Consider the following 57,671-nt stretch of genomic DNA (forward strand, 5'->3'; position numbering starts at 1 on the left):
GTCATCGCCATCATTTATGTGATCGTGCAGGCGGTCAATCATGATAGCGGACAGAAGAATAATCAGGCGACCCCTCAGCAATCAGAATCTAAATATGAAGTATCTGAGGATTCATCTCTTGCAAAAGATCAAAAGAAAAAAGAAAAAGCTTCGTCAGATGATAAAGAAAAATCATCTAAAAAAGATGATTCATCAAAAGACGATGAAACTGTATCTTTAAAGGCGACGAATACAGAAGGCTCGACAACAACGTATGAAGTATCAGGTGCAGACGAAATGGAGTTAAAAATTTCTGCGTCGCAAGCTTCATGGCTGCGTGTAAGAGACGAATCTGGAAAAGTGCTGAAGATGGGTGAACTAAAAGATGGCGAATCGTTTAAAACAGACCTGTCTGATCTTTCTCAGGTCGATATCCGTCTAGGCAATGCGTCTGGAATTGATATCAAGGTAAATGACGAGACACTTAAGTACGAATTAGACCCTAAGGACACCATGACACAAAACATTGTGATTGTGAATAAAGGAAAGGAAAAGTCATCTTAAGCAAGTAGATGACTTTTCTTTTGTTCCTACTATTATATACATAATAAAATTGCATTATTGGAGGATTGGATTTCATGTTTAACTTACCGAATAAAATAACCCTTTCTAGGATCGCCTTGATCCCTGTTTTTATGATTATTATGCTTGCACCGCTAGATTGGGGTGTTGCGCGCTTTGGCGACGTCAGCATCGAAGTGACGCACCTTGTTGGAGCGATCCTGTTTATTGTCGCTTCAACAACTGACTGGATTGATGGATACTACGCACGTAAGCTTAATTTAGTGACGAACTTTGGTAAATTTTTAGATCCGCTTGCAGATAAATTGCTTGTTTCAGCTGCTTTAATTATACTTGTTCAATACAACCTCACACCGGCATGGATGGCGATTGTGATCATCAGCCGTGAATTTGCTGTAACAGGTCTAAGGCTTGTATTAGCCGGAGGCGGTGAAGTAGTGGCAGCGAATATGCTTGGAAAGGTGAAGACATGGGCGCAGATCATTGCGATTTCAGCACTTTTACTGCATAACCTGCCGTTTGAACTTGTGTCATTCCCGTTTGGTGATCTAGCGATGTGGGTAGCGGTGTTCTTCACTGTTGTCTCAGGCTGGGATTACTTTGCAAAAAACTGGGAAGCTTTAAAGAATTCTAACTAAAAAGGACGTGTACGCTTTGAAGTCAGAGAGAAAAGCAGAAATTATTGCAGTCGGTTCCGAACTATTGCTAGGGCAAATTACGAATACGAATGCACAATTCATCAGCAAACAACTAGCTGAAATTGGTGTGAATGTTTATTACCACACAGCAGTTGGTGACAATCCAGAGCGTTTAAAACAGGCCATTCAGGTGGCGCAGGAAAGATCTAATTTTATTATCTTCTCAGGTGGTCTTGGACCAACCAAAGATGACTTAACAAAAGAAACCATTGCGAGTACGCTTGGCAAAGAGCTTGTACTAAATGAAGAAGCATTTGAATCAATTCAAGACTACTTTCTAAAGACCGGACGCGTTATGTCACCGAACAACCGTAAGCAGGCACTCGTTCTAGAAGGGTCTGATGTGCTCGTGAACCGTTTCGGGATGGCCCCGGGTATGTTTGTTCAAGAAGACGATACGTTTTATATGCTTCTTCCTGGACCGCCAAGTGAACTGCACCCGATGTTTGAAAACGAGGCAAAGCCGCTGATTTCTGAGAAGCTTGGCTTAAAGGAAAAGATCGTGTCTGTTGTTCTGCGCTTCTTCGGAATCGGTGAATCGCAGCTTGAAACAGACCTAGAAGATTTAATTGATGCTCAAACCAACCCGACGATTGCACCACTCGCATCTGACGGTGAAGTGACGCTAAGGCTGACTGCTAAGCATGAGGATGAAAAAGAAACAGAGCGTCTGTTAAAAGAAACAGAAGCGCAAATTTTAGCGCGGGTAGGAGAGTACTTCTACGGATATGGGGATACATCACTTGTCCGCGAAGCGTCCAAAGCTTTGCACGAGCACGGGAAAACAGTAGCAGCAGCAGAAAGCCTGACTGGCGGAATGTTCTCCGAATGGCTGACAGATCTCGAAGGAGCATCATCCATTTTGAACGGAAGTGTGGTTTGTTATACAAACCAAGTCAAGCAGCAGGTACTTGGCTGCCGGGAAGAAACATTGTCTTCTCATGGTGCTGTCAGCAAAGAGTGTGCTTTAGAGCTTGCTGAAGGGGTGAGAAAGCTGACCGGAAGTGATATTGGCATTAGCTTTACGGGTGTAGCAGGACCTGATACCCAAGAGGGTCAGCCTGTTGGAAAAGTGTTCATTGGACTATCTACGAAAGACCAGACGGACGTGTTTGAATGGATGTTTACAGGCAGCCGGTCAGGCATTCGAAAGCGCGCTGTGAAATATGGTCTGCATCACTTACTCAACTTATTAAAAGAGAGTTAATTTTGTTTTTTGTTAGGTTTACTCCTTTATAAAAGAGCGTTTTTTCTAATAGAAAACACTCTTTTCTTAAGAAATCTGCCAAGAAAAAAATCGAATATGTGTTCGTTTTTTTCTTGGCAAATGACGTAAAACAAGGTATAGTATAGATAGTGGAATTGATAAAGGAGGAAACAATAGAATGAGTGATCGTCAAGCAGCCTTAGATATGGCTCTTAAACAAATAGAAAAACAGTTTGGTAAAGGCTCTATTATGAAACTAGGAGAGCAAACAGATACACGTATTTCAACAGTACCTAGTGGTTCGTTAGCACTTGATACTGCGCTTGGAATAGGCGGATATCCCCGAGGCCGTATTATCGAAGTATATGGTCCAGAGAGTTCTGGTAAAACGACAGTAGCCCTTCATGCCATTGCTGAAGTTCAGCAGCAGGGAGGACAAGCTGCATTTATTGATGCAGAGCATGCACTCGATCCAGTTTACGCTCAAAAACTAGGTGTCAACATTGATGAACTGTTACTTTCTCAGCCGGATACAGGAGAGCAAGCACTTGAAATTGCAGAAGCTCTTGTCCGCAGCGGGGCAGTTGATATTGTTGTTATTGACTCTGTAGCTGCTCTTGTACCAAAAGCAGAGATTGAAGGAGATATGGGTGATTCACATGTTGGTCTTCAAGCACGTTTGATGTCCCAAGCACTTCGTAAACTATCAGGTGCTATCAATAAATCAAAAACAATTGCCATCTTTATTAACCAAATTCGTGAAAAAGTTGGGGTCATGTTCGGTAACCCTGAAACAACGCCAGGTGGACGTGCGCTGAAGTTCTATTCGTCTGTTCGTTTAGAAGTGCGCCGTGCTGAACAGCTGAAACAAGGCAATGACATTATGGGGAATAAAACGAGAATTAAAGTGGTCAAAAACAAAGTAGCACCGCCATTCCGTATTGCCGAAGTAGACATTATGTACGGTGAAGGGATCTCAAAAGAGGGAGAAATCATCGACCTTGGAAGCGAGCTAGATATCGTACAAAAGAGCGGTGCTTGGTATTCTTACCAAGAGGAACGTCTTGGACAAGGCCGTGAAAATGCGAAACAGTTCCTAAAAGAAAATAAAGATATCATGCTGATGATCCAGGAGCAAATTCGCGAACATTACGGTTTGGATAATAACGGAACAGTGCAACAGGAATCTGAAGAGGCGCTAGAACAATTAGAATTAGAATAAAAATTAAATCAGTATGAAATGATAAAAAAGGCTGGGTGAAAAAACTCAGCCTTTTTTATTTTGCAAAAAACTTTCGACAACTTTTTCAGTATTTCATCCGTCTAAAGTGTACAAAATGGCATTTATTTTGGGAGGAAAAACGAATGACAAGCCCGACCCGCAGAAGAAATGCAAAACACAGCCGGAAACAACCAAGTCAGAGGGGAAAACTTGTGCTTGTTTTTTTAGCAGCGATGATTTGCTTAACGATGTGGAATGTGCTTCATCGAAATAGTGAAGAGAAGAACCCGTTTCAAAAAACTGCAGTAGCTTTAGAAAACAGCCAGAATAAAGAAGTTAAAAGGAAAACCGCTAAAATATCAGAGAAACAAATCAAAACAGTGGACCGTAATCACAAAATCAGCAGTTATTTAAATGGGATCGGTTTCAGCGGAACAGCCATGATTGTTAGAAATGGAGAAATCGTAACAAATAAAGGTTTTGGTTATGCAGACCGTAAACAAAAAGTTCGAAATAATCCTTTGACATCTTTTTATGTCGGTTCGTCACAAAAAGCGCTGATTGCAACCGCTATTTTGCAGCTTGAGGAAAAGGGGAAACTTCAGACAAGTGATTCGGTAAGCACGTATTTACCTCATTTCCCTAACGGACAAGCGATTACTTTGAAAAATCTGCTGACACATACATCGGGAATAAACGGACATATTGAAGGAAACGCCGTAATTACTCCGGACGAATTAATAAAAGACATAGAACGTCAGGGAATTAATCGTCAGCCGGGTGTATGGGGCTACAAGGATTCAAACTATTCTGTTCTTGCTTATATTGTTGCTGAAGTGAGCGGTGAGTCCTATGAACAATATATAAAGAATCATATTTTTAAACCGGCGGGGATGACGCATGCAGGCTTTTACAAAACATATGAAAAAGAACCTTATCCTGCTGTCGGGTATAAGCTGAAAGGCAGCAAAGCGGTTACACCGTATATGCCCGATCTATCTCAGCTTTACGGTGCTGGAGATATTTATATGAGTGCTATAGATATGTACAAATTTGACCAAGCCCTGATAGACGGCAAACTGTATTCGCAGAAGAGCTATAAAAAAATGTTTACGCCAGGAAGCAGTTCCACATACGGAATGGGATTTTATGTTGCTCCCGGTAGCTATTCAAGCCATGGTGTCGTGCCGGGCTTTAACATTTTGAACAGCTTTAGCAAATCTGGACAAACCATCGTTGTTTTGTTCTCAAATATACAAAATAACACTAAACTGGGCCAAGTGAACAATAAAGTATATCAGCTGCTGAATCAAGAATAATTCTGATCTGCTTTTGCAAACGCTAAGATGGCTAGCTTGACAAGTATTTCCGACACAATTACAATGGGAATGTATCACTTGTTTTTCTTAACATGATTGATAACTAATTTAAACTTGACAAGGGCAGTGAGGATCTCATTCCCTGTGAAGGCCCTGTATGTTGAGACACAAAACAATGTACATGCCGACACTTTATTTGTAAAACCAAGTTCATAGCAAGAGGAGGTGAAAATATGTCGCCTACGATGTTTACGATCATCTCCATTTTGCTGAGCCTAATCTGTTTAGTTGTTGGCTACTTTGTTCGTAAAACCATTGCAGAAGCAAAAATATCCGGCGCAAGAAACATGGCCGAACAAATTGTTGAGGATGCAAAGCGTGATGCGGAAGCATTGAAGAAAGAAGCGCTCTTGGAAGCGAAAGATGAAATTCATTCGTTTCGTGTAGAGGCGGAGCAAGAAGTTCGTGAAAGACGAAATGAGCTTCAAAGACAAGAAAACCGTTTACTTCAAAAAGAGGAAAATCTTGATCGCAAAGACGAATCTTTAGATAAACGGGAGTCCCTGTTGGAGAAGAGAGATCATTCTCTGAATGAACGACAACAACATATTGAAGAGATGGAAAGCAAAGTGGATGATATGATTCGTTTGCAGAAAGCCGAGTTGGAACGTATTTCAAGTCTAACTCGAGATGAAGCGAAACAAATCATTCTGGATCAAGTTGAAAATGAGCTTTCCCACGACATTGCAGTCATGACGAAAGAATCTGAAAACCGAGCGAAAGAAGAGGCTGACAAAAAGGCGAAAAATATTCTTTCACTTGCGTTACAGCGTTGTGCAGCTGATCATGTGGCTGAAACAACGGTATCTGTAGTCAATCTTCCAAATGATGAGATGAAAGGTCGTATTATCGGACGTGAAGGACGAAATATCCGTACGTTAGAAACGTTAACAGGTATTGACTTGATCATAGATGATACACCTGAAGCTGTTATACTATCGGGCTTTGATCCGATTAGACGTGAAACAGCGAGGATAGCTCTGGACAAGCTAGTCCAGGATGGCCGCATTCATCCTGCACGAATTGAAGAAATGGTGGAAAAATCACGCCGTGAAGTCGATGATTATATCCGCGAGATGGGTGAGCAAACGACATTCGAAGTCGGAGTTCACGGTCTGCATCCGGATCTGATCAAAATTCTCGGCCGCTTAAAATTCCGTACAAGTTATGGACAAAATGTCCTGAAGCATTCAATTGAGGTTGCACATCTTGCAGGTCTCATGGCTTCAGAGCTTGGAGAAGATGCAAAGCTTGCAAAACGAGCAGGTCTTCTGCATGACATTGGAAAAGCCATTGATCACGAAGTAGAAGGAAGCCACGTAGAAATTGGCGTTGAGCTTGCGACGAAATATAAAGAGCATCCTGTTGTCATCAACAGTATTGCCTCTCACCACGGTGACCAAGAACCGACATCTATTATCGCTGTTCTTGTTGCGGCAGCTGATGCATTATCTGCAGCACGCCCTGGTGCAAGAAGTGAGACGCTTGAAAATTACATTCGGAGACTTGAGAAATTAGAAGATATCTCTGAATCTTATGAAGGTGTTGAAAAATCGTTTGCGATACAGGCTGGACGTGAAGTACGTATTATGGTGAAGCCAGATTCAATTAATGATCTTGAAGCTCACCGTCTAGCAAGGGATATTCGTAAGCGAATTGAGGACGAGCTCGATTACCCTGGTCACATTAAAGTGACAGTCATTCGAGAAACTCGCGCAGTAGAGTATGCAAAATAGAGCGGTGCGCTTAGCGCCGCTTTATTTTTTTGTGTAAATATGCAACACTGATAAGAAGATCAATTTAAAAGAGAAAGGGTTCAAAAGCGCATGAAAATTTTATTTGTTGGAGATATTGTCGGTTCACCTGGCAGAGACACACTGAAAGAATATTTGCCAAAGCTAAAGAAAAAATATCAGCCGCACTTTACCATTGTCAACGGAGAAAATGCTGCTCACGGGAAAGGTCTAACTGAAAAAATCTATCATGAGCTGCTGCAAGCAGGAGCTGATGTGCTCACAATGGGCAACCATACATGGGATAAAAGAGACATTTTCGATTTCATCGATGATGCAGCTAATATGGTCCGTCCAGCTAACTTCCCAGAAGGCACACCTGGAAAAGGTCTCACGTTTATTAAAAAACAAGGAAAAGAATTGGCGGTCATCAACCTGCAAGGACGTACGTTTTTACCGCCAATTGACTGCCCATTTCAAAAAGTAGATGAATTAATTGCGGAAGCATCCAAACGGACACCGTTTATTTTTATTGATTTTCATGGTGAAGCCACAAGCGAAAAACAGGCGATGGGCTGGTATACAGACGGCCGTGCATCATGTGTTGTTGGCACGCATACACATGTTCAAACAGCAGATAACCGCGTATTGCCAAAAGGAACTGCGTATATTTCAGATGTCGGGATGACAGGGCCTTATGATGGCATTTTAGGTGTTGACCGAGAAACGATCATTAAACGATTCAAAACAAGTCTCCCAGTCCGGTTTGAAATTGCAGAAGGCCGCACGACGTTAAGTGCAGTAATCGTAGAAATTGACGAACAGTCGAAAAAAGCTGTCAAAATTGATCGAATTTTGATAAATGATGACCATATTTTCTTTGAATAAATGTTCACATATTTATTTCAGAAAAATATTAATCAGAAAGAAGGAATATGCGCCCTCTATCGTGAATATAGTAAAAATGGTAGGTAGCCTGCTATTTTTGAAAAACATTTTGGGGATGGATTTTCAAAAAAATAGCATCATCTAACAAAGATTGTTCTAATGAACACTCACTTATCCATTGTAAATTTAAGGGGGAGCAGAAATGGAAATTTTAAAAGTTTCAGCAAAGTCAAATCCGAATTCAGTAGCAGGAGCATTAGCCGGCGTTTTACGTGAACGCGGTGCAGCGGAAATACAAGCAATCGGCGCTGGAGCACTGAATCAGGCGGTTAAGGCTGTCGCCATTGCAAGGGGATTTGTCGCGCCAAGCGGAGTGGATTTGATATGCATTCCAGCCTTTACTGACATTCTGATCGATGGAGAAGAAAGAACAGCCATCAAATTGATTGTTGAACCACGATAATTCTAATTTTATTATTTTCAACCTGCTTACATCATGTAAGCAGGTTGTTTTTGTTTACCGCTATACATTTCTTATATAACATATTCAGTTCGTGAAATAGATAAATATGACATATTAGAGCTTGCATTTTTTCACCATGATGATAAATTAAGATTAAGTTGAATTTACTTCATCAAAAATAAATATTTAAGTAGGTGAAATAATGTTTGAAGCTTTTTTGAAAAGAGGAAAGCTTGTTTTTATTTTATTTTTTATCGTTCTCATTGCTGGCGGCTATTTATTCGCGCAGCTTCCTAAACGAGAACTGCCAGAATTCGAGGCGAATCTCGTCACGATTTCTACCGTTTTTCCTGGTGCGGATGCAAAACAGGTGGAAAGAGATGTCACCAATAAACTGGAATCAGCCCTATCAGATATCAATGGTGTAGAGAAAACGAGCTCAATTTCTGCCATTGGTTTCTCAAATATTGTGCTTGAAATTGAGGACCAAGCCGACTTTCAAAAGGTGGCAAGTCAAATTAAGAATGAAACCACAAGTGCTGCGTCGTCTTTTCCTGACGGGGTGATGGAGCCGGAAGTAAAGGATGAATTCGGCAGCGTGCCGGTTGGTTCTTATATGATTGTGTCGAGTCAATCATCGGACTTAGCAAAGAGTCAGCAATCGCTGCGTGCATTGAAGGAAAAAGTAGAGGACATCAAAGGGGTAGACAGTGTCATTATCAAAGGCTTCAATGACAAACAAGCGATTTTAAACTTAGATTCAAACAAGCTGGAGGGTGAAGGGCTCAATGTAACTGATGTCACAAATGCCATCAATCAGGAATTTGACACATCTCCACTAGGCGATATTCGGGCAGGCAAAGAGAAGGTGAAGCTGTCCATCGATACATATGACCGCTTAGATCAAGTTAAACAAATTGAGCTTTTCTCAAAAACGAAAAGAGAGCCGGTCACAATTAGTCAGCTTGGCAGTTTAAAAGAAGTAGAAAAACAGAAAAGTGATATTGTGTCGTATAACGGAAAGCCCGCTTATTCATTTACTGTGAATATTAAACAAGGGCTTGATATTCCTAAAATGTATGACAAAGTCAGTGATGTCATTGAGAAAGAAAAGCAGCTGCCAAATGGGGTGGAGTGGGTAGACTACTATTCACAAAAAAGTGAAGTGGATACCATTTTCAATGATTTAATAAAAGAAGCCATTGTTGCGGTCATTGCTGTCATAATTGTTACCACACTTGGACTCACGATTGGCGGGGCGTTTATCGTTTCACTCGCCATTCCGCTATCCATTACAATTGGAACGATTCCGCTGCCATTTTTACAAGTGGACCTCAATCAAATTTCGATCATCGGCTTTATTATTGCTTTAGGGATACTTGTCGATGATGCCATTGTCGTCAATGATAATATTTTAAGACAAATGAAAAAATACGAAAGTCCGCTTAAAGGAACAATTGCAGGGGTGAAAGAAGTCGCAGGGTCCATTTTGACATCAACACTAGCTGTTGTGTTTGCCTTCCTGCCGCTTGTATTCCTATCAGGTGCAAATGGTTCATTTATTCGGGCATTACCGTCTGTTCTAGTGACGACTGTGCTTGCGTCCATGGTGATTTCTCTGACACTTGTACCGGTCTATCAATATACTGTGAACCGGAAAAGAAAGAACAAAAACAGTCAAAAAGAGCCGGGATTCCTAGGGAAACCATTAAAAAGGCTGGCTGATTTCTATGCAGACCGTGTGCTGACAAACATTGTGAAACGGCCGCTCGTTATTGGACTAAGTGGTTTGCTCGTTGCAACGCTTGCTTTTTTACTTATTTTCGTCACACCATTTGAATTTTTCCCTGCGGCGAATAAGAAAGAAGTGGTCGTCACTGTCACGCTTCCAAGTGAAACAACATTAGACAAAACAAATGAAACACTAAAGAAAATAGAACAAGAGATCAAACAGCAAAAAGGCATTGAAGAAACGGCGATTTTTGCAGGCGGCGGTGTGCCGAACCTGTTTAATGAAAGTATTTCAAATGCAAGTGACCACACGGGTCAGGTTGTCGTGAGAGTAGACAATGATCAGATGACAAGTAAGGCATTAATAGATCGTATGACCGAGCCTTTGCGAGAGACATTCAAAGAGGCTGAAATCTTTATGAAAACCATTGTACAAGGACCGCCAACTGGAGCGCCAGTGACAGTAACGGTTGCGGGTGACTCTTTTTCAAAGCTCATTGATGTCAAAGAAACACTGACAAATGAAATGAAAGACAAAGGGGCAAGCTTGATTACGGACGATGTCAATCAGCCGGTGAAAACGATCTCTTTTGAATTAAACCGCGAGCGGATGGCAGAGGATGGGCTCAGTGCTCAATTTGTCAGCAGACAGCTTGGTCTTGTGACAGAAGGGATGCCATTAGGTACCTTTCAACAAGGAACAAATGATATCGATTTAGTAGTGAAACAGGATATAGGCACACATCAAAATGGGTTAAAGCTAAAGGAAATGAAAGTGCCTGTGAAGACAAATGAGGGCGGTATGCCTCAACTTGAGCCGCTTAGCCGATATGTAGAAGAAAAAGAAACAGAGCAGTACGAAAGCATTCCACATGAAAATGGAGTTCCGACCATTACGCTGAAGGCGTATCCCGGCGCATCAGATTCGTTTAAAGACGATATGAAAGAAGTCGTCAATCAAGTGGGGAAAAGCGCTGCAGCGAAGGATTTGACCATCTTACAGGGTGGAGAAAATGAAAATCAGACCCAGTTCTTTATTGAAATTAGTCTCTTATTTGCAGTAGTCTTGCTGCTCATTTACGTGACCATCGCATTCCAGTTCAATTCATTGATGCTTCCGCTGTTAGTTCTAGGAACGGTTTACTTAGCCGTATCAGGAGCCATTATCGGACTGTTTGTCACACAAACACCATTCAGCTTTATGGCAACAATGGGAATTGTCTCATTGGCTGGTATTGTCGTTCGAAATGCGGTCGTCCTATTCGAATTTATTGAACAGCGGCGCAAGCAAGGGTTTGATCAACAGACAGCTGTCATTGAAGCAGGAAGAGCAAGGATTAGACCGATTCTCTTAACAGCATTTACGGCACTTGTTGCACTAATGCCTGTTGCATTAAGTCATGATCCACTCTTTAAGCCGCTGGCCATCTGCATTGTATCTGGTGTCTTTTTCTCAACAATACTGACCTTATTCATTGTGCCAGCACTATATGTTGCCGTTTCAAAGAAACGCTGACGATGAAAGCAAATCTCCGATCGAAAGGAGATTTGCTTTTTTTTTAGAAAAATATCCAAAAAAATATGTGGGGTGTTCATTTGTCTTTTTCTAGTAGACAGTGGTATTTACGACTAAAATAAGTCGTGTTAAAATCTGATTGGGAGAAGTTTTTTAACAAAGGGGTTGTACGTCATGTGTGGAACGATGAAAGCAATTGTTAAAAAAGAAAGCGCTTACGGAGCGGTGATGATGGAGATGCCGATTCCAGAAATCAAAGATCATGAAGTTTTGATCCAAGTGAAAGCCACTTCGATATGCGGAACAGACGTGCATATTTATAATTGGGATGACTGGGCTAAGGGAAGAGTCAAAGCGCCTTACATTTTTGGACATGAATTTACAGGGGAAGTTGTTAAAGTGGGGAAGCAGGTCTCACGAGCAAAGGTAGGGGACTTTGTATCGGCTGAGACGCATGTTGTATGTAATCAATGTTATATGTGCTTAACAGGGCAGCAGCATTTGTGCAGTGAAACGAAAATTTTAGGGGTAGACATTGATGGCTGTTTTGCTGAATATGTCAAAGTACCTGAACAAAATGTGTGGCATAATCCAGCTCAAATGCCGGTTGAGCTTGCCTCTATCCAAGAGCCGCTAGGAAATGCTGTTCATTCTGTACTGCACACACCTGTATCAGGTAAATCAGTGGCGATTTTTGGCTGCGGACCAATCGGTTTAATGGCAATCGCTGTTGCAAAAGCCTCCGGGGCTGTTCAAGTGTTCGCTGTTGATAAAAATGAATACAGGCTCGATCTTGCCCGAAAAATGGGTGCAGATCATATCGTGGATATTGGAAAAGGTGATTCAGTCGCGATAATTAAGCAGCTCACGCGGATGGAAGGGGCAGATGTGATGTGTGAGATGTCAGGTCATCCAGCTGCCATTAATCAAGCACTCGAAGCTTGTGCAAATGGAGGGAAAGTCAATATACTAAGCTTGCCAGAACGGCCAGTAACAATTGATATTACGAATCAAATTGTTTTTAGGGGATTAACCGTGCAAGGGATCACGGGGAGAAAAATGTTTGAGACGTGGCGTCAAGTATCTGAGCTATTAAGAACGAATACCATTGATGTAAAGCCGGTTGTCACTCATACACTGCCATTTGAAGAGTTCGAAAAGGGATTTGAACTTATGCAAAGCGGTACGTGCGGAAAAGTCGTACTGATGATGCCATCATATCAAAGGGGGAAGAAATGATGAAAGAATTCACGTATTTACAAGATGAATTGGAAACAATGAAGCAGCAAGGCACCCACCAAACTTTGAAAGAGATCGACTCAAAACAATCATCCACTGTTACAATAAATGAACAATCTGTCATACAACTCTCCTCAAATAACTACTTAGGGCTCACCTCACACCCAAGGCTGATGAAAGCAGCAAAAGAGGCAATCGATGAATTCGGTGCGGGTACAGGATCTGTACGTACCATCGCCGGCACAATGACAATGCATGAACGTCTTGAAAAAAAGCTTGCTGCATTTAAAAAGACAGAAGCAGCACTTGTATTCCAATCAGGCTTTACGACCAATCAAGGGGTCTTATCCAGTATCTTGACAAAAGATGATATTGTCATTTCAGATGAACTGAATCATGCCTCAATTATTGATGGCATCCGATTAACAAAAGCAGATAAAAAGGTATACGGTCATTCCAATATGGAAGAGCTGGAGAAGATTTTGAAAAAATCAATGAATTACCGCGTCCGCCTCATCGTTACAGACGGAGTATTCTCGATGGATGGAGATATCGCGCCACTTCCTGAGATCGTCAGGCTCGCAGAAGCATATGATGCATTTGTGATGGTAGACGATGCACATGCATCGGGCGTGCTTGGTGAGAATGGCCGCGGGACGGTCAACCATTTTAAACTCGACGGCAGAGTGCACATTCAGGTCGGGACACTTAGTAAGGCTGTCGGAGTGCTCGGCGGCTATGTGGCTGGTTCAGCGGTTTTAATTGATTATTTAAAGCATAAAGCAAGACCGTTTTTATTCAGCACCTCTCATCCGCCAGCTGTGACTAGAGCGTGTGAAGAAGCGATTGAAGTGCTGTTAGATGAACCGGAACGAATCGATACACTTTGGGAGAACGCCGCTTATTTTAAAGAAATGGTCATCAGCCTTGGATTTCAAGTCGCCCCAACAGAGACACCGATTATCCCAATCATGATTGGAGACGAAGCACTTACTTTTCGTTTCTCAAAGGCTTTAATAGAACGAGGCGTGTTTGCTCAAGGCATCGCCTTCCCAACTGTGGCAAAAGGCAAGGCAAGAATTAGAGCCATCATCACAGCCGAGCACACAAAAGAAGAACTAGACCGGGCACTGACAATCATTGAAGAAGAAGCAAAAAAACTAAACATACTTGATTGAGAGAGCGCAGGCTCTCTTTTTTCTTTTTGTGAAAAATGGTTATGACTAATAGGCAATTTTCATAGAAGAACCGTATATGATTTATTTTCAATTCATCACAAAATAGTCTATACTGTAGGGTGGAACTTGGTTTGAAAGGAGTACAAATTCATGAATGAAGAGCAGAGAAAAGCGAGCGGACAAGTAAGTTCATCGGACAAAAAATCCGAGAAGGACTACAGCAAATATTTTGAAGCTGTGTACATTCCGCCTTCCTTAAAAGATGCAAAAAAACGGGGTAAAGAAGAAGTCGAATACAATCAATTTCAAATTGACGAGCAGTTTCAAGGGTTAGGAAACGGCCGCAAGTTTTATATTCGCACATATGGCTGTCAAATGAATGAGCATGACACAGAAGTGATGGCTGGTATTTTTATGGCGCTTGGCTATGAACCAACAAACTCAACGGAAGATGCAAATGTTATCTTATTAAACACTTGTGCTATTCGTGAGAATGCAGAAAATAAAGTGTTTGGAGAGCTTGGACATTTAAAAGCATTAAAACGTGAAAAGCCAGATTTAATTTTAGGTGTCTGCGGATGTATGTCACAAGAAGAATCTGTCGTGAACCGTATTTTGAAGAAACACCCATTTGTTGACTTGATTTTCGGCACGCACAACATTCACCGCCTGCCAGAGCTGTTATCTGAATGCTACCTTTCAAAAGAAATGGTCATTGAGGTTTGGTCAAAAGAAGGCGACGTGATTGAGAACCTTCCAAGAGCCCGTCAAGGTAAAATCAAAGGCTGGGTGAACATTATGTACGGCTGTGATAAATTCTGTACATACTGTATCGTGCCTTACACGCGCGGCAAGGAAAGAAGCCGCCGCCCAGATGAAATTATTCAAGAGGTCAGACGTTTAGCGGCAGAAGGATATAAGGAAATTACCCTTCTTGGTCAAAACGTGAATGCATATGGAAAAGATTTTGAAGATATGGAATATGGTCTTGGCCACCTGATGGATGAGCTGCGAAAAATTGATATTCCGCGTATCCGTTTTACAACAAGTCACCCGCGTGATTTTGATGATCACTTAATTGAAGTGCTTGCCAAGGGCGGAAACCTTCTCGATCATATTCACCTGCCAGTTCAATCCGGAAGTTCTTCTGTGCTGAAACTTATGGCGAGAAAATATGACCGTGAGCGTTACCTTGATCTTGTGCGCAAAATCAAAGAAGCTATGCCGAATGCTTCATTAACAACGGACATTATTGTTGGGTTCCCAAATGAAACAGATGAGCAGTTTGAAGAAACACTTTCGCTTTATCGCGAGGTTGAGTTTGATGCTGCTTATACATTCATTTATTCTCCAAGAGAAGGAACGCCGGCAGCGAAAATGAAAGACAATGTGCCAATGCGTGTGAAAAAAGAACGTCTGCAGCGCCTAAATGCACTTGTGAATGAAATTTCTGCGAAAAAAATGAAGGAATATGAAGGGCAGATTGTCGAAGTATTAGTAGAGGGTGAAAGTAAAAACAACCCTGAGATCCTAGCCGGATATACAAGTAAAAGCAAGCTTGTGAATTTTAAAGCACCAAAAGAAGCGATTGGCAACATCGTCAAAGTGAAAATCACACAAGCCAAAACTTGGTCTCTTGACGGAGAAATGGTTGGAGAAGCTATCGAGGTGAATTAAAATGACACTTTATTCAAAGAAAGAGATTGTCGAGCGCGCAAGAGAGCTCGCTAAAATGATTTCTGAAACGGAAGAAGTTGATTTCTTCAAAAAAGCAGAAGCGCAAATCAATGAAAATACAAAAATTTCAACGATCATTAATCAAATTAAGGCGCTTCAAAAACAAGCTGTGAACTTAAAGCATTACGGCAAACATGAAGCCTTAAAGCAAGTCGAAGAAAAAATCGATGCCCTGCAAGAAGAACTGGATGACATCCCAGTCATTCAAGAATTCAAAGAATCACAAATGGAAGTCAATTCCCTGCTTCAGCTTGTAGCGCACACAATTTCGAATCAAGTAACAGATGAAATCATTCTTTCAACCGGCGGCGACCTCTTATTAGGAGAAACCGGTTCAAAAGTAAAAAACTCATCACCAAGTTGCTCCATTAAATGAGAAAACCCCGCAGATGCGGGGTTTTTATTATATAGAATATATGTTATTTGTATTTTGCTACTGCATCAACAACAAAATGTTGATGCAGTAGCCCTTATATTTCGTAAAAAATAAATATTATATTGAAGTGTTATCAACTAAAAATGAATTGATTCTACAGATTAAAAGATTTGAACTGAAGCTCAATGCTTAATCCAAAAATGTTTATTATAATATTAAATTGTTTCATAATATCTCCTCCTTATATAAAGAAGGGCTACTATCTTTATTACATCAAATGACACCATTTCAGTCAACCCCAATCTCTCACTCTCCAACTTTTCCAATTTTCAAGGCAAGTTTATGGGCGACCATGCATACACTGAAACAGAAATGAATTTAATTGAACATGAAGTTCAAAATCGTGACACACTAGACGAATGCCCAGCATAAGATAAAACGATCAAGAACAAGGAGGCATGCCGGAATGTCTGAATACAGAGAAATTATTACAAAAGCGGTGGTTGCAAAAGGGAGGAAATTCACCCAAAGCACACACACCATTTCTCCATCGCAAAAACCAACCAGCATCCTAGGTGGTTGGATCATTAATCATAAGTATGATGCTGAGAAGGTCGGTAAAACCGTTGAGATCGAAGGAACATTTGATATTAACGTATGGTACTCTTACGCCGACAACACGAAAACAGAAGTCGTCACAGAGCGTGTGAAGTATGTAGACATCATTAAACTGAGATATAAAGATAAAAATTTCCTTGATGATGAGCACGAAGTAATTGCGAAAGTATTGCAGCAGCCCAATTGCTTAGAAGTGACCATTTCTCCAAATGGCAATAAAATTATCGTTCAGGCAGAGCGTGAATTCATTGCTGAGGTAGTCGGTGAAACAAAAATTGTCGTAGAGGTCGATTCAAGCTGGAAAGAAAAAGATGATCACGAGTGGGAAGAAGAAGTGGATGAGGAGTTAGAGGATATTCATCCAGAATTCCTAGCAGGTGAGACAGAAGAGTAAGGAATGACTAGGGCGCATATCCCCCTAGTTTTTTTGTGCTTGATCTAGGAGAAAAAAGGTGATTTTTTATGCTATAATTAGAGATGGTATGAATTCGAAAGTAATATAGTGAGGGATTAGAAATATGGCAAGTTATACGCCCATGATACAGCAATATTTAAAGATCAAGGCAGATTATCAAGATGCCTTTTTATTTTTTCGCCTAGGCGATTTTTATGAGATGTTTTTTGATGATGCAAAGGAAGCCGCGCAAGAACTAGAAATTACGTTAACAAGCAGAGACGGCGGCACAATTCCAATGTGCGGCGTTCCTTATCATTCTGCTTCTGCATACATAGAACAGTTGATTTCAAAAGGATACAAGGTCGCCATTTGTGAGCAGGTGGAAGACCCTAAAACGGCAAAAGGTGTAGTCAAAAGGGAAGTCGTTCAACTGATTACACCAGGAACCGTCATGGATGGTAAAGGTTTAAGTGAAAACGAGAACAACTTTATTGCGTCTGTTACCAGCTTTCAAAATGGGTACGGTCTTGCGCTGTCTGATTTATCAACGGGTGAAAACATGGCGGCTTTCATCGATCGATTAGATGAAGTCGTATCAGAAATTTATTCTGTCGGTGCAAAAGAAATTGTGGTGTCAAAGCAGCTGGATGAGGAAACAATCAAAACCCTTAAAGAACGCTGCCAAGCAACCATTTCATACGAAGATAGTGATGCATTATTAGAGGAAGCTGAACGGCTCGTTTCCCATCTAGACGAAAAGTTAAAAACGTCATTTTTAACACTATATGCCTATTTAAGAAGAACGCAAAAGAGAAGCTTGGATCATCTTCAGAAAGTTCAAGTGTTTGAACTTGAACAAACGATGAAAATCGATCTTTACTCAAAACGAAACCTAGAATTAACAGAAACGATTCGTTCAAAAAGCAAAAAAGGCTCTTTATTATGGCTGTTAGATGAAACAAAAACAGCGATGGGCGGCAGACTGCTCAAGCAATGGATCGATCGGCCGCTTATTCGCCTTTCGCAAATTAATGAGCGTCAGGAAATGGTGCAAATCCTGATGGATCATTTCTTTGAGCGAGAGGATCTGCGCGAACGATTAAAGCAAGTATATGATCTTGAGCGTTTAGCGGGCCGCGTGGCATTTGGCAACGTGAATGCCCGTGATCTCATCCAGCTCAAAGAATCCTTAAAACAAGTACCGGATATTAAACAACTCGTTCATTCATTACCAGAGGAAATGGCGAAATCAAGAGCGAATGAGATTGATCCTTGTGATGACTTGCTTGATTTATTAGAAGATGCACTTTATGAAAATCCGCCGATGACGATAAAAGAAGGCAATCTGATTAAAGATGGCTACAATGCAAAATTAGATGAATACCGTGATGCCAGCCGAAACGGAAAGGACTGGATTGCACGGCTTGAACAGCAGGAAAGAGAATATACCGGCATTCGCTCCTTAAAAGTCGGGTTTAATAAAGTGTTTGGTTATTATATCGAAGTGACACGCGCAAATACACATCTGCTGGAGGAAGGGCGTTACGAAAGAAAACAAACGCTTGCCAATGCAGAGCGGTATATCACACCTGAATTAAAAGAAAAAGAAGCACTGATTCTTGAAGCAGAATCAAATATTAACGAATTGGAATATGAACTATTTACAGCTCTCAGAGAGCAAGTAAAAGGCTATATTCCTAGATTACAGCTGCTTGCAAAACAAATGAGCGAGCTTGATGCGCTTCAATGCTTTGCGACTGTCAGTGAAAAGCGCCGTTATATCCGGCCGGAATTCTCAGAGGATGACGTGGATGTCAAAGATGGCCGTCACCCTGTCGTTGAAAAAGTGCTGGATCACCAGGAATATGTACCGAATGACTGCCATATGGGAAAAGGAAGACAAACCTTACTCATCACTGGACCGAATATGTCAGGGAAAAGTACGTATATGAGACAAATGGCGCTCATCTCGATTCTTGCGCAGATTGGCTGCTTCGTTCCTGCGTCAAAGGCGACGCTTCCAATCTTCGATCAAATCTTTACACGTATTGGTGCAGCAGATGATTTGATTTCTGGTCAAAGTACTTTTATGGTAGAGATGCTCGAAGCAAAAAATGCGATGGTGCATGCTACGAAAAACAGCTTGATTTTATTTGATGAAATTGGACGCGGGACAAGCACCTATGATGGAATGGCTCTTGCGCAGGCGATCATTGAATTTGTTCATGATCATATTGGGGCCAAAACCCTATTTTCTACACATTACCATGAGCTCACTGTCCTTGAATCCCAATTAAGCGAGCTGAAAAATGTTCATGTGCGAGCTGAAGAGCATGAAGGCACTGTCGTTTTCTTACATCAAATCAAAGAAGGTGCAGCTGATAAAAGCTATGGTATTCATGTAGCGCAGCTTGCTGAATTGCCTGATGCCATCATTAATAGAGCCCAGACTATTTTAACGGAGCTTGAGAGCGGATCACATGACGTGACCCCAACCGTATCTACAGCACCAAAAGCAGAAAAGACTGTAGAAAAACAGCAGCTTTCTTTCTTTGAAGTAGAAGAAAAACCGCAGCCGAAAGCTGCGCTAAAACAGAAGGATCAAGCGGTCATCGACGAATTAAAGTCTTACAACCTAATGGATATGACGCCGCTTGAAGCAATGACAAAGCTGTATGAATTGCAAAAGAAATTATAATGTAAGGTGAGGTGAGCAGAAATGGCAAAGATTATTCAGTTATCCGATGACCTATCCAATAAAATTGCTGCAGGTGAAGTGGTCGAGCGCCCGGCTTCTGTTGTAAAGGAGCTTGTGGAAAATGCGATCGATGCAAAAAGTACAGTCATTGAAATCGATGTAGAAGAAGCAGGTCTTTCTTCTATCAGGATTATTGATAATGGTGTTGGAATCGATGCTGAAGATTGTAAGCTCGCCTTCCAGCGCCATGCAACGAGTAAAATCAAAGATGAAAATGATCTGTTTCGTGTTAGAACGCTCGGATTCAGAGGAGAGGCGCTGCCAAGTATTGCATCCGTCTCTCACCTAGAAATGAAAACAAGTACTGGCGAAGGAGCTGGGACACACTTAGCTTTGCAAGGCGGGAAGATTATTTCAGAGAAAAAAACCTCTGGCCGCCGCGGCACTGAGATTGTGGTCACCAATTTATTTTACAATACGCCAGCCCGCCTAAAATACATGAAAACCGTTCATACGGAACTTGGCAATATATCGGATGTTGTCAATCGAATTGCGCTAGCTCATCCCGAAGTATCGATCCGTTTGCGTCATCAAGGGAAAGTCCTGCTACAGACGAATGGAAACGGAGATGTGCGTCACGTACTTGCGGCTATTTACGGGACAGCTGTGGCTAAAAAAATGCTGCCGCTTCACGTACAATCACTTGATTTTGAAGTGAAAGGATATATTTCCTTACCAGAAGTGACGAGGGCATCACGGAATTATATGTCTTCTGTTGTAAACGGCCGATATGTCAAACATTTTCCGCTCGTGAAAGCGATCCATGAAGGGTATCACACGCTGCTTCCGATTGGCCGTCATCCAATTACATTCATTGAGATGAAGATGGATCCCATTCTAGTGGACGTGAACGTTCATCCATCGAAGCTAGAAGTGAGGCTAAGTAAAGAACAGGAACTTCATGATCTGATTAAACAAGGAATTAAGGAAGTATTTCAAAAGCAGCAGCTCATTCCAAGTGCTTCAGTACCAAAAAAAGCACCAATGCCAGCTGTGAAAAATGAGCAGCAATCCTTAACCTTTGATGCGAAACAAAGGAACGCAAGCCCAGCGGAAACACCGCTAACCTATCAGCCGGAGCCGCACGAGTCGGTCGTATACGAGACAAGTCATACCGATGCATACGGAATGCCTAAACATGAGAAGACAGAAGCATCATCACCAGTATTTTATGAAGAAACCTCATCTGAGCGTATTCATTTAGAGGAATCCGCCGCTTCACTTGAATATGAAGAGACGGTACTACATGAAGATGCAAAAACGATTCCTGAAAACGAACGCGTCCCTGTGATGTATCCAATTGGGCAAATGCATGGCACATATATTTTGGCTCAAAATGAACGAGGGCTTTATATCATCGACCAGCATGCGGCTCAAGAGCGAATCAAGTATGAGTATTATCGTGAGAAGGTGGGGGAGATCGAACAGGAAGTGCAAGAAATGCTCGTCCCCTTAACATTTCACTACTCTAAAAACGATATGCTGATCATTGAAGAGCATAAAGATATTCTCGCGAAAGTGGGGGTCTTCTTAGAGCCCTTTGGTTCAGGGAGCTACATCGTTCGGTCGCATCCGCAGTGGTTTCCAAAAGGTGAAGAGGCTGAATTGATCGAAGAGATTATAGAGCAAGTGCTTGATGAAAAACGTGTTGATATCAAGAAACTAAGAGAAGAAGCGGCGATTATGATGAGCTGTAAAGGCTCAATCAAAGCAAATCGTCATTTGCGTCATGATGAAATCAAAGCCTTATTAGATGAACTTCGGCAAACGAAGGACCCATTCACCTGTCCGCACGGCCGGCCGATCATCATTCATCACTCGACATATGAGATGGAGAAAATGTTTAAACGGGTGATGTGATATAAAAAAAGCGCTCTTAAAAGAGCGCTTTTTTTATTTAGCATCCGCAAGGATCTGGCGGTGTGACCACAACTGGTCGTGTATTAATATCAATCGTATCTTCTGCATAAAATGTGGAACCGATGCTGATGGCTCGATTTTCTGCACGGAACGTGTATGTACCTGCAGCAGGGAGTACTTTATGTGAAAGCTTTAATGTATATTTGGAAATTCCAAGTAAATCCAGTCTGAGCGGAATACGAACGGTTTGTCCGTTGTTCAAAATGTAGCTGTCTTTTAATGCTTTGCCGTTCATAATGTCTTTAGTTGTTGCCTGGAAACCCTTTGGCAGAGTGAACTCAACCGCACCAAGACTTAGAACAGAATTTGGGCTGTACGTCAGCTCAATGTCAGAAAAAGACCATTCCTGCTTACTTGCTCCTGTAATTTTTGCGTAAAGTGCAGCTGGTTTTGCATTGGTTGTTGCTTTGCCGGCTTCCTCAGCAGATGCAGAAAGCGGTACAGACAGTGCCATAACCAATGTGAGCATCCCCATCATAAGAATCGTCCACGTTTTTTTCATTTTTTCCTTCCCCCTTGTTGAATATAGGTAAATAATAGATGATTACACCCATTATTTACCTATAATGTTACCATATTACCATATGGTATTAAATGGGATATTATACCCTTATTTTGTCATTCTTTAGTAATAGCGGGGAAATAGCGCATTTGGTTGATTCATTCCGTAATAATGGCCTGGCATTTGCTGGTTTGTTGGCATCATCATATGCATATCTTGATAACCATATGGATGGTGTGGCATCATCCCATATCCACCATAATGGCCTAGATGATGGTGATCTTTCATTGGAACATGCTTTGAAAAGGTATCATGCTGATTTGGGAACGGTGAATAAACTGAATGATGATGTGGATGGTGCGCGTTATACATATCTTTTTTGCCGCTATGATAATGGTTTGGCATATTCATATGATCATGCATGTTTGGCGCGACCATATGCTCATGATTGGCTGTATACACATTTTCAAATGTGTGATAGGGATTTTCTTGGTGATAATGATTCATTTGGCTGTTCATATCGTTCATGTATATCTCATCCTTTATGTCAGGTTGCCATATCCTATGAGACAGATCTGCTTCATGAGCCTATCCATATGAAAGAAAAAAACCGGCTTTTCAGCCGGGAAAAGGAAAGCAGGTAAAGCGTCAAGCGTTAAATTGTGTAGCTGTGTCTTCTTCTGCGACGCTTTTTACATCTGCTGCAGACACTTTTAGGAAAATAACAGGGATCGTAGCTTCGAGAGGTATCCCAAAAATCGCTCTCAAACCATTTATCTTTTTTATGACAAAACTTTTTTTCTTTACATGGATCCTCATGGCAATGATCGTCATGCTTTTTATGGCAGTGTGAGTGGGAATGTTTGCACTTGCATTTGCACATTGTCATCCCTCCTAAATGTGACTCAATGCTAGTATATGCAAGAAAGAGTCATGAGGACTGGATGCTCATGCTTCTTTTATAAAAAAAGGCTTTTTCTGAAAAAACTCAAATAAAAAGAATTGACTAGTGCTAAATTAACATGATAAAATATAAATTTTTATCCTCTGAAGAAATGTGTTATAATGATATTGTGAATACTTTCGGAGGTGGCGGATTTGTTTCAAATAGGTGATAAAATTGTTTATCCAATGCATGGAGCCGGTGTGATTGAAGGAATGGAAGAAAAAGAGATTTTAGGTAAGACGCAGGAATATTTCCTGATTCAAATGCCGAATATGCAGATGATGGTGCCAAAAGGCAGAATCAATCAACTAGGTATACGTCCGGTAGCAGATCAAGCAACGCTGAAAGTTGTGATGAACAATTTTGCAGAAGAAACAAACGACGACACGCTTACTTGGAAGCAAAGATATGATGAAAATCTGAAAAAGCTAAAAACAGGTGCGATCGAAGATGGTGCAGACGTTGTCAAAGATCTAATGAGACGAAATCAGAAGAAAGCGTTAAATTCAAGTGAAAAGAAGATGCTTGAAGATGCAAGAGGCATGTTAGTGAGTGAGATTTCACTTGCACAGGGACTGACGCAAGATGAAGTGATGACAGCTTTAGAGAATGAATTAAGAATGTAATGATGATATACAGAGACTAGCTGTAAACTGAAGGGGACTACTTCTTTTGTTTACAGCTTTTTTGTTTGAAAAAAGAGTAATATTGCCATTTTTGTAGGTGGTTTTAACTAAAATTGAAATGAGGTCATACGATTTAGTTTTTACGTTCACAACAAAAATTTAAAGACCTCTGAAATACCTAGATCATATGAAAAACAGGTAACTTCTCCTGATTCATTCAAATGAGCCGGACAACCTTTGAATTTTCTAAGCCATTGATAGTAAAATATTGCGGTAAGATGACACCTAAGAGAAAAAAGGAGCGGTGAAATGAAAAGGTTACTAATATGTGGATTCATCTTTCTTATTCTGTGTACTCTTTTAATGGTGAAATGCAGCCATTCTGTTCAAGAAAAAAAAGAGCAAAAGCAGCATCATCAAGAGGTAGAAAAGTATCAAAAAGAGCGAAAACAAGGCGATCAATATGAAAGCTTTAAACAGCTCATGCGATATGAAAGAGACGGTTATGAGATAGAATTTCACGAAAAGGGCGGAAGTGATTTACTTGTATTTTCTCCTCATGGAGGTGAAATTGAACCAGGAACAAGTGAAATTGTAGAAGCCTTTCAAGAAAGCTACTCTACGTATTTGTTTGAAGGTACAAAGCAAGACAATAACCGGGACCTGCATATCACGAGTACCAATTTTGATGAACCCATTTTGGTTCAAATGATTAAAACGTATCCTTTTTCAATTTCCATCCACGGCTATAAAAGTGATAAAAGACACACGCTCGTTGGCGGCACAAATGAAAAAATGCAAAGAGCCGTTGTACGAGAACTAAAAGATCGGGGATTTTCCGCAGAAATGGTACAAAAAGGCGAACGGCTTTCTGGTACAGATCCCAAAAATATAAATAATCGAAATGCGAGTGGTGAAAGCGTTCAGCTCGAAATTAGTACAGCGCAAAGAGAAGCTTTTTTTGATAATTTTGAGACGAGAAAAGGAAAGAAAAAAGCATTTAGACGCTATATTAATGCATTAAAAGAAGTACTAAGAGAATTCGATCCGTCTTCGTAAAAAAGTTTGATGGGCAAAAGTGCTCTATTTAAACTTGGTAAAAAAGATAGGAATATGCGATTTGAACATAAAATATGTAATAACTTACAATTTGCCTTGAAAACATAAATTATGTAAAATAATAGTTATCAGTTTGATATGATAGAATGGGGCTGAAGTGGATGGCACACAAAATACCATCTTCCGAAGTAGGTGTAAAGATCAATCAATGGTACACGCATATTTGCAAATTTGAAGTTGAACAGGCAAACGGCATGAAGCGCCTTGTTGAAGAAGAAATTCATGATATGGAAGAGGATCAAGATTTACTCCTATACTATTCTCTAATGGATTTTCGCCATCAAATGATGCTTCAGCACTTAGCGCCAGTCCATGCAGGGAGTGAAACGCTTCAAGCAGTGTCCTTTCCTAAAGAAATTGACGATGCAGAAGATGAAATGACAGGCTTACTCGGCTATTATTTTCATTTTTTTCATGGAATGTATGCGTTTATCCAGCGCCGGTATATCGAGGCCATTTCATATTACAAGCATGCGGAACATCAACTGATTTTAGTGACAGATGAGATCGAAAAAGCAGAATTTTACTATAAAATCGCAGAAGTATACTATCATATGAAACAAACCTATTTCTCCATGCACTACGCTAAAAAGGCAAGAGACATCTACAAGAAACATCAGCTTTATGGAAAAAGAAGCATTCAATGTGATTTTGTCATGGCAGGTAATTGGATTGATGTTAATCAGTATCAAAAAGCGCTTCCTTATTTAGAAAAAGCGTTAAAGGTCTGTGAAGCGATGGAACAAAAAGAATGCACATCTTATTTTAAAGCAATGGCTCTTAATAACTTAGGCACTTGTCATTATAGTATGGGAACGTATCATACAGCGACTGTCTTTTTTGAACAAGCCATTTCACTTTATCAGAAAGATCAAGCATCCACGATGATCAAATCGTTGTTTTCACTTGCCCTTACTTGTTTTAAACTCGGAGATATCAAGCGGGCGGGCGAGGCCATATCTACAGGAATGAAAGAGGCTTGTGTATTGGAAGATGAAATTTATCAGTTGAAATTCCAATTTTTGCAGGCGCTCTATATAGAGAAAGACGGCTGTGAGCAATTGAGGTCGGCCCTTTTTGGTCTGAGAAATAAAAAAATGTTTGCTGATTTAGAGGAATTAGCACTTGATGCGGCTAATTATTATAAGGAACGCGACATGTACAAGGAATCCTCCACTTTTTTTGAGATTGTGATCGAAGCGCGTACGCACATTCAAAAAGGAGATGAGATGTATGAGAACGAAGCATAACATGTCAGCTGCTCAAGTAGATGAAAGACTTCACACTTAAAAATGAGACAAACAACACCCTTTACGCAAAACGTAAAGGGCTTTTTTCTTTATTCTTTGATTGCTTTTTCTGCGTCAATTGCACCTGCTCCATAAACCATCGGGTCATCCCCAGACCACTTGCTTGTATTTTCTTTTAACAGGGTTTTGACTTCATCCGGTGTTAAATCTGGTGAATGCTCTAGTAGTAGAGCGCAAATACCAGCACAAATCGGTGTTGCCATCGATGTGCCAGATAACGTTGTATAATCATGATCGACTCTGCTTGATTTATCAAGTTTATCCAGAAAGGACCTTGGTGATCTAAGAGAAACGATGTTTACTCCAGGTGCGAGGATATCAGGTTTTGCCTCCCCGTAAACCGTTGGTCCTCTGCTTGAAAACGGTGCCACGACATCGTCACTTGATTCTGGTGTATTTCTGTCATCGTAGGCTCCGACCGTAATGACTTTTTGACTGACAGCAGGGCTTGCAATCGTCTGGCTGTTAGGACCAGAGTTTCCGGCAGCGACGCATACAACAATCCCTTGATCCCAAGCCGCATTGACAGCACGCACCATTGGATCGTCCTGTTCGTCATCATAACGCTGCGCAGCTCCGCCCAGCGACATACTGATAATATGAATCGGATCATCCGGGTTGTCTTCGTTGAATTGTATGCACCATTCAACACCTTCTATAATAGTAGAAAGTGATCCAGCCCCTTGTTTATTTAACACTTTCACGCCAATCAGATTTGCTTTTGGGGCAGGTCCTTTGTATAAGCCGTCTGAGGCGGCTCCATCTCCAGCGACATCTCCCGCGCAGTGAGTACCGTGGCCATTATCATCATAAGGCTTTGTTTTTTGTTTGATTAAATCCACAAAATCTCGAATTCTTCCATCTAAATCTTCATGTGGATAAATTCCCGTGTCAATGACAGCGACCGTAATGCCTTCTCCTGTTAAAGTTGTCCCGTTTCGGATGACTTCTTCAGCATGGCTTGCTTCTGTGGCTACATCCAGCAGCGCATGAACTTTCCGGTCTAAATAAATTTTACGAATATGCTCACCGTTTGCTAATAGGTCCTCTAAAGCAGCAGGCGTTAAATCAGCAGCACAGCAGTCGATATGTGAAAAATGCCGTCTTATATTTGTTTTTCTGCTTTTTTTCATGAGCTGCTTTGTGCTTTGAATCCCTGCCTCGGCTGCACCTTCCTTAAATTCAATGATCACACGAAGCTTCTTTTTCTTCTTCAGCCTGCCTTCGAAAAAACGATGAAGAAAGCATGGCGTCCATTTAAAAGGTTTATAAAGGTGAAGAACGGTCTCTCTTAAAGGCTGATCTAGTTTACTAGCATGTGTTCTGACCATCTGCACCATAGAAAATCCAAACATGAGATGCCCTCCATTCCAGCTATCCATTCTCGTACACTCTTACGTTATGAGAATGAGAACTGCTTGGTTCGGATTCTTGTCCCTCCTTTTCTTTATATTGGCGGCTTGCTTATGTCTTTCAAAAAAGAAAAGCGCTTACATTTTGTAAAATAATAGAAAAAGGTGGAATTCACGTAGAATCTGCCGATGATAGGTGGGAGAGTTCTTCTGAGAGAACCAGTGAAACAAAGGATTTTGCAGAAAAAGGAGGGCTGTGGACAGGGTCAATGCTCATATAAATGTGATGCGTGACAGATGGAAAACATCAAATCCTTATCAAAAAAAGCCGAATTAAAGAAAACAGACTGGATAGGACTAGGTCATATTAAACATAACGTCATTTTTTTGTCATACTATTCTAACTCTGTTTTCAAAGAGGAGAGGCGTTTCTGTGTATATAAATGCAATTATCTTATTTTTGAGGAATCTCATGATCTAGAGTGTTATGATCAAACGTGAAGAGAAAATGTGGAAAAAATGATAAGAAATGATGATTCAATATTAATCATAGAAACGGCTTAGAAATCTGTTAAAGGAGAACGGGAATGAAGAAGTTTTTTGCTTTGCTTCTCCTGCTTGCGATCGGATGGGGCGTTTATTATACTATGCAAGCACAGGAACATGATGAGCCAGTGTCATCAGGTGGGGAAGACGAAAGCGGTTCAAATGATATTTATCGAAATTTTAAAGAACTTGAAGAAAACGAATCAACAAACAGCTATAACATTACAGCCAACCCAGTGCCTGGCAGCCGCCTTCTTGTGATGTCACCTCATGGCGGGAGGATCGAAGGCGGCGTGAGCGAGATCGTCCATTTTTTTGACAACGATTTTTCGACGTATTTATTTGAAGGTCTAAGAGAGAATGCATCAGAACTTCATATTACAAGTACAAACTTTGATGAGCCAATCGGCGTCGCGCAGGCAAAAGCACATGATTACATCTTAGCAGTGCATGGATACAAAGGCGAGGAAGGTATTGACCATACTCTCGTCGGCGGAACAGATTACGATCGTGCAGAGAAAATTGTGAGCTCATTAGAGCGGAACGGGTTTTCTGCTGAACTAGCTGTCGCACACGCAACCCTGAGCGGGACAAGCAATCATAATATTAATAATCTTACAAAAACAGGGCAAAGTGTGCAGCTTGAGATTAGTAGAAGTCAGCGTGAAGCTTTATTTGACAGTTTCGATTTTCGGAGACGGTCAAGTACAAAAAACGAGACATTCTATCGTTATGTCAGGGCGATTCGGACAGTGCTGGATGAAGAATATACGTAAGGGCTGTGCACATGTTAAGACAAGCAGGGGAATTCTTGTTACACTATGAACAGTGATAACAAAAGGAGAGACGGATATGGCGCGTCATCATTTTCATCTTCAGGCAAGCTGGCCCGGTCTGCGTAACGATGTGGGTACAATCGCATGTGAACAATTAAAAACAAAGATTTCGATTCCAAAGGAAATGGACGGTCCAGGTATTGGAACCAATCCAGATGAGATGCTCTTAGGTGCAGCGGCTACGTGTTATATCATTACACTTGCAGCCATGATGGAGCGGAGTCAATTAGACAAAGAGGATCTAACGATGAGCTCTGAAGCCGTCGTAGATGTGACAAATGGTGTGTTTACTTATGAGGAAATCATTCATCGGCCTGTCATCACCCTCAAAGAGTCCGCTTCCGCACATGATATTGAGCTAGCCCGAAAGCTTGCGCATAAAGCCGAAAGCTCATGTATGATTTCAAGAGCTGTTCAGGGGAATGTGAACATTTCCTTAGAAGAAACCATTCAAGTCGGCCGTTAAAACAAAAAAGTCATTTTCTCTAGAAATATGGAGAAAATGACTTTTTTTATGACGTCCATTCGGTTTGATCGAGTTGTGCTTTGGTTTCGTTCTTTTGCTTCTTGGATTGATTTAAGACAATCACGCCGCAGATGACAAGTGCAAGGCCGATGTAGCCTTTCGTGCTGATCGTTTCGTTAAACAGCACAAGTCCTACAAGAGCAGTGAGAGCTGTTCCAACGCCAGACCAGGTTGCATAGGCAGACGAGAGCTCGATGGTTTTAAGTGCCAAGCTCAGGAAAGTAAAGGCGCATCCAAATCCGATCAGTACCCCGATACTCGGCAGCAGCTGCGAAAAGCCTTGAGAAAGCTTCAGCATTGTACTCCCAAAAACCTCCGTCAAAATGGCTCCTGTTAAGTAGAGTATTCCTTTCATCATCTCCCACATCCTTTATGACATATTTAATAGTACGACCCCTGAGACAAGCATCGCCATGCCAATGACGGCTTTTTGGTTCAAGGTTTCTTTGAAAAAGAGCACGCCAAAAATAGCCGTGAGAACCGTACCAACCCCAGACCATGTTGCGTAAGACATGCTTAGCGGAATGATATTGAGCGTCAATGACAGCATATAAAAAGCAAGTGTATAGCCAGCCACAACAACCGCGCTAGGCTTCCAGCGCGTAAAACCATGAGATAATTTTAACATCGCGGCGCCAATGGCTTCTGAAAAAATGGCCACAGCTAAAAAAAGATATCCGAGGATCATGATCATCCCTCCTCTAATAGGTGTAAAATCCGATGAAGTAAAAGGTTTTTTTCCTCTCTTTTCAGCGGTTCAAGCTGAAACATTTCTGAAAACCATATCCCATCACATGCAAGGCGGATCAGCTGACTCAGTCCAGGATCGCTTATTTCCTCAACTGCTTTTTCTTTGAACTCCGTATAAAAATCACGCCAAGGTTGCAGCAGCGCATCATCAAATGACATGGTAGCTAGCATACTTGTACATAGCTGCGTCGTATGCTGCATATTTAGATCATGTAATGTGGCCAATAGATATGCGCGTACATAAGGCGCTTTTTCGTGTTTGTATGTTTCGTAATACGTCTCGAGCTGCTGACGAAAGCAAAGAATCGCATGCTCATTCATTTGTTGGATGAGCTCTTCCTTGCTTGAAAAATGATAAAGCAGACCAGCTTTGGTCATATTTGCATGCTCTGCCACCTGCTGAAGGGTGAGCTGGCTTAATCCTTCTTTTAAAATTGTGCTGGCAGCTGCATCAAAAATTTGCTCTTTTTTGGTTTTAGACATAAAAAAAACACCTACTTTACTGAACAGTCGGTAAAGTAAATGTTAACCCATGAAAAAAGAGTGTGTCAATCGATTCATTTTATGAACGGATGTTTTCACTTAAACGTCATATTTAATACCAAGGGTATGGTCCATATGGCGGGTATGGCGGATAAGGGTATCCATAGCCATATCCTGGCGCAAGCAGAGATCCAGCAAGCAGGCCGCCAGCAAAACCACCTAAAAATGGAGGTCCAAAGAATCCAGGTCTTCCAAAGCCAAACCCTGGGCGGCCAAATCCAAAACCAGGTCTCCCAAATCCAAAACCAGGTCGGCCAAACCCAAATCCAAAAGGTCTTCTCATGTCTTCTTGAATAAACGGAGGTGCGTCAAAATAATTCATAATAAAAGGCTCCTTTCTCATAAAATCACTGTAACTGACATCAGTCTATTCCAGCAGCCTATAGATGTTTGGGTGAACGCCTAATATAAGGAGGAATGTTAGAAATGGGCCTGTATCCATCTGATTGGGCAAAGTGTCCGCCGCATGCTCATGCATATAAAGCACGTACAGATGTAACGGAGGGGCATTATCATTTAATAGAAGGTATTTCTCAGCCTGTAAATGGAAGCAGTACCGACCGACATACTCATTTTTATCGCGGGATTACCTCCTTTGAAAGAGGGCATTTTCACAGGTACTACGGGGTCACAGGGCCGGCAATTCCAAGAGTGGATGGAACACATTATCACGAGATCGAGGAAGTCACCTATTCAGCCTATCTCGATTCTGTTCCCATTCCATATGGAGGTGTCGTCTATAGTCCAGATGAGAAGCGGCCAACACATAAGCATCGTTTAAAAGGAAAAACATATGAAGTGGTTGGAAATGAACCGCTTGGCTGGTAATGGGCAGGAGATAGGAGAGTAAGAAAAGTTATGCTATACTGTAGGCAGTTTTGTAAAAGTGAGTGATGTTATGAATAAAGCGAAGCAGCCAGTAATTGTGTTAGTAGGGCCGACGGCTGTCGGCAAAACCAAATTGAGCATTGATATAGCCAAAGCATTTAATGGAGAGATTATCAGCGGGGATTCTATGCAGATTTATAAAGGGATGGATATCGGAACAGCTAAAATCACTCCCGAAGAAATGAATGGCATCCCGCATCATTTAATTGATATTAAACAGCCGGACGAATCTTTTTCGACAGCTGAATTTCAGCAGCTGGTTCGTGCGAAAATCAAAGAGATTGCCGCTAGAGGGAAAACGCCAATGATTGTCGGCGGAACAGGCCTCTATATCCAATCTGTTTTATATGATTACACATTTACGGATGAGAAAAGTGATCCTGCTTTTAGAGAAGAAATGGCGCTCTTTGAACAGCAGCACGGCGCGCTTTTGCTGCACGAAAAGCTAAAGGCAGTAGATCCTGATGCGGCAAACGCTATTCATCCAAATAACGTCCGCCGCGTGATCCGGGCGCTGGAAGTGATTCATACAACAGGTCAGAAAATGTCGGAGATGCAAAACGGGCATCAAGAAGTTCCTCTTTATGATACAGCCTTCATTGGGCTGAAAATGGATCGAGAGGTTTTGTACGAGCGCATTCATCAGAGAATTGATATGATGATAGATGAAGGCTTAATTGAAGAAGTGAGAGCACTTTATCAATCTGGCTTGAAGGATTGTCAGTCTGTTCAAGCCATTGGTTATAAAGAGCTGTATGCCTATTTTCAAGGTGACTGCTCACTTGATGAAGCCATCCAGCAATTAAAGCAAAATTCCCGTAGATATGCGAAGCGTCAGTTCACGTGGTTCCGTAATAAAATGGCGGTCACTTGGTTTGATATGACACCGCCTTGCCACTTTTCAGACAAAAAAGAGGAAATTTTCGCATATATAGCAGGAAAGCTTGGACTTAAAGCGAAACTGTAGTTATCAGAATCAAGGAGGACGAAACATGAAACCGATTAATATTCAGGAGCAGTTTTTGAATCAGATCCGCAAAGACAATACATTTGTCACAGTATTCTTGCTGAATGGCTTTCAGCTTCGCGGTCAAGTGAAAGGGTTTGACAATTTCACGGTGCTGCTTGAAACAGAAGGGAAGCAGCAGCTTATTTATAAACACGCCATTTCTACATTTGCACCTCAAAAGAATGTAAATTTAGAATTAGAATAGGATATGTTGTATTTAAAATAGCCCCATGCCTCTGCGAATAAACCGGCCGGAACCCGCTACGTTTTTTGTCAGTGCAGAGGGGCTATTTTGCATGCAATGAAACTTTTCTGCCAATTTTCCGTATAATTCCTTATTGGATATTAGAAGGGTGAGGGGATTCATATGGAAAATGCAGAGCTTGAATTAAGAAGGATTAGAGTGATCCTCCTTTTGATTGGAATTGTTGTCTTGTTTGGATCGTGCGCTATCTCAAACATTGAAACGAGACAAGAAAGTTGGAATAACCATTCTCATGAAAATGCAGATGGCGTTTTACCATCATCTGCTGCACTAAAAAATAATCATTTTGCTGTTGTGAAAGATGATCAAGTACATGTGTACCGATTTGATGAAAAAGAAGGAGAGCTGACTCTCGTTACAACGAAATACATAGATGAATGGGACGACGAAGAATATGATGATGACCTTGATGAAGAAGAGTAAGCACGTAAATTTACAAATGAATGTGAAGCCGCTACACTATAATCATGCATCAGACATCTAGACAGAAAAGGATGAGTTCATGACACATAAAATTAAAATTAATCATTGGGAACAAACTTGTGAAGACGATTCCTGTTTCGAATATGGAACGAGTGTTTCTGTAAATGGGAAAGAATTAGTGAGAGAAGCTTCAATCGTCTCTGCGCTTGAAGCGGTGCTAAAAGAATTAGGTGTTGAAGTGGAAATTACAGAAGTGTCAGAAGATTTACAGTGCGATGCCTACAAAAAATAAAACAAAAAGTCTAGTCTACTAAGCGATTTTTTTTCGTGTTATGATAGATTTCGGTTTCAGTTGAATAGGGAGTAGAGCAGTCTATTTTTAGATCCTGTTCTGCTCTATTTATTTGAACGTACGAGTTCGGCTATGAAGGTTCGGCCGGGTTGGTTGATTTTTTTCGTTTCGAACATCTATATGTTGTGTTTTGAAAAAACATAGTATACTATATATAGTGAATAACGAAATGATCAACAATACTAAAAACTAGGTCGTGATGGAATTGATTCAAATCGTATTTGATTCAAAAACAGGAAATGTTCAACGCTTTTTGGACAAGACCCCTTTTACAGACAAACGAAAATTGACTGGAGAAGAGTTTTTGGATACGCCGTTTATTCTCGTCACCTTTACGACAGGATTTGGACAAGTCCCTAGTACCACTCAGTCCTTTTTAGAGAAAAATGCTCACCTTTTACTAGGTGTTGCGGTGAGTGGCAACAAAGTGTGGGGAGATAATTTTGCAAAAAGCGCCGATACGATTTCTAAACAATATCAAGTTCCTATTTTGCACACCTTTGAACTAAGCGGAACAAAAAGGGATGTTGAATTGTTTACACAGGAGGTAGAAAGAATTGTCACAAAATCAGGTTCCAAAGTGGATACAATTAAATAACGAAATTATGATTCAAAAAGAAGGAAAGTTTCAGTTTGATAAGGACAAAGAAGCTGTACATAGTTATTTCGTAGATTACATTAATCAAAACACGGTCTTTTTTCACAATCTAGAAGAGAAGATTGATTACTTAATAGAAAACGACTACTATGAGGAAGAATTTTTAAGACAATACAGCATGGCAGATATTAAAGAAGTTTTTGAAGCTGCATATGCTAAAAAATTTAGATTCCCATCATTTATGAGTGCATTTAAGTTTTACAATGACTATGCACTGAAAACAAATGATAAAAAGAAAATCCTTGAACGCTATGAAGACCGCATTTCAGTTGTAGCACTTTTCTTTGCGGGTGGAGATAAAGAAAAAGCACTTGAGTTTGTAGAGCTGATGATCAATCAAGAGTACCAGCCAAGTACACCAACCTTCTTGAACGCTGGACGTAAAAGACGCGGTGAGCTTGTGAGCTGCTTCTTGCTTGAAGTAAATGACTCACTAAACGATATTTCAAGAGCGATTGATATTTCAATGCAGCTGTCAAAACTAGGCGGCGGCGTCAGTTTGAACCTGTCAAAACTTCGTGCAAAAGGCGAAGCAATCAAAGATGTCGAAAACGCGACAAAAGGTGTCGTCGGCGTGATGAAGCTTCTTGATAATGCGTTCAGATATGCAGATCAAATGGGGCAAAGACAAGGATCAGGCAGTGCCTACCTGAATATTTTCCACAGAGATATCAATGATTTCTTAGATACGAAAAAAATCTCTGCCGATGAAGATGTTCGCGTGAAAACACTATCCATCGGAGTCGTCATCCCGGATAAATTTATCGAGCTTGCTAGAGAAGATAAAACAGCTTACACCTTCTATCCGCATACAGTCTATAAAGAATATGGACAGCATCTTGATGAGATGGACATGGAAGAAATGTATGACGAGCTTGTAGAAAACCCGAAAGTCAAAAAAGAAAAAGTCAATCCGAGAAAGCTTCTTGAAAAATTGGCTGTTCTACGCTCAGAATCAGGCTATCCATATATCATGTTCCAAGATAATGTAAACAGAGAGCATGCCTTGAACCATATTTCACGAGTGAAATTCTCAAACCTTTGCTCAGAAGTGCTTCAGGCTTCAGAGGTTTCTTCTTACACGGACTATGATCAAGAAGATGAAATCGGCCTTGATATTTCTTGTAACCTTGGTTCATTAAATATCATGAATGTCATGAAAAACAAATCGATTGAAAAAACGGTTAAGCTTGCAACAGACTCACTAACGCTTGTGTCTGAAACAACAGACATTCGCAATGCACCAGCTGTTCGAAAAGCGAACAAAGCGATGAAGTCAATCGGACTTGGTGCGATGAACCTTCACGGGTATTTAGCTCAAAACCAAATTGCTTATGAAAGTGAAGAAGCAAGAGATTTCGCAAATACGTTCTTTATGATGGTGAACTATTATTCAATTAAACGCTCAAGTGAGCTTGCGAAAGAAAAAGGAGAAACATTCCATCGTTATGAAGGCTCTGGCTATGCAACTGGTGAGTACTTCAATAAATACGTGGAAAATGATTTCACACCAAAAACAGAAAAAGCAGCAGCGCTATTTGAAGGCATGCACATTCCAACAAAAGAAGACTGGGCCGCACTCAAAGAATTTGTAGCGGAACATGGCATGTATCACAGCTATCGTTTATGTATTGCACCAACAGGTTCCATTTCTTATGTTCAATCGGCAACAGCTTCTGTGATGCCAATTATGGAACGTATCGAAGAAAGAACATACGGCAACAGCAAAACCTATTACCCAATGCCAGGTCTATCAGCACAAAACTGGTTCTTCTATAAAGAAGCGTACGATATGGACATGTTTAAAGTGGTCGATATGATTGCAACGATTCAGCAGCACGTCGATCAAGGAATCAGCTTTACACTATTCTTAAAAGATACGATGACAACGCGTGATTTAAACCGCATCGATCTTTATGCACACCATAAAGGCATTAAGACACTTTATTATGCAAGAACGAAGGATACAGGGCAGGAAGGCTGTCTTTCTTGTGTTGTTTGATTAAAGGAGAGTTTAACGTGACAAAAATTTATGATGCAGCCAACTGGTCAAAACACGAAGACGATTTTACACAAATGTTTTACAACCAAAATGTAAAGCAGTTCTGGCTTCCAGAAGAGATTTCCTTAAACGGCGATCTCTTAACATGGAAATATTTAGGTGAAAAAGAACGAGATACGTATATGAAGGTACTTGCTGGACTGACTTTACTTGATACAGAACAAGGAAATACAGGGATGCCGATTGTTGCTGAACATGTGGACGGCCATCAGCGTAAAGCTGTACTCAACTTTATGGCAATGATGGAAAATGCGGTGCATGCGAAATCATACTCAAATATCTTCATGACACTCGCACCAACTGAAACGATCAGTGAAGTGTTTGAATGGGTCAAGAAGAATAAATTCCTGCAAAAGAAAGCAGATATGATTGTCAGTTTATACCGTTCGATTCAAAAGGACGATCCTATTTCTCTCTTTAAAGCAATGGTTGCTTCTGTTTATTTAGAGAGTTTCCTATTTTATAGTGGTTTTTACTACCCGCTTTATTTCTATGGACAAGGAAAGCTCATGCAAAGTGGTGAAATCATCAACTTAATTTTGCGTGATGAAGCGATTCATGGTGTGTACGTTGGATTATTAGCACAAGAAATTTACAACAAACAAACACCTGACGTGCAAAAAGAGCTGTATGATTTCTCTATTGACCTTTTAAACGAGCTTTATGAAAATGAACTTCATTACACTGAAGATATTTATGACCAAGTCAATTTATCGCATGATGTGAAAAAGTTCATTCGTTACAATGCCAATAAAGCGTTAATGAACCTTGGATTTGCCCCTTACTTTGAAGAAGAAGAGATCAACCCTATTGTATTGAATGGCCTCAATACAAAAACAAAGTCGCATGACTTCTTCTCAATGAAAGGGAACGGCTACAAAAAAGCAACAGTTGAGCCGTTAAAAGATGACGACTTCTTCTTTGGAGATGAATCATAAGGAAAGCGTAAAAGTCAAAACGCATCACTCGTTTTGGCTTTTTGCCATTTCTAACAATGTGATAGTTACATACTGGAGGTTACCGAACATGGGAAAAATGGACGAAATCATTTTAGTAGCACCACGCGCACGCGTGTTTCAAAACGAAACACTTGCGTTTAATGGTGTGAACAGTGAAGAGAAAACAATCAGCACCATTATGAAAGAAATCGAAGAGCACTTCGAGCAAATGCGAAGAGGCGATGCAGAAGAAAATCCTGACTTCAAGCAGCCGATTCCTTATGTCGTGATTAAGCGTGAGGACGAAGTGTATGTATACGAAAGACTTCAAGGCGGGGGAGAGACTCGCTTACATCATAAGTTATCTCTTGGCTTTGGGGGGCATATGAATTTCATCGAAGGAAAAAACTTTGCTGAGATTCTAAAAGAAAATACAGATCGTGAGCTGGACGAAGAACTTTCTATTCAAGAAGAAGACAAACTTGAAATGAAAACCCTTGGTTTAATCAATGACGATGACAACAGTGTCGGCCGTGTGCACATCGGACTGTTATCAGCGCTTGAGCTATCTCCGGGTGCTCATGTGGAAGTAAAAGAAACAGATCAAATCTCAGGAAAATGGATGAAAGCAGCCGATTTGAAAAAGCCTGAATACTTCGATCGTCTTGAAACATGGTCTCAATTTGTCGTCAACATCTTAGCGTAAATGAATACACAACAAACCGGCTCAGCAGAAGACTTGAGCCGGTTTGTTTCGTTACAACAGCTTCAGCTTATTGGAAAACGAATGCATCGTGACCGGCCTGCTTCAATCTTGCGACGAGGTCATCTGCATTTTGTTTTGTACGGAAAGCCCCGGCCTGCACTCGGAACATACCGCCGTCTAATACAACAAACGCGTCAAAGCCTTTGGATTTAAGTGTTGCTGCTAATTCATCTGCATTGGCTTTCACTTTGAAAGCTCCTGCCTGCACTTTATAAAGATTACTTGCTTTTTTTTTCAATTGAAAGGCTTCTTCTAGACCAGTCGCATGAGCGCGAGCGATGCCTTGAAGGAAGGTTGCGTTGCGGAGCTTATTAGCATCAGCTGCTGTATCGATGAAACCATTCTCTGTTAAAATAGCGGGCATAGAAGTTTCTCGAAGAACGTGGAAGTTCGCAGTTTTCTTGCCGCGGTTAGCAAAATCAACCGAGCGGACAATTTCATCATGAAGGGCATTGCGATACGTGGTGGTCGGTGCTGAAACGCCAGGATACACATAGCTTTCAAACCCTGTGCCCCCGCCAGCATTAATATGAATAGACACGAAATAGTCAGCTCCCCAGCTGTTTGCCGCATTCGTACGCTGGGACAAAGTGACGGATTGGTCAGTTGAACGACTTAAGCGGACGGAAACCCCATCATATTCACTAATCAAAATGTCTCTCAACAAAAGCGCGATTTGAAGTGTTATATTTTTCTCCAAAAGTCCATTAGCACTAGCTCCAGAATCTGTTCCTCCGTGGCCAGGATCAATAAAAATTTTCACCATCTATTCATCACCTCGTCTTTATTTTATGAGAAAATAGAAGAATTGCCTGTACAAAATGCGGAAATCATTGAGACTCTTTTCTGCATCATTTGTGATCAAAAAGCTGCATTTTTCTAAGAAAAAGCAAATTGTTGGTTTGTCCGCCCAAACGGGATGAATACAATGGAAATAGCACATCATTTCCTGGGAAACCGCAGAAATCCCTACAATATTCGGTATCTCGGGTCATTTTGACAGCAAACTTGGGCTTAAGCGGGCGATTGTCACGATTACAGCTCCACCCGAATAGAATAAAGAGAGAAGAGCGAGAGGTGAATACGTTGGAGCGAGCTGTCACATATAAAAACAACGGCCAAATCAATATTATACTTAACGGACAAAAGCAAGTATTGGTTGATGCAGACTCAGAGGCAGAATACCTAGAAGCCTTGCAGAAAAATGAGGCAAAACACAGCATCTTACGGGAAATAGAGCGTGAAATGAACAGCCTTGTCGGTATGGATGAAATGAAACGAAACATAAAAGAGATTTATGCTTGGATTTTTGTTAATCAAAAACGGCAGGAACAAGGGTTAAAGGTAGGAAAACAAGCGCTTCATATGATGTTCAAAGGAAATCCTGGCACAGGAAAAACCACAGTTGCAAGACTTGTCGGGAAGCTTTTCTTTGAAATGAATGTGCTCTCAAAGGGTCACTTAATTGAAGCAGAACGCGGTGATCTAGTTGGTGAGTACATTGGTCATACAGCGCAAAAAACAAGGGATTTAATTAAAAAATCACTAGGTGGTATTTTGTTCATTGACGAAGCCTATTCTCTTGCGCGCGGAGGAGAAAAGGATTTTGGAAAAGAGGCGATTGATACCCTAGTGAAACATATGGAGGACAAACAGCACGAATTTATTCTCATTCTTGCTGGCTACTCCAAGGAAATGGAGCATTTTCTTTCTTTAAACCCCGGCCTGCAATCAAGATTTCCAATCAATATCAGCTTTCCAGATTATACTGTCGATCAGCTCATGGATATTGCAAAACGAATGATGGCAGACAGAGAATATGTATTTACACAAGAAGCCGAATGGAAGCTGCGGGATTATTTAATGCACATTAAAAGTACCACGAGCCCGGCAAAATTCAGCAATGGCCGGTTTGTGCGAAACACCATTGAAAAAGCCATACGAACTCAGGCGATGAGACTGCTTCTTGTGGATCATTATGATAAAAAAGATCTGCTGACCATTAAAAGTCACGATCTTCAAATGAAAGAGGATACGCCTTCTTGAAATGGCGTATCCTTTTTATAAAGAGTCACTAAAATAAACCATCCGAATAGTGGTATACGTGTGATGTGTTTGGTATGATGGTACTACTGAAAACTTAAGTACAGAAAGGAAACAACTAACGTTGAATGAACATGAAATGACTGAAAAAGCGATCCTTGTCGGCTGCCAATTGCCGCATGTAACGGATGAACGCTTTCAATACTCAATGGAAGAATTAGCTTCCTTAACTAAAACGGCTGGCGGTGAAGCTGTCAGCGTGATGACGCAGAAGAGAAATAGACAAGACAGTGCAACATATATCGGTAAAGGGAAAGTAGAAGAACTTGAGGTGCTTTGCGAGGAACTCGAATGTGATGTCATTATTTTTAACGACGAGCTTTCTCCAAGCCAGCTAAAAGCTTTGGCGACTGCTTTAGATGTGAAAATTATAGACCGTACGCAATTGATTTTAGATATCTTTGCAAAAAGAGCTCGTACAAGAGAGGGGAAGCTGCAAATAGAGCTTGCCCAGCTTCAGTATGCCCTGCCGAGACTAAGTGGACAAGGGATCAGCCTCTCAAGACAAGGGGGCGGAATTGGCGCAAGAGGTCCAGGTGAAACAAAACTTGAAACAGATAGACGTCATATTCGAAACCGCATTCACGAAATTAACGGGCAGTTATCTGCAGTCAAAGAACACCGAACAAGATACCGGGAGCGCCGAAAGAAAAATGGTGTGTTCCAAATTGCCATTGTCGGCTATACGAATGCCGGAAAATCAACTTTGTTTAACCAATTAACAGAAGCGGATAGTCATGAAGAGGACCTGCTGTTTGCGACACTTGATCCAATGACACGTAAGATGACATTAGAATCTGGCTACAGTGTGCTGATTTCAGATACAGTTGGCTTTATCCAAGACCTTCCGACCACACTGATTGCCGCATTTCGTTCCACCCTTGAAGAAGTGAAGGAAGCCGATTATTTGCTTCATGTCATCGACTCTTCTAATGAGGATTATGAAGGGCACGAACGAACGGTTCATGAGCTTTTAGAAGAATTAGAAGCGGACCGTATTCCGATGCTGACTGTTTATAACAAGGAAGATCAAATTAGACCAGATTTCATCCCATCTTCAAAGCATCGCCACATCTTAATCAGTGCTAAGCGCAAAGAAGATGTAAAAAGGTTAAAAGCGGATATTATGGCAGAGCTGAAAAAAGCCTTTTTAAAGCCATATCATGTAAAGATTCCAGCGCATGAAGGCAAGCTCATTTCCGCATTAAAATCAGAAACGCTTGTGGAGTCACTAGAATTTCAAAAAGAAGCAGAGATATATGACATCACCGGATATAGTGGTGAGGATCAGACCATTTTAGGTCAAATCAAGAAGTATATGTTGGAAAGGAATTAAATCAAGATGTTTCACACATTAAAACACGGCAGTATTTTAGAAAAAGCAGCAGCAGAAACAGAACAAGAGATTTTACACGTGCATCAGCAAATTGATCAAAAGAGCGAACAAAATGAGTGGCGGGTGCTTGAAAGCTATCGAAAGCACAAAGTCAGTGACTCTCACTTTAATCCGACGACTGGATATGGCTACGATGATATGGGGAGAGACACATTAGAAAAGATTTATGCGGATGTCTTCGGCGGAGAAAGCGGGCTTGTGCGTCCGCAAATTATTTCCGGTACACACGCAATTTCCATTGCCTTATTTGGTGTGCTGAGACCTGGCGATGAATTGATCTATATGACGGGAAAACCATACGATACGCTAGAAGAAATTGTCGGGATTCGCGGGAAAGAAGGGACAGGCTCATTAAAAGACTTCCAGATTGACTACAAAGCCATTGATTTACGACAAGATGGATCCGTCGATTATGAGAAAGTAAAAGAGTCGATTTCCTCTAAAACAAAAGTCATCGGCATTCAGCGTTCGAAAGGCTATGCGTCAAGACCATCCTTTACTATAGAAGAAATTGAGCAAATGATTTCATTTGTGAAAGAGATTAATGAAGAAATCATTGTGTTCGTAGATAACTGTTATGGTGAATTTACTGAATTAAAAGAGCCGTGTCATGTCGGAGCTGACCTCATGGCCGGTTCACTCATTAAAAACCCAGGCGGAGGCCTTGCCAAAACAGGCGGCTACATCGTAGGAAAAGAAAAATGGGTAGAAGCTTGCTCTTATCGAATGACATCTCCAGGCATCGGCAGTGAAGCGGGTGCATCGCTGTATGCGCTCCAAGAAATGTATCAAGGCTTTTTCTTGGCGCCGCATGTTGTAGCTCAAAGTTTAAAAGGCGCAGTGTTTACGGCTCGTTTTCTTGAGAAGCTCGGATTTCAAACAAACCCGGCGTGGAATGCGAAAAGAACGGATTTGATTCAATCAGTCGAATTTGGGGATCCTAAAAAAATGATTGCGTTCTGTCAGGCAATCCAGTATGCATCTCCGATTAATAGTCACGTCACACCACATGCAAGCTATATGCCAGGCTACGAGGACGATGTCATTATGGCAGCGGGCACGTTTGTACAAGGAGCCAGTATTGAATTATCAGCCGATGGTCCGATCAGACCGCCTTATACTGCCTACGTTCAAGGCGGACTCACGTATGCCCATGTGAAAAATGCGATTTGCAGTGCTGTCGATGCCTTATTGGAACAAGGTTTTATTGAAGTGCCTGCTCAATAAAAAAATCCATGTTAATATTCCTAACATCTTGTTGACACATAATATAACATGACATATAATAAATTTAAGCAAAGAGGAGGAGACAGTTGAGATGAGTGATAACATTCGCCGCTCAATGCCTTTATTCCCAATTGGGATTGTCATGCAGCTAACAGAATTATCTGCAAGACAAATTCGCTATTATGAGGAAAATGGTTTAGTATTTCCAGCAAGAAGTGATGGAAACCGCCGATTATTTTCTTTTCATGATGTTGATAAATTACTAGAAATTAAAAACCTCATCGAACAAGGTGTAAACATGGCAGGAATCAAAAAACTTTTTGCCAAAGCTGAGGCAGAAAATCCATCGTCTGATACAAAGACGGAGGAAAAAGCTGCAGCTAAGCACAACTTGACAGATGATGAACTCAGGAAGCTACTGAAGAAAGAACTCATTCAGGCTGGACGTTTCCAACAAGGAACGACCTTTAGGCAGGGGGATATGTCAAGGTTCTTCCGTTAACCAATTAGCAAAAGCATTGCTATACACATTTTACCTTTTGTAGGGGAGGAGTTTTACGAAATGGCAAAGTACACAAGAGAAGATATCGTAAAATTAGTAAATGAGGAAAACGTAAAGTACATCCGTCTGCAATTTACAGACATTCTCGGAACGATTAAAAATGTTGAGATTCCTGTGAGCCAGTTAGAAAAAGCTCTCGATAACAAATGTATGTTTGACGGTTCATCTATTGAAGGATTCGTACGTATCGAAGAATCAGATATGTACCTATACCCAGATCTAAACACATTTGTTATTTTCCCTTGGACAGCAGAAAAAGGTAAAGTTGCACGCTTTATTTGTGACATTTATAAGCCAGACGGGACACCATTTGATGGAGACCCGCGTAACAACTTAAAGCGTATCTTAAAGGAAATGGAAGAACTAGGATTTAGTGATTTCAACCTTGGACCTGAGCCAGAATTCTTCTTATTTAAATTAGATGAAAAAGGCGAGCCAACGCTTGAACTAAACGATAAAGGCGGATACTTTGACCTTGCGCCAACAGATCTAGGTGAAAACTGCCGCCGTGATATCGTGCTAGAGCTTGAAGAAATGGGCTTTGAAATTGAAGCATCTCACCACGAAGTAGCACCAGGGCAGCACGAAATTGATTTCAAATATGCAGGCGCGATCCGTTCTTGCGATGACATTCAAACATTCAAACTCGTTGTCAAAACCATTGCGAGAAAGCATGGTCTTCATGCGACATTCATGCCAAAACCATTGTTCGGTGTAAACGGATCTGGTATGCACTGTAACCTATCATTATTCAAAAATGGCAAAAACGCATTCTTTGATGAAAAAGCAGATTTACAATTAAGCGAGACTGCTAGACACTTTATCGCAGGTATCGTCAAGCACGCAACAAGCTTTACAGCGGTCACAAACCCAACTGTAAACTCTTACAAACGTCTTGTACCTGGCTATGAAGCACCTTGCTATGTGGCATGGAGTGCACAAAACCGCAGCCCGTTGATCCGTATCCCGGCATCACGCGGCATCAGCACACGTGTAGAAGTGCGCAGCGTAGACCCATCTGCAAACCCATACCTTGCACTAAGCGTATTACTTGCAGCAGGTCTTGACGGAATCAAAAACAAACTAGAAGCACCAGCACCAATCGATAGAAACATCTATGTCATGGACAAAGAAGAGCGCCTTGAAAACGGCATCTCTGACCTTCCTGCAACACTTGCAGAAGCACTCGAGTTGCTGAAATCAAACGAAGTCATGATCAACGCACTAGGCGATCACCTATTCGAGCACTTCATCGAATCAAAAGAAATTGAATGGGATATGTTCCGCACCCAAGTACACCCATGGGAACGTGATCAGTATATGTCTCAGTATTAATAAAGAAAACCCCTTGGAACCAATGGTTTCAAGGGGTTTTTGTTTTTGTGGATGTTTTTAATATTTCAAAATGAAGCGGGCACCACCTACAATTCACCAACAAAAAAAGTGTCTTTGAAATTTCAACAATGTGGTGTTGGCTGAAACCCCAATGTACGGTAAAACCGAGATCACTACACATGACGGCCAGTTCACAAATTTAAATTATACAAGTTCTTCACAGAATAGATATTTAGCAGATAGAGCTTCCTAATTACTTGAAAAAATCTAAAAAATGCCGATTCAATAAAGAAGAATATTGAAAAGGTGTGTATTTATGGACTATTTTGGATTTCTTAAAACGATGGGGATACCAGGTAATTTGGCTGCTGCAACTATACTTTTTATTATCATTTTCAAATTAATAAGACCTATTAATTTATTATCATCAAGTATCTTTGAACAAAAGTTGTTAACTAAAGATATGGTTATACTATTATTAAGTATTAAATATCTTGGACAGACTTTATGGTGGGTATTGATTAATCTGTCTATACTTTATACTTTTGGTGTACCGTCCTGGACTGGGGATCCAAATTTATCTCCCATGATAGGATCAATTTTTTTCGCAATTGGTGCTCCAATTTTCACTATAATTTATGTTATAAACAGTCAATTCTCTTCAAAAATTAATCGGTTTGGGGTAAGAGTATTATTAGCAATACTGTTCATGGTTTGCTTATTGTGCTATTATTTTCCGTTGAATGGAACAGTTGTAACAAATGTATTCGTAGAAAATCCAATTGGAAAATTAGCAATTATAATAGGATGTATGACCGTTCTATGTCTCCCTATACCAGCATTAATGAAGCAAATTTCAAAGTTTTTATATTGGACAAAAGAAAAGTATATACTCGTTTCTGACATTGATTTAGCTAATGAACAAAATATTCTTGAAAGTGATTTGAATAAAAAATCTTGGTATGTACTACACGCTATAAACAAAGAATTAATTTTATTAGGAAATAATCCTAAGCCAAAGTTATGTACAGAAACAAAAATTATCAAGTTAGAAGACTTGTGCAATATAAAAATGTCGATTGAAGAGGTCGATCAAGATTCTACAAACGAGGAATCTACGAACGATAGTACTACAAACAATAATTCAATTATATAATTAAACAGTCTGCTTATAAGATTTTTTAGAGGGAGGGTATAAATTTGTTAACCAACCAATTATGCCTTATTCCTGAGGTCAATGAAAAGCAGGTACGTAAGACATTAATAGATGAATTGAAGCTTTACAAAGCATTAAAAGTTAAACAAGAGAACTTGGATGAGCAAAAAGCAAATGGCATCTTAACTTTGTTTCCAAAGCTAAGAGATTAAAATGTTTGTTCGGAGCTGAAGGTGCGGCAAATAGAAAGAGCACTAGAGTACAGCTTGGGTGAAATTGAACAAGATATTATTCGCATGAAGTACCTTACTTCACGAATGGTTAAAGACCTTGAGGTATGTGAAGAACTTGGATTAAAGAAAGATCGATATTACAAATTAAAAAAGCAAGCAACGTTTAAACTTTCAACAGCACTCGGAATCATCTGAGTGCGTTTTGTATTTGAAAAAAAATAATGGTAAAATACATCATGTTTCTCATAATATGTTTAAAAGAGGTGCGATGATTTTGAAGAAACTTACACTCCTTCTAGTAGTATTAATTCTAACTGTGACATCTATTACATTAATAATAAATAAAAACAAAACTGAGAAATTTAAGAATGAAAATTGGGCCTATGAATATTTAAAAATTAATAAACTGCATAACCAGAAAAAACTAACAGGAAAAGGTGTGAAACTAGCATTAATTGATTCAGGTGTTTCATTTAAGCAGGAAATCAATGTTAAGAAGGGGGTAAACGTTTTAGATCCCAAAAGATCATATCAAGATAATCATGGTCATGGAACTCATTTAGCTGGAATTTTAACTAATAAAGACATTGGCGTTGCGCCAAACATCGATTTATATGTAATTAAAGCCTTGGATAACAATTTAAACGGTGATATTAATAATGTAATAGAAGCAGTGAATTATAGTATTGAAGAAAAGGTTGACATTATTCTAATGTCATTTGGCACTTTAAAATATTCTAAAAAACTGGAATCTGTAATAAATAGAGCTTTAAGAAATAATATTGTTGTAATATCATCGGTTGGGAACTATGGGTTACAAGAAAAGAGCGATATACTCTACCCTGCTAAATTTGAAGGTGTTATTGCTGTAGGAGCTTTAAATATGAACGGTGATATATGGAAAGGGACAACTGTAGGTAATGGATTAAATGTGCTACTTCCGGGGCAGTATATAAAAAGTTATTCAAAAGATGGTTCTTTTTTATATAGTAGTGGTACTTCAATGGCGGCTGCCTACATGGCAGGTCTTGCTGCTCTCTTTTTTGAAGAATATTCTTCTTATAATAAATCCACAATCTCTAAAAAAATATGGAAAAAAATCAAAAATTTAGATAAAATAAATGGGTATTCAGTTATGAATACAGATAAATTTTTTTGAGAAAGTAGGGTTTATATGAAGAATAAGCTTATTTTAGTAGTACTGTCTTTTATTCTATGTTTTTCGGCGGTGACTCCAGTATATGCTGAGAGCGTAACTTCACAGGATAGTGAACTTGTGGTTAGTGATCAATTGATTGAACAAGTATATGAGGATACCGGTATAGATGTTTCAAATGTAGATGTATCAAACTTTAATAAAGAATTTGACTTTCTTTTGAATGATCCAGTATTTATTGAATTAGAAGAAACTTTAGCGTTACAGAGTCAGAATGCTGAATTGAAAGAAGACAGTGTAACTGGTCAGTGGATACCGGTGGTGGCTGCTGCTTTAAGATTATTAATTTCTCAAGTTGGAAAAAAGGGAATGCAAAAAGGATGGAAAGTAGCTAGACCATATGTGCAGAAAGCATTAAAGGCGCCTCAAAATTATATTATTGATGGCCCCGGATCAGGAGGGCGCATTATACAGGTACGTAGCAAAAAAACCAAAAAACCACTATTCAGACTAGATTATGCACCTATAAAGCATGGAAGACCTGCTGTTCTGCATTATCATGTTCCACCTAATCTAAAAGATCATCATGTTATTTTCTAAAGGGGAGATCAACGTTGCTTAACTTAGACGATACAATGCATTTGCATGTAGGCTATTATGAAAATGATTTAGATTATGAAGGTGTGTTTTTTAAAAGTTTAGATTCAGGGAAATGGTTATTGTTTTTTGATCAAGAAAGCTATGGTATAAAACTTAAACAAAAATATGAAAAATATGATGATTTTGGTTTGTTGGTTGGAGAGTATAATATTGATGATGAAGATATTGAGGATAAAGGTGATGCATTATTCGAACGATTTCTAAAAGAAAATGGTTTAATTAAAGCATAGCGTTTTTGTATGATACGTTACAATAAATAACAGGATATAGAAGAAGGCATCTTTATCTGTTTGAAGACTGTTATGTAGACTTTAAAAATTACTTAGAAATATATTTATTCTGAAAGCGATGCGTTTTGGAAATAATAGAACCAAAGTGTCCATGTTTATGGGCACTTTTTTTATTTGTATTGCCGAGAAAAAGCCGACAAAAAGGGGACCTTTTTTCCTAAGTGGATCATCGTATGATAGAGACAGCAAAACCAACGTGAATTTTTTGTCCAGAAGGAAGAACCTGCGGGCGCTAATCATTTAGCACTCTAAGTGCCATGATTGGTGTCCGCTTTTTTTATTGGGAGACACGTCTTTCCCTTATCAATGGCGTATCTGGATACGGAACAAAGGTGTTGAGGAATGTGGCCATACGAGAGGGACATTCTGAGCCTGGATAGCAGCTGGTCTACGGCGGCCGTATCGAGGACAGTTTTTCATTTTATTTGATGATTGACTGTACTTGGCATCCTCTCGAAGTGTAGTCATCATTCAAAAATCTATTTAAGCGAATAGCGTAAGGTGGTGCTTATTCGGCAAGGAGAGTATGAACATGAAGATCAGGGATTCTGTTTCTAAAGAGACATTAAAGCAATTTAAAAGCATTGCTCCTGGTTCTAATAGAAAGAAGGAGAACGATGCTGATCCCATTACCAATAGGGATTGGGAAGAAATCATGGGAACGAGACGCGAAACGTATCAACGACAAGGCGGCCGTATCCGGAGGAAACGATGATTTGATGGGAACAGTCGTCTTTTGGGTGTATGGCTGCACGTGCTTGGGTGAGGGATAGGAGCGCAAAAATATAAAAAGGGACATGATGAGCATGGCATCAGGATTTGGAGTGTCGGCGAACCCGACAAAAGCTAATCACAAAATTGGAGAGGATAAGGTCGTACGAATTGCAGTACAAAACCACAATGACTTTAGTGCTGGTCCCAACCTTATTCCACAAAGAAAGGTGAATGGAAAGTGGGAGACAATTAAAACAAATTCCCCGAACCCCCTTAACCCAGGTGAAAAACTTTATGATCAATTTGACATCAAAGAGTCATTGGTAACAAAAAAGGTACTTATCGCTTTAGAGTGGATGTAGAACGTTACGACAAAAAGGGCAATCATGTTGCAACTCTGGGAACATTCTACACTAGCGAATTTTACATTAAATAGAACCAATTCAGTGAACACCTGAAAATTTCCAAATCACCTCCGATATATGTTTAGGAGGTGATTTCTTATGAATGAAATTAACGAAACCAACGTATTTACATGATTTGAACAGAGTAAATACATCGGGATTTATTTGAAACAATTTGGGGAAAAGATGCATAAAGCAACTATAACAAGGCTTTAAAGTGCACCAATAAAGCGAATGAGTGTAGAATGACATAAATTCCAACCAAGAACTTTTTTTTTTGTTCATTTTGATATAATAGATTCAAAACACTAGTTAAGAACTGCGCTTAATTAAAAAATAGAGGAGTACTTATGAAAGAAGAAATTATAAAAGAATATTTCTTTATGTGGGTAACTAGAGATTTTACGTTTTTAGATACGTATTTTTCTGATGATATTATCTACCGCGAATGTTATGGAGCAATGTATGTGGGTATAGAGGAAGTCCATTTGTGGATCAAAAAAATGTTACTGAAGCAAGTTGTCTTAGAATGGAAGATAAAAAATATTCATCAAGTAAATGATACCTTATTTTTTGTAGAATGGTATTTTAAAGCAAAAGAAGAACAACTTTATTCATTTGATGGTATATCAAAGATTGAATTTGATGGAAATAAAATCCGATTAATAGAAGAGTATGAAGCTAAACATGAAACTTTTAGACCATGTAAGATTGATTAAAGATGTCCAGGGACAAGAACATCAATAAACATGCACTTAAAACTGATACGATGTGAGGTTAAACACGGTTGAGGGATACTCCGTATGAATGGTACAGAAAATTGTCCAGGGACAAATTTGCTCCGTTTATTAAAGATTGTCGAGGGATAAGAACATGGTCCCCATTGAAGTCGCTATTTTAGCGGCTTTTTATTTTATCGGTACAAGTTCTTGTCCCGATTGCCGGAATGCGAAAAGAACATGTTACTATTGCCAATTAGTCATAAATCTAATCGTTAAAAGTTGGGTACTTTGTGTCAATGTACAATGAGCTTCACATTCAGGAGGCTTCATATTCTATTATTTTGAAACAGCATTTTTTTCAATCATGTCTTTTTTATTTGGAAGTATGATGAATCATGGTATCACTATAGTTGAAAAATTTAATGTACATGCGCCTACATTTATGATCTTGTATGTTTCTTTTTTAACTTTGGGAATTTGGAAAATGCAAAACTTTGTTGATAGAAAAGAGAACAAAGTTTTGATTAGATATAAACGATTACTACAAGAATGTTTAGATGAAATTCCAAATAGAAGTTTTAAATAAGTACCAGACACCTTAGAAGATAGGGTGTTTTTTTATTGGAGGCGATATATCATGAATATTAAAACAATCCCCGTACATAAAATTAATCCTACACCATATAATCCCCGCATCGATCTGCAGCCAGGAGATCACGAGTACGATTCACTAAAACAATCTATAGAAAAGTTTGGATACGTTGATCCGCTTATCTGGAATGAACGGACTGGACATCTCGTTGGAGGTCATTAACGTTTCAAAGTATTGATGGAGGACAATCCAAGTGGTATTCCTGTATCAGTTGTATCGCTTAATGAACAAGATGAAAAAGCACTGAATATCGCATTGAATAAGATAGACGGTGAATGGGATGAGTATAAACTTACTGAACTGCTGAAGGATTTAGAGGTCAGCCGGAAGCGCGCACGTGTGACAGCTGTAACAGAAGTGTTGACGGCTTCTTCTGTTGCTCAACATGAATCTTATGTACAATATCCAGCTGTAACGGGGAAGAAGTGGAAGCACAGTGGAGGGAAAAAGAATCAGTCGAGGGATAGTCATGTGCAGCTGGACGGCACGATCATTCCACTCGATGAAGAATTTGAGATACCAGGAAGCGGAGAGCGGTGCATGTTTCCGAGAGATACACAGCTCACACCAAAAGAGCGAGTAAATTGTCATTGTGCGGTTGGTCCTGTGGTTGATCCTGTTATTCTAGGATTGTCAGCTGAGGAAAAAGAAGAGATTAGAAGAAGAGTCTTACAAAACATGGAATGAAATAGTATAATATTCTCATTACTTTGGGAATGAGGGGAATTTATGAATTGGATGGAGTTTATCTCTTCTATTATCAATTCTATTATTTGGCCAATCGTTGTTTTAGTAGCGGTGTTGAATTTGCGAAAACCAGTAAGTCAATTAATTTTGCAATTGGCTCAATTAAGATTAAAAACTTTTAAATATGGAGATTTGGAAATTGGATTTGAGGATAAATTGGAAGATGTAGAGTCAAATGTCAATTCAAGAACTGAGGAATCTTCTTCTATAATTACAGAAGAAGATCGACAATTTGATTCTGTTGCTAGAGATGCACCTCATTTGGGGGTTGTTTTAGCATGGCAAGAACTAGAATCTGAATTAATGAAGGCAGTAGAAAGATTGGGATTAATTGATGAATTATCGGATAGATTTTATGGAAGAAGCCTTACGACTTTTAAAGTAAATAAATTACTAGTGAAACATGGATATTTAGATGAAAAATTCTACAAATCTGTGAGTGAGCTTCAACAATTAAGAAATTCGGCAATTCACCCTTTCGATAATCATTTTTCGATTACAACTGATGATGCTAAAAGATATAGAAAATTAACTAAGGCCCTAATAAAAGAAATCCAAAGCCTTACTCTTGATGATCAAGCTTCTTAAAGATACAATTAGACTTTTTGAAGGGAGGTGAATGAATTGCCACGCGAATTGATAAATGCAAAAATCACACACGTTTCATACGTGGACAAGGCTGCTAACCAAAAGCAGTTTTTTTTCGTTAAGTCAGAAAAAGCAAATGACTTTCAAAAAGAGATCAAGGTCATTGCGAAAGCTGATGATGCACAGCGTCTTGTTTACGGTATTGTATACGAACCAAACGTAGCAGATGCGCATGGAGATTACATGACACCAGAAGAGATCGAAAAAGCGGCTCACGGATTCTTGAAGGATGCACGTGAGATCGACAAGCAGCATGATTTCCAAGGCGGTGTCGGGGAAGTCGTTGAATTGTACATTGCTCCGTCTGACTTTGAAATGGGCGGTGAAGTTATCAAGAAAGGATCGTGGGTCCTTGTGACAAAAGCATCTGATGAAATCTGGGAAAAGATTCAAAAGGGCGAGATCACCGGATATTCAATGGCCGGAACAGCAGACATAGGAAAACAAGAGCGTGAGCCAGCTTCTGATGAGAGGGGGCTTTTTTCTTTGCTCAAAAACTTCTTTCTTAAAGGAGAAGTAAAGAACAGATATGACAAAGGCCGCATGCGTCGTGAGTTTTGGGCGGCACAAGAGGCGCTGAATTCCGTTTTGTATAAATGGGATTCTTACGACGATGAAGACTTGGAGACTGATCCTGACAAGGTGAGGTCAGCACTGCAAGATTTTGTGGAAATCACACAAGAGATTTTGCTTACTGATGACTTGGCTGGGATACAAGCTGATCCACCTGAAGCTGTCGCAAAAGAAATGGCCGCAGCTGTAGGGATGTCTAGGTCACAAGTTGCAAATAATTTGGATCGATATTCAGCGGTTGAATGAGCAATAGAATTGTATCGATGTATCAAATATAGGCTATACGAACTTCTCATTCTTTTAAGGAAACAAGTGGTTAAAGATTTCCGATTAAAAAATTGAATGATTGATAAATTAGTACTTCATTATAAGTACAAATACTGGTAGAATTGAGCAAGCAAACCATAAAATACAACTGAGTTAGAGCAGTATAGCCAATATTCGAAAATAATTAAAATATGAGGGAGAAATTTAATGGAGTATGTATTAATGGAACCACCAATTATAATGGAATCCTTTGAAACTTTATCAAAAAAAGAGGCTAAAATTCTCTTCGATTGGTTTGTTAATCAGATACCACTTCGGATTGAAGTTTTGAAAAATGTTACTAATGAAGAGGTGGACTTTAATTTCACTCCCGAATCACTTATAGATATCTATAGTTGGTTTTTATCTCAGATTGAAATTTATGAATTATCAGAAGAAGAGATTGGTAGAGAATTAGAAGAATTAAGGCAATATCCTGATTTTATTTATGAAGATGAAAAAAAGAGCTTATTGGCTAATCCAGTTGAAATTGCAAAAGTGGACTATGCAATAGCAATGGATATAGGGATTTATTATGCAGAAGTTATTAGAAGAAACCATCCTCAAGTGAAGTGGACATGTTTTACTAAGCCAAAATCTTATGCATACTTAAACAAGCCTATTCTACATTTCGAAAAAGGCGACAGCATTTATTATGAGCGTGAACCTATAGATTTAATGTTTATTCTGAACCAACGAATTAAAAAAGGAGAAGTAACAGAGCGTACACTTTATGAAATGTATTTTAAAGATGAGAATTTGATATTGGGTGTAGACGAAGATCCTGAAGATGAAGATTAAAAAGAGTAACTTCTGACATGGAAGTTGCTCTTTTCATTTTGTTTTTAGAAACTTGAATAAAGAAAGTATGTCTAAAATAAATACTCAACGAAAATGATTGTTTGCTGATACTCTATAATTATAATACTAGTTGGATTTCAAAAGAATATGGAGATAGGTTAAAGAAGATGAGATATTTACAAAATGACTGAATCCTTATGCGTTTTGGTTAATTTAAGAGCTGAAGATCCTTTTCAGTAAATATATTAGAATTGTATTAAATATGAAAATTAGTGAAAAGATACTTACGTAATCCAGAAAAGTATTAATTTTTAATGCCCTTAGAAATTGAGGGCTTTATTTTTAAATTAGGCAAGGAGGCTGTAATTTAGATGAGTTCGGATAAATTTAAAAGTATAAAGACTATAGAATATACTGAATTAAAGAATGATCTGAGGACTGGTGACCTTTTATTATGTTCGGGTGAATATTTGGTAAGTAAGTTAATTAAACAAGTTTCCAATTCACTCTTTAGTCATGTTGGTATTATTGTGAAGTGGAAAGGGCTATTATTAATAATTGAAAGTGTCGAGGACGATGGAGTTAGAATAGTTCCGTTAGAACATTATTTGACTAACTATGAGAATACAAATAAAAGTTATGATGGGAAGTTATATATTGCACGGCACAAACAGTTAAATGAAGATGGTGGTGAAAAACAGAATACCATTATCGTTAAAGGTTTATCTTTATTAAACAAGAATTATGATAAATCTGAAATAGCACAGATAGTTGCTCGAATAGGATTGGGAGTAGGTAAACATAAAGATAATGAGGAGTTTATCTGCTCTGAATTTGTAGATGTATGTTTTAAAGAGGCAGATATTTGTTTTACCTCAGATACAAAAGGTTTTATCTTTCCTGAACACATTGCTGCTGATGAAAATGTTATTCCTATCGCTCGAATAGGTTGATATTTAATTCATAACAAACAGGCCTTCGACATGCGAAAGGCTTTTTTGTTTATGCAATTACCTGTTGATTTTTTTGTGATGGGCATTAAAACAACATTTTGTGAATTCCACTTTTAGAGTGGCCCTTCTAAAAGAACTCAGAATTCGTTCAGTTGCTTGTCACTTCTAATCAACTTTTCTAAAGTCACTCATTCAATGTATTTGCGGGATACCGAAAATTTCTATTAAGGACAGTTTGTCTTTACATATGTTGTAAATCTAGTGTTAAAATATTATAAGGGATTTGCTTAGAAGGGGGTAAAGGGATGACAGAATTAATTGCCTCTCAGGAGGTAGGAAACATGTTAAACACCTGGAATCTTGCCATACAAAAAGGGGATTTGTCGGCAGCTATTGAAATGCAAGATGACATAGACAAGGCAATCGAACAAATGGAAGAAAATCAAGATATTCTTTTGTATTATCAACTATTAAGCTTTAGACTTAAGCTGAAACTTCAGAATATTAGCAAAAACCTAGATAAGCCATTCTTTGAGAGGAATGCACCAGACGAAAAAGAAGAGAAGACAAACAAACTCATGTCCTATTACTTCTATTTCTATAATGGGATCTATCATGACTACTTACAAGATTATGATAAGGCGCTAAGTTATTTCAGAATAGCTGAAAAGAAGTTGGCCTATGTTGATGATGAAATAGAAAAAGCAGAATTTCATTATAAATTAGCTGTTCTATTTTATGATTTGAAAATGACTTTCTTATCTAAATATCATGCTCAAATTGCTTGTGACACATTTAATGCACATGAATCATATATCAAAAGACAAATTAACTGTAGAATGCTGCATGCGCTGAACTTAATCGATCAATTTGAATATGAGAAAGCAAGTGAACTTTTTAACGAAGCAGAGAACATGATCCGAAGTATCAATGACAATCATTTAATTATTCATCTCTATTACAGCATGGGTTTTTTGGAAAGCAAAAGAGAGAATGCTGAGAAAGCATCTGCATTTTTTAGACGCACACTGAGTTATGAAGAAATTGAGCAACAAATGTTATTAAAAATGAGATGTTTATATGAACTAGCCAGAATAGAAGTATCAAATCAAAGCAATGAAGTGATTGAGTGGGTTGATCTAGGCATTTCTTTGTCGGAACAAGTGAACCATCACATTTTTCAAATTAAATTTAAATTGTTAAAAGAACTATTATATGAAACAAATGACACTCAACAAGCCAATATAAGTAATTTGTGTGCAGAGCTTGAAGAAAGAAGAGTTTGGGTTGATTTAGAGGAAATCTTGGTTGATGTGGCGAAATATTTAGAGGAAAAAGGTTTGCTGCAACAATCATTGAATTACTATAAAAGAGCCTTACATGCAAGTCAATTTGTAGGAAAAGGAGTGAATTAAATGAAAAAGTCTTTTTTTATTCCATTATCAATAGCTGTGGTAGCATTAGGTACACTTTTCTTTACAAATGGTTTCATTCAACCTCAACATGATGATGTCCAAACCGTCGCATCAAGAGGGAGTTCTGGAGGATAATTGGTTAAAAAACGATAAAGTGGATTAAAGTGTCAGACTCCTTATGGTATTCTAGTAAAAGAATACGCCATAAAAGGAGTCTTTTTTATATGAAAATATTAGATGCTCCATCTTTACTATCAGCTGTCGAACAAAGATCAAAAGTCTATCAGGAGCTTCGAGACGAAATGCAGCATGTGAAAATAGCATTAAAAAGTGTGTCGGGATTAGGTGATGAATTTACTGGAAAAGGTGCAGACAATATCAAAGCCTTTTATGAGGATCTTGCGCTTTACACAGACACTTATCTTGATTTTATTGATATGCAAAAAGCTTTTTTAGATGGGGTAAAAGGAAAGCTTGATGATGAATCGTTAGGCGGGAGTACATTTATTGATGAGCATTTCTTAGACGCTCAACTGAAACAAGGCATTCAGAATAATAAAGATATGGTCAAGGAACAAAAAGAAGCCCTATCCACTATTTTTGATGACATCAGTGATCTCATAGAACTGAATGTATTTTCAAGTAAAGAGGTCAATGAACATTTAGACGATGCGAATAAAAAAAGGAAAGAGGCAATTGATGCTGTACATAAATTAGATCATGCCCTAAAAACAGAATACGCAAAATCAGAAGCGATTGAGAAACATCTTGCAACCTTTTATGCAAAAATGATGGCTGCTACAGGAAAAGGGAAAAATGCGCAGCCCATGTATTACGATTCAAAAGCATTTCATGAGACAGATGTGTACAAGAATCATGATAAAATCGATGCACAGGTGAAAGCATATTTAAAGGTGAAAAAAGAAGAAAAAGAGAAACGAAGAATCAAAGAATTGAAGGAAAAGCTCAACGATCCTTCGTGTATATCAGAGGAAAAATACTTTGAGATTGTAGACGAAATTGGATATGATAATCTTTCTTACGATCAAAAAATGTATTACAGCCAGCTTCTCCAGATCAAAGCGCAGGAAGAAGCATCAGAGGGGTTTATTGATGTTGTAAAAGGAGCAGCAGTTGGTCTATATGATGTGGCCAAAGATACAGTAGTTGGCATCTATGATCTTGTGACAGATCCTGGAGGTGCCGTTGAATCGGTCGTAACGGCAGTTTCACATCCAATTGAAACATCGAAAGCGATTGGAAAGTCAATTTCAGACTCATTCCAAAAAGAAGTCATCGATGGTGATGCATATTCTCGATCTCACTGGTTCGCCTATGCAACTGGTTCTCTAGCAGAAATCGTCTTTGGTTCTAAAGGGGCAGGTGCCATTACAAAAACGGGGACAACAGCAGCCAAAACGACGGTGAAGAAAGGCCTTGAGCAAGGAGCAAAATCATTAGACAGAGTTTCTATTCCGAATCTATTGCCATACTCACCAAAGTTTCAAATGGCTGGCGGCCCGAAGCTGCCGTATAACGTGTTTGACGGAGAAAATCTCAAAAATAAACTCCTCTCTATG

General features: G+C 39.6%; 58 protein-coding genes and 2 pseudogenes (2 of these 60 cut by a window edge). 52 read left to right on the forward strand and 8 right to left on the reverse strand.

Features of this window, described 5'->3' with window-relative positions; translation table 11 throughout:
* The 16 genes from MHB67_RS08230 to mutL all read left to right on the forward strand — a co-directional run.
* A protein-coding gene (locus MHB67_RS08230) for a helix-turn-helix domain-containing protein (protein WP_024424113.1) crosses the window boundary here: on the forward strand, positions 1–543 show its 3' portion. The gene continues 357 nt to the left of window position 1, outside the view; only the last 543 of its 900 coding nucleotides appear in the window; its start codon lies off the left edge, out of view; it ends in the stop codon at positions 541–543.
* A gap of 74 nt (positions 544–617) precedes the next feature.
* The gene (pgsA, locus tag MHB67_RS08235; protein ID WP_008358030.1) at positions 618–1,199 is read left to right on the forward strand and encodes a CDP-diacylglycerol--glycerol-3-phosphate 3-phosphatidyltransferase; all 582 of its coding nucleotides are present in this window, start codon (positions 618–620) and stop codon (positions 1,197–1,199) included.
* 16 nt (positions 1,200–1,215) lie between these two features.
* Entirely contained in the window at positions 1,216–2,466 is a 1,251-nt protein-coding gene (locus MHB67_RS08240; RefSeq protein WP_024424112.1) for a competence/damage-inducible protein A, read from the forward strand.
* A 178-nt stretch (positions 2,467–2,644) separates the two neighbouring features.
* Positions 2,645–3,688, forward strand: coding sequence for a recombinase RecA (recA, locus tag MHB67_RS08245; RefSeq protein ID WP_024424111.1), 1,044 nt, complete (start codon positions 2,645–2,647; stop codon positions 3,686–3,688).
* A 143-nt stretch (positions 3,689–3,831) separates the two neighbouring features.
* Positions 3,832–5,007: a serine hydrolase domain-containing protein gene (locus MHB67_RS08250; protein WP_024424110.1), complete on the forward strand. Its 1,176-nt coding sequence runs from the start codon at positions 3,832–3,834 to the stop codon at positions 5,005–5,007.
* A gap of 233 nt (positions 5,008–5,240) precedes the next feature.
* A complete protein-coding gene (gene rny / locus MHB67_RS08255; RefSeq protein WP_003211958.1) occupies positions 5,241–6,803 on the forward strand; it encodes a ribonuclease Y in 1,563 nt (520 codons plus the stop codon).
* Positions 6,804–6,893: 90 nt separating this feature from the next.
* Positions 6,894–7,688, forward strand: coding sequence for a TIGR00282 family metallophosphoesterase (locus MHB67_RS08260; RefSeq protein ID WP_024424109.1), 795 nt, complete (start codon positions 6,894–6,896; stop codon positions 7,686–7,688).
* A 202-nt stretch (positions 7,689–7,890) separates the two neighbouring features.
* Positions 7,891–8,151, forward strand: coding sequence for a stage V sporulation protein SpoVS (spoVS, locus tag MHB67_RS08265; RefSeq protein WP_003211281.1), 261 nt, complete (start codon positions 7,891–7,893; stop codon positions 8,149–8,151).
* A gap of 202 nt (positions 8,152–8,353) precedes the next feature.
* Complete coding sequence (locus MHB67_RS08270) at positions 8,354–11,398, forward strand: efflux RND transporter permease subunit (protein WP_342492886.1); 3,045 nt, start codon at positions 8,354–8,356, stop codon at positions 11,396–11,398.
* Between the two features lie 174 nt (positions 11,399–11,572).
* Positions 11,573–12,637: an L-threonine 3-dehydrogenase gene (gene tdh, locus MHB67_RS08275; RefSeq protein WP_342492887.1), complete on the forward strand. Its 1,065-nt coding sequence runs from the start codon at positions 11,573–11,575 to the stop codon at positions 12,635–12,637.
* Complete coding sequence (locus MHB67_RS08280; RefSeq protein ID WP_342492888.1) at positions 12,634–13,815, forward strand: glycine C-acetyltransferase; 1,182 nt, start codon at positions 12,634–12,636, stop codon at positions 13,813–13,815. Before tdh ends, MHB67_RS08280 begins: the two co-directional genes overlap by 4 nt.
* Positions 13,816–13,965: 150 nt before the next feature.
* Entirely contained in the window at positions 13,966–15,492 is a 1,527-nt protein-coding gene (gene miaB, locus MHB67_RS08285) for a tRNA (N6-isopentenyl adenosine(37)-C2)-methylthiotransferase MiaB (RefSeq protein ID WP_024427027.1), read from the forward strand.
* Position 15,493: 1 nt separating this feature from the next.
* Positions 15,494–15,928 carry a RicAFT regulatory complex protein RicA family protein gene (locus MHB67_RS08290; RefSeq protein ID WP_008358013.1) on the forward strand — a complete coding sequence of 145 codons (435 nt, stop codon included), beginning with the start codon at positions 15,494–15,496 and terminating at the stop codon, positions 15,926–15,928.
* 466 nt (positions 15,929–16,394) lie between these two features.
* Positions 16,395–16,940 carry an outer spore coat protein CotE gene (cotE, locus tag MHB67_RS08295; protein WP_024424105.1) on the forward strand — a complete coding sequence of 182 codons (546 nt, stop codon included), beginning with the start codon at positions 16,395–16,397 and terminating at the stop codon, positions 16,938–16,940.
* 124 nt (positions 16,941–17,064) lie between these two features.
* Positions 17,065–19,641, forward strand: coding sequence for a DNA mismatch repair protein MutS (mutS, locus tag MHB67_RS08300; RefSeq protein WP_342492889.1), 2,577 nt, complete (start codon positions 17,065–17,067; stop codon positions 19,639–19,641).
* A gap of 21 nt (positions 19,642–19,662) precedes the next feature.
* Positions 19,663–21,561: a DNA mismatch repair endonuclease MutL gene (gene mutL / locus MHB67_RS08305; protein WP_073205249.1), complete on the forward strand. Its 1,899-nt coding sequence runs from the start codon at positions 19,663–19,665 to the stop codon at positions 21,559–21,561.
* A gap of 37 nt (positions 21,562–21,598) precedes the next feature.
* Here the strand turns inward: mutL and bslA are convergent, their stop codons facing one another.
* A complete protein-coding gene (gene bslA / locus MHB67_RS08310) occupies positions 21,599–22,123 on the reverse strand; it encodes a biofilm surface layer hydrophobin BslA (protein ID WP_024424102.1) in 525 nt (174 codons plus the stop codon).
* A 123-nt stretch (positions 22,124–22,246) separates the two neighbouring features.
* Positions 22,247–22,651 (reverse strand): hypothetical protein, encoded by a 405-nt coding sequence (locus tag MHB67_RS08315; protein WP_024427030.1) that lies wholly within the window; start codon positions 22,649–22,651, stop codon positions 22,247–22,249.
* 570 nt (positions 22,652–23,221) lie between these two features.
* Between MHB67_RS08315 and MHB67_RS08320 the strand changes: the two genes are divergently transcribed.
* From MHB67_RS08320 to MHB67_RS08330, 3 genes are all read left to right on the forward strand, one after another.
* Positions 23,222–23,695: a CarD family transcriptional regulator gene (locus MHB67_RS08320; RefSeq protein ID WP_024424099.1), complete on the forward strand. Its 474-nt coding sequence runs from the start codon at positions 23,222–23,224 to the stop codon at positions 23,693–23,695.
* A gap of 309 nt (positions 23,696–24,004) precedes the next feature.
* The gene (locus MHB67_RS08325; RefSeq protein ID WP_103132403.1) at positions 24,005–24,754 is read left to right on the forward strand and encodes a poly-gamma-glutamate hydrolase family protein; all 750 of its coding nucleotides are present in this window, start codon (positions 24,005–24,007) and stop codon (positions 24,752–24,754) included.
* Positions 24,755–24,915: 161 nt separating this feature from the next.
* A complete protein-coding gene (locus tag MHB67_RS08330; RefSeq protein ID WP_024427032.1) occupies positions 24,916–26,064 on the forward strand; it encodes a Rap family tetratricopeptide repeat protein in 1,149 nt (382 codons plus the stop codon).
* A gap of 89 nt (positions 26,065–26,153) precedes the next feature.
* Here the strand turns inward: MHB67_RS08330 and MHB67_RS08335 are convergent, their stop codons facing one another.
* Complete coding sequence (locus MHB67_RS08335) at positions 26,154–27,479, reverse strand: S8 family peptidase (RefSeq protein WP_342492890.1); 1,326 nt, start codon at positions 27,477–27,479, stop codon at positions 26,154–26,156.
* Between the two features lie 584 nt (positions 27,480–28,063).
* On the opposite strand from MHB67_RS08335, the gene MHB67_RS08340 reads away from it, so the two are divergent.
* Positions 28,064–28,798 carry a poly-gamma-glutamate hydrolase family protein gene (locus tag MHB67_RS08340; protein WP_024424095.1) on the forward strand — a complete coding sequence of 245 codons (735 nt, stop codon included), beginning with the start codon at positions 28,064–28,066 and terminating at the stop codon, positions 28,796–28,798.
* 76 nt (positions 28,799–28,874) lie between these two features.
* Entirely contained in the window at positions 28,875–29,324 is a 450-nt protein-coding gene (locus MHB67_RS08345) for an OsmC family protein (RefSeq protein ID WP_342492891.1), read from the forward strand.
* Positions 29,325–29,370: 46 nt separating this feature from the next.
* On the opposite strand, the gene MHB67_RS08350 is transcribed toward MHB67_RS08345, so the two are convergent.
* The 4 genes from MHB67_RS08350 to MHB67_RS08365 form a co-directional block, all read right to left on the reverse strand.
* Positions 29,371–29,739 (reverse strand): multidrug efflux SMR transporter, encoded by a 369-nt coding sequence (locus tag MHB67_RS08350; protein WP_024424093.1) that lies wholly within the window; start codon positions 29,737–29,739, stop codon positions 29,371–29,373.
* A 15-nt stretch (positions 29,740–29,754) separates the two neighbouring features.
* Positions 29,755–30,072 carry a multidrug efflux SMR transporter gene (locus MHB67_RS08355; RefSeq protein WP_024424092.1) on the reverse strand — a complete coding sequence of 106 codons (318 nt, stop codon included), beginning with the start codon at positions 30,070–30,072 and terminating at the stop codon, positions 29,755–29,757.
* A gap of 2 nt (positions 30,073–30,074) precedes the next feature.
* Positions 30,075–30,617, reverse strand: a complete 543-nt coding sequence (locus tag MHB67_RS08360; protein ID WP_342492892.1) for a TetR/AcrR family transcriptional regulator — start codon at positions 30,615–30,617, stop codon at positions 30,075–30,077.
* Positions 30,618–30,729: 112 nt separating this feature from the next.
* On the reverse strand, positions 30,730–30,999 hold the full coding sequence (locus tag MHB67_RS08365; protein ID WP_024424091.1) for a hypothetical protein: 270 nt from the start codon (positions 30,997–30,999) through the stop codon (positions 30,730–30,732).
* A 104-nt stretch (positions 31,000–31,103) separates the two neighbouring features.
* Here MHB67_RS08365 and MHB67_RS08370 point away from each other — a divergent pair, with 104 nt between their 5' ends.
* The 9 genes from MHB67_RS08370 (at position 31,104) to MHB67_RS08410 (ending at position 37,978) form a co-directional block, all read left to right on the forward strand.
* Positions 31,104–31,505: a YmaF family protein gene (locus MHB67_RS08370; protein WP_025093278.1), complete on the forward strand. Its 402-nt coding sequence runs from the start codon at positions 31,104–31,106 to the stop codon at positions 31,503–31,505.
* Positions 31,506–31,575: 70 nt separating this feature from the next.
* Complete coding sequence (miaA, locus tag MHB67_RS08375) at positions 31,576–32,532, forward strand: tRNA (adenosine(37)-N6)-dimethylallyltransferase MiaA (RefSeq protein WP_024424089.1); 957 nt, start codon at positions 31,576–31,578, stop codon at positions 32,530–32,532.
* Positions 32,533–32,557: 25 nt separating this feature from the next.
* Entirely contained in the window at positions 32,558–32,779 is a 222-nt protein-coding gene (gene hfq, locus MHB67_RS08380) for an RNA chaperone Hfq (protein ID WP_024424088.1), read from the forward strand.
* A 162-nt stretch (positions 32,780–32,941) separates the two neighbouring features.
* Complete coding sequence (locus MHB67_RS08385) at positions 32,942–33,262, forward strand: YmzC family protein (RefSeq protein ID WP_024424087.1); 321 nt, start codon at positions 32,942–32,944, stop codon at positions 33,260–33,262.
* Positions 33,263–33,341: 79 nt separating this feature from the next.
* Entirely contained in the window at positions 33,342–33,554 is a 213-nt protein-coding gene (locus MHB67_RS08390) for a hypothetical protein (RefSeq protein WP_003212415.1), read from the forward strand.
* 265 nt (positions 33,555–33,819) lie between these two features.
* Positions 33,820–34,212, forward strand: a complete 393-nt coding sequence (nrdI, locus tag MHB67_RS08395) for a class Ib ribonucleoside-diphosphate reductase assembly flavoprotein NrdI (RefSeq protein WP_008360380.1) — start codon at positions 33,820–33,822, stop codon at positions 34,210–34,212.
* A complete protein-coding gene (gene nrdE, locus MHB67_RS08400) occupies positions 34,172–36,274 on the forward strand; it encodes a class 1b ribonucleoside-diphosphate reductase subunit alpha (RefSeq protein ID WP_024424086.1) in 2,103 nt (700 codons plus the stop codon). The genes nrdI and nrdE overlap by 41 nt, the downstream gene beginning before the upstream one ends.
* A 17-nt stretch (positions 36,275–36,291) precedes the next feature.
* Positions 36,292–37,272, forward strand: a complete 981-nt coding sequence (gene nrdF / locus MHB67_RS08405) for a class 1b ribonucleoside-diphosphate reductase subunit beta (protein WP_024424085.1) — start codon at positions 36,292–36,294, stop codon at positions 37,270–37,272.
* An 88-nt stretch (positions 37,273–37,360) separates the two neighbouring features.
* Entirely contained in the window at positions 37,361–37,978 is a 618-nt protein-coding gene (locus MHB67_RS08410; RefSeq protein ID WP_024424084.1) for a hypothetical protein, read from the forward strand.
* 67 nt (positions 37,979–38,045) lie between these two features.
* On the opposite strand, the gene MHB67_RS08415 is transcribed toward MHB67_RS08410, so the two are convergent.
* Positions 38,046–38,804 carry an N-acetylmuramoyl-L-alanine amidase gene (locus MHB67_RS08415; RefSeq protein ID WP_024427042.1) on the reverse strand — a complete coding sequence of 253 codons (759 nt, stop codon included), beginning with the start codon at positions 38,802–38,804 and terminating at the stop codon, positions 38,046–38,048.
* Positions 38,805–39,124: 320 nt separating this feature from the next.
* On the opposite strand from MHB67_RS08415, the gene spoVK reads away from it, so the two are divergent.
* The 22 genes and pseudogenes from spoVK to MHB67_RS08525 all read left to right on the forward strand — a co-directional run.
* A complete protein-coding gene (gene spoVK / locus MHB67_RS08420) occupies positions 39,125–40,084 on the forward strand; it encodes a stage V sporulation protein K (RefSeq protein WP_048239875.1) in 960 nt (319 codons plus the stop codon).
* A 121-nt stretch (positions 40,085–40,205) separates the two neighbouring features.
* The gene (hflX, locus tag MHB67_RS08425) at positions 40,206–41,477 is read left to right on the forward strand and encodes a GTPase HflX (RefSeq protein WP_024427043.1); all 1,272 of its coding nucleotides are present in this window, start codon (positions 40,206–40,208) and stop codon (positions 41,475–41,477) included.
* Between the two features lie 6 nt (positions 41,478–41,483).
* A complete protein-coding gene (locus MHB67_RS08430) occupies positions 41,484–42,764 on the forward strand; it encodes an aminotransferase class I/II-fold pyridoxal phosphate-dependent enzyme (RefSeq protein WP_103132395.1) in 1,281 nt (426 codons plus the stop codon).
* A 91-nt stretch (positions 42,765–42,855) separates the two neighbouring features.
* Positions 42,856–43,266, forward strand: a complete 411-nt coding sequence (locus MHB67_RS08435; RefSeq protein ID WP_024424081.1) for a MerR family transcriptional regulator — start codon at positions 42,856–42,858, stop codon at positions 43,264–43,266.
* A 60-nt stretch (positions 43,267–43,326) separates the two neighbouring features.
* On the forward strand, positions 43,327–44,661 hold the full coding sequence (gene glnA, locus MHB67_RS08440) for a type I glutamate--ammonia ligase (RefSeq protein WP_024427046.1): 1,335 nt from the start codon (positions 43,327–43,329) through the stop codon (positions 44,659–44,661).
* A 316-nt stretch (positions 44,662–44,977) separates the two neighbouring features.
* Positions 44,978–45,817, forward strand: coding sequence for a hypothetical protein (locus MHB67_RS08445; RefSeq protein ID WP_103132394.1), 840 nt, complete (start codon positions 44,978–44,980; stop codon positions 45,815–45,817).
* 44 nt (positions 45,818–45,861) lie between these two features.
* Positions 45,862–46,245, forward strand: a pseudogene (locus MHB67_RS08450) (ArpU family phage packaging/lysis transcriptional regulator).
* 79 nt (positions 46,246–46,324) lie between these two features.
* Positions 46,325–47,209, forward strand: a complete 885-nt coding sequence (locus tag MHB67_RS08455) for a S8 family serine peptidase (protein WP_166644673.1) — start codon at positions 46,325–46,327, stop codon at positions 47,207–47,209.
* Positions 47,210–47,224: 15 nt separating this feature from the next.
* Positions 47,225–47,806: a hypothetical protein gene (locus tag MHB67_RS08460; RefSeq protein ID WP_039166537.1), complete on the forward strand. Its 582-nt coding sequence runs from the start codon at positions 47,225–47,227 to the stop codon at positions 47,804–47,806.
* 14 nt (positions 47,807–47,820) lie between these two features.
* Positions 47,821–48,096: a DUF3986 family protein gene (locus tag MHB67_RS08465; protein WP_103132392.1), complete on the forward strand. Its 276-nt coding sequence runs from the start codon at positions 47,821–47,823 to the stop codon at positions 48,094–48,096.
* Between the two features lie 592 nt (positions 48,097–48,688).
* Entirely contained in the window at positions 48,689–48,871 is a 183-nt protein-coding gene (locus tag MHB67_RS08470) for a hypothetical protein (protein WP_073980085.1), read from the forward strand.
* A 91-nt stretch (positions 48,872–48,962) separates the two neighbouring features.
* On the forward strand, positions 48,963–49,232 hold the full coding sequence (locus MHB67_RS08475) for a structural protein (protein ID WP_234107837.1): 270 nt from the start codon (positions 48,963–48,965) through the stop codon (positions 49,230–49,232).
* 392 nt (positions 49,233–49,624) lie between these two features.
* On the forward strand, positions 49,625–49,993 hold the full coding sequence (locus MHB67_RS08480) for a nuclear transport factor 2 family protein (protein WP_103132390.1): 369 nt from the start codon (positions 49,625–49,627) through the stop codon (positions 49,991–49,993).
* A 640-nt stretch (positions 49,994–50,633) separates the two neighbouring features.
* The gene (locus MHB67_RS08485; protein ID WP_258011175.1) at positions 50,634–50,810 is read left to right on the forward strand and encodes a ParB N-terminal domain-containing protein; all 177 of its coding nucleotides are present in this window, start codon (positions 50,634–50,636) and stop codon (positions 50,808–50,810) included.
* A gap of 15 nt (positions 50,811–50,825) precedes the next feature.
* Positions 50,826–51,335, forward strand: a complete 510-nt coding sequence (locus tag MHB67_RS08490; protein ID WP_258011174.1) for a phage minor head protein — start codon at positions 50,826–50,828, stop codon at positions 51,333–51,335.
* A 42-nt stretch (positions 51,336–51,377) separates the two neighbouring features.
* Positions 51,378–51,983 (forward strand): hypothetical protein, encoded by a 606-nt coding sequence (locus MHB67_RS08495; protein ID WP_103132388.1) that lies wholly within the window; start codon positions 51,378–51,380, stop codon positions 51,981–51,983.
* Positions 51,984–52,019: 36 nt separating this feature from the next.
* Positions 52,020–52,739: pseudogene (locus MHB67_RS08500) on the forward strand (XkdF-like putative serine protease domain-containing protein); the annotation flags it as partial.
* Between the two features lie 366 nt (positions 52,740–53,105).
* On the forward strand, positions 53,106–53,723 hold the full coding sequence (locus MHB67_RS08505) for a hypothetical protein (protein WP_133743789.1): 618 nt from the start codon (positions 53,106–53,108) through the stop codon (positions 53,721–53,723).
* A 371-nt stretch (positions 53,724–54,094) separates the two neighbouring features.
* A complete protein-coding gene (locus MHB67_RS08510) occupies positions 54,095–54,676 on the forward strand; it encodes a YiiX/YebB-like N1pC/P60 family cysteine hydrolase (RefSeq protein WP_103132385.1) in 582 nt (193 codons plus the stop codon).
* 305 nt (positions 54,677–54,981) lie between these two features.
* Positions 54,982–56,091: a RapH N-terminal domain-containing protein gene (locus MHB67_RS08515; RefSeq protein WP_103132384.1), complete on the forward strand. Its 1,110-nt coding sequence runs from the start codon at positions 54,982–54,984 to the stop codon at positions 56,089–56,091.
* Positions 56,092–56,226, forward strand: coding sequence for a hypothetical protein (locus tag MHB67_RS08520; RefSeq protein WP_254966822.1), 135 nt, complete (start codon positions 56,092–56,094; stop codon positions 56,224–56,226).
* 89 nt (positions 56,227–56,315) lie between these two features.
* Positions 56,316–57,671, forward strand: the 5' portion of a protein-coding gene (locus MHB67_RS08525; protein ID WP_234107839.1) for a T7SS effector LXG polymorphic toxin. It continues 573 nt past the right edge of the window; only the first 1,356 of its 1,929 coding nucleotides appear in the window; it begins with the start codon at positions 56,316–56,318; its stop codon lies beyond the right edge, outside the window.

Source organism: Bacillus sp. FSL H8-0516 (assembly GCF_038635285.1).
In the GTDB taxonomy this organism is placed as follows: domain Bacteria; phylum Bacillota; class Bacilli; order Bacillales; family Bacillaceae; genus Bacillus; species Bacillus safensis.

Bases quoted from the DNA above. Each gene is read 5' to 3' on its own strand.
- MHB67_RS08290 (WP_008358013.1), top strand. From the start codon at position 15,494: ATGACACTTTATTCAAAGAAAGAGATTGTCGAGCGCGCAAGAGAGCTC.
- MHB67_RS08515 (WP_103132384.1), top strand. From the start codon at position 54,982: ATGACAGAATTAATTGCCTCTCAGGAGGTAGGAAACATGTTAAACACC.
- MHB67_RS08505 (WP_133743789.1), top strand. From the start codon at position 53,106: ATGGAACCACCAATTATAATGGAATCCTTTGAAACTTTATCAAAAAAA.
- MHB67_RS08350 (WP_024424093.1), bottom strand. From the start codon at position 29,739: ATGAAAGGAATACTCTACTTAACAGGAGCCATTTTGACGGAGGTTTTT.
- MHB67_RS08315 (WP_024427030.1), bottom strand. From the start codon at position 22,651: ATGAACGATATGAACAGCCAAATGAATCATTATCACCAAGAAAATCCC.
- bslA (WP_024424102.1), bottom strand. From the start codon at position 22,123: ATGAAAAAAACGTGGACGATTCTTATGATGGGGATGCTCACATTGGTT.
- MHB67_RS08325 (WP_103132403.1), top strand. From the start codon at position 24,005: ATGAAAAGGTTACTAATATGTGGATTCATCTTTCTTATTCTGTGTACT.
- MHB67_RS08250 (WP_024424110.1), top strand. From the start codon at position 3,832: ATGACAAGCCCGACCCGCAGAAGAAATGCAAAACACAGCCGGAAACAA.
- MHB67_RS08280 (WP_342492888.1), top strand. From the start codon at position 12,634: ATGATGAAAGAATTCACGTATTTACAAGATGAATTGGAAACAATGAAG.
- mutS (WP_342492889.1), top strand. From the start codon at position 17,065: ATGGCAAGTTATACGCCCATGATACAGCAATATTTAAAGATCAAGGCA.
- spoVS (WP_003211281.1), top strand. From the start codon at position 7,891: ATGGAAATTTTAAAAGTTTCAGCAAAGTCAAATCCGAATTCAGTAGCA.
- MHB67_RS08270 (WP_342492886.1), top strand. From the start codon at position 8,354: ATGTTTGAAGCTTTTTTGAAAAGAGGAAAGCTTGTTTTTATTTTATTT.
- MHB67_RS08415 (WP_024427042.1), bottom strand. From the start codon at position 38,804: ATGGTGAAAATTTTTATTGATCCTGGCCACGGAGGAACAGATTCTGGA.
- hfq (WP_024424088.1), top strand. From the start codon at position 32,558: ATGAAACCGATTAATATTCAGGAGCAGTTTTTGAATCAGATCCGCAAA.
- MHB67_RS08485 (WP_258011175.1), top strand. From the start codon at position 50,634: ATGAATATTAAAACAATCCCCGTACATAAAATTAATCCTACACCATAT.
- cotE (WP_024424105.1), top strand. From the start codon at position 16,395: ATGTCTGAATACAGAGAAATTATTACAAAAGCGGTGGTTGCAAAAGGG.
- MHB67_RS08430 (WP_103132395.1), top strand. From the start codon at position 41,484: ATGTTTCACACATTAAAACACGGCAGTATTTTAGAAAAAGCAGCAGCA.
- MHB67_RS08435 (WP_024424081.1), top strand. From the start codon at position 42,856: ATGAGTGATAACATTCGCCGCTCAATGCCTTTATTCCCAATTGGGATT.
- MHB67_RS08345 (WP_342492891.1), top strand. From the start codon at position 28,875: ATGGCGCGTCATCATTTTCATCTTCAGGCAAGCTGGCCCGGTCTGCGT.
- MHB67_RS08330 (WP_024427032.1), top strand. From the start codon at position 24,916: ATGGCACACAAAATACCATCTTCCGAAGTAGGTGTAAAGATCAATCAA.
- MHB67_RS08360 (WP_342492892.1), bottom strand. From the start codon at position 30,617: ATGTCTAAAACCAAAAAAGAGCAAATTTTTGATGCAGCTGCCAGCACA.
- miaA (WP_024424089.1), top strand. From the start codon at position 31,576: ATGAATAAAGCGAAGCAGCCAGTAATTGTGTTAGTAGGGCCGACGGCT.
- glnA (WP_024427046.1), top strand. From the start codon at position 43,327: ATGGCAAAGTACACAAGAGAAGATATCGTAAAATTAGTAAATGAGGAA.
- MHB67_RS08460 (WP_039166537.1), top strand. From the start codon at position 47,225: ATGAAGAATAAGCTTATTTTAGTAGTACTGTCTTTTATTCTATGTTTT.
- miaB (WP_024427027.1), top strand. From the start codon at position 13,966: ATGAATGAAGAGCAGAGAAAAGCGAGCGGACAAGTAAGTTCATCGGAC.
- MHB67_RS08260 (WP_024424109.1), top strand. From the start codon at position 6,894: ATGAAAATTTTATTTGTTGGAGATATTGTCGGTTCACCTGGCAGAGAC.
- tdh (WP_342492887.1), top strand. From the start codon at position 11,573: ATGTGTGGAACGATGAAAGCAATTGTTAAAAAAGAAAGCGCTTACGGA.
- rny (WP_003211958.1), top strand. From the start codon at position 5,241: ATGTCGCCTACGATGTTTACGATCATCTCCATTTTGCTGAGCCTAATC.
- MHB67_RS08520 (WP_254966822.1), top strand. From the start codon at position 56,092: ATGAAAAAGTCTTTTTTTATTCCATTATCAATAGCTGTGGTAGCATTA.
- MHB67_RS08340 (WP_024424095.1), top strand. From the start codon at position 28,064: ATGAAGAAGTTTTTTGCTTTGCTTCTCCTGCTTGCGATCGGATGGGGC.
- mutL (WP_073205249.1), top strand. From the start codon at position 19,663: ATGGCAAAGATTATTCAGTTATCCGATGACCTATCCAATAAAATTGCT.
- MHB67_RS08385 (WP_024424087.1), top strand. From the start codon at position 32,942: ATGGAAAATGCAGAGCTTGAATTAAGAAGGATTAGAGTGATCCTCCTT.
- recA (WP_024424111.1), top strand. From the start codon at position 2,645: ATGAGTGATCGTCAAGCAGCCTTAGATATGGCTCTTAAACAAATAGAA.
- MHB67_RS08490 (WP_258011174.1), top strand. From the start codon at position 50,826: ATGGAGGACAATCCAAGTGGTATTCCTGTATCAGTTGTATCGCTTAAT.
- MHB67_RS08445 (WP_103132394.1), top strand. From the start codon at position 44,978: ATGGACTATTTTGGATTTCTTAAAACGATGGGGATACCAGGTAATTTG.
- MHB67_RS08495 (WP_103132388.1), top strand. From the start codon at position 51,378: ATGAATTGGATGGAGTTTATCTCTTCTATTATCAATTCTATTATTTGG.
- MHB67_RS08390 (WP_003212415.1), top strand. From the start codon at position 33,342: ATGACACATAAAATTAAAATTAATCATTGGGAACAAACTTGTGAAGAC.
- MHB67_RS08510 (WP_103132385.1), top strand. From the start codon at position 54,095: ATGAGTTCGGATAAATTTAAAAGTATAAAGACTATAGAATATACTGAA.
- MHB67_RS08355 (WP_024424092.1), bottom strand. From the start codon at position 30,072: ATGATCCTCGGATATCTTTTTTTAGCTGTGGCCATTTTTTCAGAAGCC.
- MHB67_RS08475 (WP_234107837.1), top strand. From the start codon at position 48,963: ATGGCATCAGGATTTGGAGTGTCGGCGAACCCGACAAAAGCTAATCAC.
- MHB67_RS08480 (WP_103132390.1), top strand. From the start codon at position 49,625: ATGAAAGAAGAAATTATAAAAGAATATTTCTTTATGTGGGTAACTAGA.
- pgsA (WP_008358030.1), top strand. From the start codon at position 618: ATGTTTAACTTACCGAATAAAATAACCCTTTCTAGGATCGCCTTGATC.
- MHB67_RS08370 (WP_025093278.1), top strand. From the start codon at position 31,104: ATGGGCCTGTATCCATCTGATTGGGCAAAGTGTCCGCCGCATGCTCAT.
- MHB67_RS08470 (WP_073980085.1), top strand. From the start codon at position 48,689: ATGAAGATCAGGGATTCTGTTTCTAAAGAGACATTAAAGCAATTTAAA.
- MHB67_RS08365 (WP_024424091.1), bottom strand. From the start codon at position 30,999: ATGAATTATTTTGACGCACCTCCGTTTATTCAAGAAGACATGAGAAGA.
- MHB67_RS08335 (WP_342492890.1), bottom strand. From the start codon at position 27,479: ATGTTTGGATTTTCTATGGTGCAGATGGTCAGAACACATGCTAGTAAA.
- MHB67_RS08410 (WP_024424084.1), top strand. From the start codon at position 37,361: ATGGGAAAAATGGACGAAATCATTTTAGTAGCACCACGCGCACGCGTG.